General features: G+C 54.5%; 46 protein-coding genes and 1 tRNA gene (1 of these 47 cut by a window edge). 18 read left to right on the forward strand and 29 right to left on the reverse strand.

Annotated features, from left to right (window positions below; translation table 11 throughout):
- Positions 1–172: the beginning of an elongation factor P--(R)-beta-lysine ligase gene (gene epmA / locus H7A77_RS08290; protein WP_004929681.1), read on the reverse strand. The gene continues 806 nt to the left of window position 1, outside the view; the window shows 172 of its 978 coding nt (coding positions 1–172); the start codon lies at positions 170–172; its stop codon lies beyond the left edge, outside the window.
- A gap of 385 nt (positions 173–557) precedes the next feature.
- On the opposite strand from epmA, the gene frdA reads away from it, so the two are divergent.
- The 5 genes from frdA to blc all read left to right on the forward strand — a co-directional run bounded on the left by frdA (position 558) and on the right by blc (position 4,478).
- Entirely contained in the window at positions 558–2,354 is a 1,797-nt protein-coding gene (gene frdA, locus H7A77_RS08295; protein ID WP_042783510.1) for a fumarate reductase (quinol) flavoprotein subunit, read from the forward strand.
- Entirely contained in the window at positions 2,347–3,081 is a 735-nt protein-coding gene (locus H7A77_RS08300) for a succinate dehydrogenase/fumarate reductase iron-sulfur subunit (protein WP_004929676.1), read from the forward strand. The genes frdA and H7A77_RS08300 overlap by 8 nt, the downstream gene beginning before the upstream one ends.
- A gap of 14 nt (positions 3,082–3,095) precedes the next feature.
- Positions 3,096–3,488 (forward strand): fumarate reductase subunit FrdC, encoded by a 393-nt coding sequence (gene frdC / locus H7A77_RS08305; RefSeq protein WP_025305010.1) that lies wholly within the window; start codon positions 3,096–3,098, stop codon positions 3,486–3,488.
- A gap of 12 nt (positions 3,489–3,500) precedes the next feature.
- A complete protein-coding gene (gene frdD / locus H7A77_RS08310; protein WP_004929672.1) occupies positions 3,501–3,860 on the forward strand; it encodes a fumarate reductase subunit FrdD in 360 nt (119 codons plus the stop codon).
- Between the two features lie 84 nt (positions 3,861–3,944).
- Positions 3,945–4,478 carry an outer membrane lipoprotein Blc gene (gene blc / locus H7A77_RS08315; RefSeq protein WP_108680077.1) on the forward strand — a complete coding sequence of 178 codons (534 nt, stop codon included), beginning with the start codon at positions 3,945–3,947 and terminating at the stop codon, positions 4,476–4,478.
- Here the strand turns inward: blc and sugE are convergent.
- From sugE to efp, 4 genes are all read right to left on the reverse strand, one after another.
- Positions 4,472–4,789 carry a quaternary ammonium compound efflux SMR transporter SugE gene (gene sugE, locus H7A77_RS08320; RefSeq protein WP_004929669.1) on the reverse strand — a complete coding sequence of 106 codons (318 nt, stop codon included), beginning with the start codon at positions 4,787–4,789 and terminating at the stop codon, positions 4,472–4,474. The two genes, blc and sugE, sit on opposite strands and share 7 nt — an antisense overlap.
- A gap of 192 nt (positions 4,790–4,981) precedes the next feature.
- Complete coding sequence (locus H7A77_RS08325; protein WP_004929668.1) at positions 4,982–5,113, reverse strand: entericidin A/B family lipoprotein; 132 nt, start codon at positions 5,111–5,113, stop codon at positions 4,982–4,984.
- Positions 5,114–5,233: 120 nt separating this feature from the next.
- Positions 5,234–5,365 (reverse strand): entericidin A/B family lipoprotein, encoded by a 132-nt coding sequence (locus tag H7A77_RS08330; RefSeq protein WP_004929667.1) that lies wholly within the window; start codon positions 5,363–5,365, stop codon positions 5,234–5,236.
- A gap of 70 nt (positions 5,366–5,435) precedes the next feature.
- The gene (gene efp / locus H7A77_RS08335; protein ID WP_004929666.1) at positions 5,436–6,002 is read right to left on the reverse strand and encodes an elongation factor P; all 567 of its coding nucleotides are present in this window, start codon (positions 6,000–6,002) and stop codon (positions 5,436–5,438) included.
- A gap of 42 nt (positions 6,003–6,044) precedes the next feature.
- On the opposite strand from efp, the gene epmB reads away from it, so the two are divergent.
- Positions 6,045–7,073 (forward strand): EF-P beta-lysylation protein EpmB, encoded by a 1,029-nt coding sequence (gene epmB, locus H7A77_RS08340; protein ID WP_042783506.1) that lies wholly within the window; start codon positions 6,045–6,047, stop codon positions 7,071–7,073.
- A gap of 87 nt (positions 7,074–7,160) precedes the next feature.
- Here the strand turns inward: epmB and H7A77_RS08345 are convergent, their stop codons facing one another.
- The 4 genes from H7A77_RS08345 to H7A77_RS08360 form a co-directional block, all read right to left on the reverse strand.
- Positions 7,161–7,505 (reverse strand): DUF4156 domain-containing protein, encoded by a 345-nt coding sequence (locus tag H7A77_RS08345; RefSeq protein WP_025305007.1) that lies wholly within the window; start codon positions 7,503–7,505, stop codon positions 7,161–7,163.
- A 368-nt stretch (positions 7,506–7,873) separates the two neighbouring features.
- Positions 7,874–9,520, reverse strand: coding sequence for a chaperonin GroEL (groL, locus tag H7A77_RS08350; protein WP_004929662.1), 1,647 nt, complete (start codon positions 9,518–9,520; stop codon positions 7,874–7,876).
- A gap of 44 nt (positions 9,521–9,564) precedes the next feature.
- Complete coding sequence (locus H7A77_RS08355; RefSeq protein ID WP_004929661.1) at positions 9,565–9,858, reverse strand: co-chaperone GroES; 294 nt, start codon at positions 9,856–9,858, stop codon at positions 9,565–9,567.
- Between the two features lie 189 nt (positions 9,859–10,047).
- Entirely contained in the window at positions 10,048–10,536 is a 489-nt protein-coding gene (locus H7A77_RS08360; RefSeq protein WP_004929660.1) for an FxsA family protein, read from the reverse strand.
- Positions 10,537–10,905: 369 nt separating this feature from the next.
- Between H7A77_RS08360 and aspA the strand changes: the two genes are divergently transcribed.
- The 6 genes from aspA (at position 10,906) to H7A77_RS08390 (ending at position 16,877) form a co-directional block, all read left to right on the forward strand.
- On the forward strand, positions 10,906–12,342 hold the full coding sequence (gene aspA, locus H7A77_RS08365) for an aspartate ammonia-lyase (RefSeq protein WP_004929659.1): 1,437 nt from the start codon (positions 10,906–10,908) through the stop codon (positions 12,340–12,342).
- Between the two features lie 249 nt (positions 12,343–12,591).
- The gene (locus H7A77_RS08370; protein WP_016929379.1) at positions 12,592–13,893 is read left to right on the forward strand and encodes an anaerobic C4-dicarboxylate transporter; all 1,302 of its coding nucleotides are present in this window, start codon (positions 12,592–12,594) and stop codon (positions 13,891–13,893) included.
- 109 nt (positions 13,894–14,002) lie between these two features.
- Positions 14,003–14,326 carry a divalent cation tolerance protein CutA gene (gene cutA, locus H7A77_RS08375; RefSeq protein WP_182074037.1) on the forward strand — a complete coding sequence of 108 codons (324 nt, stop codon included), beginning with the start codon at positions 14,003–14,005 and terminating at the stop codon, positions 14,324–14,326.
- Positions 14,302–16,023 (forward strand): protein-disulfide reductase DsbD, encoded by a 1,722-nt coding sequence (locus tag H7A77_RS08380; protein WP_182074038.1) that lies wholly within the window; start codon positions 14,302–14,304, stop codon positions 16,021–16,023. The genes cutA and H7A77_RS08380 overlap by 25 nt, the downstream gene beginning before the upstream one ends.
- Positions 16,024–16,065: 42 nt before the next feature.
- Positions 16,066–16,641 carry a transcriptional regulator gene (locus H7A77_RS08385; RefSeq protein ID WP_015376374.1) on the forward strand — a complete coding sequence of 192 codons (576 nt, stop codon included), beginning with the start codon at positions 16,066–16,068 and terminating at the stop codon, positions 16,639–16,641.
- A 160-nt stretch (positions 16,642–16,801) separates the two neighbouring features.
- A tRNA-Phe gene (locus H7A77_RS08390) sits at positions 16,802–16,877 on the forward strand.
- 198 nt (positions 16,878–17,075) lie between these two features.
- Here the strand turns inward: H7A77_RS08390 and H7A77_RS08395 are convergent.
- The 3 genes from H7A77_RS08395 to H7A77_RS08405 all read right to left on the reverse strand — a co-directional run bounded on the left by H7A77_RS08395 (position 17,076) and on the right by H7A77_RS08405 (position 21,308).
- On the reverse strand, positions 17,076–18,089 hold the full coding sequence (locus H7A77_RS08395; protein ID WP_147840626.1) for a site-specific integrase: 1,014 nt from the start codon (positions 18,087–18,089) through the stop codon (positions 17,076–17,078).
- Positions 18,090–18,156: 67 nt separating this feature from the next.
- The gene (locus H7A77_RS08400; protein ID WP_182074039.1) at positions 18,157–19,866 is read right to left on the reverse strand and encodes a TraI domain-containing protein; all 1,710 of its coding nucleotides are present in this window, start codon (positions 19,864–19,866) and stop codon (positions 18,157–18,159) included.
- Positions 19,860–21,308, reverse strand: a complete 1,449-nt coding sequence (locus H7A77_RS08405) for a UvrD-helicase domain-containing protein (protein ID WP_182074040.1) — start codon at positions 21,306–21,308, stop codon at positions 19,860–19,862. The genes H7A77_RS08400 and H7A77_RS08405 overlap by 7 nt, the downstream gene beginning before the upstream one ends.
- 666 nt (positions 21,309–21,974) lie before the next feature.
- Between H7A77_RS08405 and H7A77_RS08410 the strand changes: the two genes are divergently transcribed.
- From H7A77_RS08410 to H7A77_RS08425, 4 genes are read left to right on the forward strand one after another with little or no spacing between them, the layout of a single operon-like run.
- The gene (locus tag H7A77_RS08410) at positions 21,975–22,808 is read left to right on the forward strand and encodes a helix-turn-helix domain-containing protein (RefSeq protein ID WP_143779445.1); all 834 of its coding nucleotides are present in this window, start codon (positions 21,975–21,977) and stop codon (positions 22,806–22,808) included.
- A 6-nt stretch (positions 22,809–22,814) separates the two neighbouring features.
- On the forward strand, positions 22,815–23,801 hold the full coding sequence (locus H7A77_RS08415) for a glycosyltransferase family 9 protein (RefSeq protein WP_182074041.1): 987 nt from the start codon (positions 22,815–22,817) through the stop codon (positions 23,799–23,801).
- Entirely contained in the window at positions 23,794–24,297 is a 504-nt protein-coding gene (locus H7A77_RS08420; protein ID WP_182074042.1) for a molybdopterin-dependent oxidoreductase, read from the forward strand. Before H7A77_RS08415 ends, H7A77_RS08420 begins: the two co-directional genes overlap by 8 nt.
- Complete coding sequence (locus H7A77_RS08425) at positions 24,294–26,006, forward strand: hybrid sensor histidine kinase/response regulator (protein ID WP_182074043.1); 1,713 nt, start codon at positions 24,294–24,296, stop codon at positions 26,004–26,006. The genes H7A77_RS08420 and H7A77_RS08425 overlap by 4 nt, the downstream gene beginning before the upstream one ends.
- A 53-nt stretch (positions 26,007–26,059) precedes the next feature.
- Here H7A77_RS08425 and H7A77_RS08430 read toward each other — a convergent pair whose 3' ends face one another.
- From H7A77_RS08430 to H7A77_RS08480, 11 genes are all read right to left on the reverse strand, one after another.
- Positions 26,060–26,749 (reverse strand): N-6 DNA methylase, encoded by a 690-nt coding sequence (locus H7A77_RS08430; protein ID WP_182074059.1) that lies wholly within the window; start codon positions 26,747–26,749, stop codon positions 26,060–26,062.
- A 115-nt stretch (positions 26,750–26,864) separates the two neighbouring features.
- On the reverse strand, positions 26,865–27,788 hold the full coding sequence (locus tag H7A77_RS08435) for a DUF1281 domain-containing protein (RefSeq protein ID WP_182074044.1): 924 nt from the start codon (positions 27,786–27,788) through the stop codon (positions 26,865–26,867).
- Positions 27,789–27,892: 104 nt separating this feature from the next.
- Positions 27,893–28,168, reverse strand: coding sequence for a hypothetical protein (locus H7A77_RS08440; protein WP_182074045.1), 276 nt, complete (start codon positions 28,166–28,168; stop codon positions 27,893–27,895).
- On the reverse strand, positions 28,161–28,439 hold the full coding sequence (locus H7A77_RS08445) for a TA system toxin CbtA family protein (RefSeq protein WP_049209639.1): 279 nt from the start codon (positions 28,437–28,439) through the stop codon (positions 28,161–28,163). The genes H7A77_RS08440 and H7A77_RS08445 overlap by 8 nt, the downstream gene beginning before the upstream one ends.
- An 11-nt stretch (positions 28,440–28,450) precedes the next feature.
- Complete coding sequence (locus H7A77_RS08450; RefSeq protein ID WP_182074046.1) at positions 28,451–29,461, reverse strand: ArdC family protein; 1,011 nt, start codon at positions 29,459–29,461, stop codon at positions 28,451–28,453.
- 75 nt (positions 29,462–29,536) lie between these two features.
- A complete protein-coding gene (locus tag H7A77_RS08455; protein ID WP_182074047.1) occupies positions 29,537–30,139 on the reverse strand; it encodes a DUF3085 domain-containing protein in 603 nt (200 codons plus the stop codon).
- Positions 30,140–30,226: 87 nt separating this feature from the next.
- Complete coding sequence (locus H7A77_RS08460) at positions 30,227–30,712, reverse strand: hypothetical protein (RefSeq protein ID WP_182074048.1); 486 nt, start codon at positions 30,710–30,712, stop codon at positions 30,227–30,229.
- A 73-nt stretch (positions 30,713–30,785) separates the two neighbouring features.
- Positions 30,786–31,364, reverse strand: coding sequence for a hypothetical protein (locus H7A77_RS08465; protein WP_182074049.1), 579 nt, complete (start codon positions 31,362–31,364; stop codon positions 30,786–30,788).
- Between the two features lie 95 nt (positions 31,365–31,459).
- On the reverse strand, positions 31,460–31,834 hold the full coding sequence (locus H7A77_RS08470) for a hypothetical protein (RefSeq protein WP_049209645.1): 375 nt from the start codon (positions 31,832–31,834) through the stop codon (positions 31,460–31,462).
- 90 nt (positions 31,835–31,924) lie between these two features.
- On the reverse strand, positions 31,925–32,263 hold the full coding sequence (locus H7A77_RS08475) for a hypothetical protein (RefSeq protein WP_182074050.1): 339 nt from the start codon (positions 32,261–32,263) through the stop codon (positions 31,925–31,927).
- Positions 32,264–32,796: 533 nt separating this feature from the next.
- Positions 32,797–33,696, reverse strand: coding sequence for an integrase domain-containing protein (locus H7A77_RS08480; RefSeq protein ID WP_182074051.1), 900 nt, complete (start codon positions 33,694–33,696; stop codon positions 32,797–32,799).
- 1,097 nt (positions 33,697–34,793) lie between these two features.
- Here H7A77_RS08480 and H7A77_RS08485 point away from each other — a divergent pair.
- Both H7A77_RS08485 and H7A77_RS08490 read left to right on the forward strand, forming a co-directional pair.
- Complete coding sequence (locus H7A77_RS08485) at positions 34,794–35,747, forward strand: hypothetical protein (RefSeq protein WP_182074052.1); 954 nt, start codon at positions 34,794–34,796, stop codon at positions 35,745–35,747.
- Positions 35,748–35,882: 135 nt separating this feature from the next.
- Complete coding sequence (locus tag H7A77_RS08490; protein ID WP_180547772.1) at positions 35,883–36,266, forward strand: hypothetical protein; 384 nt, start codon at positions 35,883–35,885, stop codon at positions 36,264–36,266.
- 54 nt (positions 36,267–36,320) lie between these two features.
- Here the strand turns inward: H7A77_RS08490 and H7A77_RS08495 are convergent, their stop codons facing one another.
- The 6 genes from H7A77_RS08495 to H7A77_RS08520 form a co-directional block, all read right to left on the reverse strand.
- The gene (locus tag H7A77_RS08495; RefSeq protein WP_182074053.1) at positions 36,321–37,832 is read right to left on the reverse strand and encodes a conjugal transfer protein TraG N-terminal domain-containing protein; all 1,512 of its coding nucleotides are present in this window, start codon (positions 37,830–37,832) and stop codon (positions 36,321–36,323) included.
- Positions 37,829–38,200 (reverse strand): hypothetical protein, encoded by a 372-nt coding sequence (locus tag H7A77_RS08500; protein ID WP_182074054.1) that lies wholly within the window; start codon positions 38,198–38,200, stop codon positions 37,829–37,831. The genes H7A77_RS08495 and H7A77_RS08500 overlap by 4 nt, the downstream gene beginning before the upstream one ends.
- Before the next feature lie 16 nt (positions 38,201–38,216).
- A complete protein-coding gene (locus H7A77_RS08505) occupies positions 38,217–39,695 on the reverse strand; it encodes an integrating conjugative element protein (protein WP_182074055.1) in 1,479 nt (492 codons plus the stop codon).
- Between the two features lie 10 nt (positions 39,696–39,705).
- Positions 39,706–40,713 (reverse strand): TIGR03756 family integrating conjugative element protein, encoded by a 1,008-nt coding sequence (locus tag H7A77_RS08510; protein ID WP_182074056.1) that lies wholly within the window; start codon positions 40,711–40,713, stop codon positions 39,706–39,708.
- Position 40,714: 1 nt separating this feature from the next.
- Positions 40,715–41,119, reverse strand: coding sequence for a TIGR03757 family integrating conjugative element protein (locus H7A77_RS08515; protein WP_086580524.1), 405 nt, complete (start codon positions 41,117–41,119; stop codon positions 40,715–40,717).
- Positions 41,120–41,221: 102 nt separating this feature from the next.
- Positions 41,222–41,779 carry a hypothetical protein gene (locus tag H7A77_RS08520; protein ID WP_182074057.1) on the reverse strand — a complete coding sequence of 186 codons (558 nt, stop codon included), beginning with the start codon at positions 41,777–41,779 and terminating at the stop codon, positions 41,222–41,224.
- Between the last annotated feature and the right edge of the window lie 4,010 nt (positions 41,780–45,789).

Consider the following 45,789-nt stretch of genomic DNA (forward strand, 5'->3'; position numbering starts at 1 on the left):
TCTCGAACGGGAACAGGTGAACGTCGGTGACCGTCGCCTGGCTCATGGTGGGCGTCTCAACTTCCAGCACGCCACGATCGGCGAAGAAACGCCGGATCTCAGCCAGAATCGCTGCGCGTTTCAACAAATTGGCGATGGGTGCACTAGGCTGCCAGCTTGCCGTTTCGCTCATGGTAATTAACTCCGAAATCAAACAGGGGATGCAGTCTACTCGCATCCTTGCAGCCAAACAAATTCTTCACGATGCGCAACCGGCGATAACGCCAATTTCCGATAAAAGGGCGGCAAAAGCGCGTTAAAAAGGGTAAAGCCGGCCGAACGCGCAAAAAAACAGACAAGCCTGCCGGGCAGGCGTTAATCGACAAAACAATCGATCACATCAAATTTCGACTACTTAACTTTAGGTATAGTTAATTCCCCATTATTGGTGGGAGATATCTATCCTTAACCTTTAAGCAACATTAATCGGTTCAATTAGTTAGCACCCGAAGAGTTCGCTAAATTTTAAGCATAGATATTTAACTTGCCGTTCTTAACAAGAACATTGGAGGAATGCAGTGCAAACCTTTAACGCCGATCTTGCCATTATTGGGGCCGGGGGCGCTGGTTTACGTGCAGCAATAGCCGCAGCGGAAGCCAATCCCCAACTGAAAATCGCGCTGATCTCTAAGGTCTACCCGATGCGCAGCCACACGGTCGCCGCCGAGGGGGGCTCCGCCGCCGTCACCCAGGATCACGATACCTTCGACTATCACTTCCACGACACCGTCGCCGGCGGCGACTGGCTGTGCGAGCAGGACGTGGTCGATCACTTCGTGCATCAGTGCCCGCGCGAGATGACCCAGCTTGAGCAGTGGGGCTGCCCGTGGAGCCGCAAACCGGACGGTTCGGTCAACGTGCGACGCTTCGGCGGCATGAAGATCGAACGCACCTGGTTCGCCGCCGACAAGACCGGCTTCCACATGCTGCACACCCTGTTCCAGACCTCGCTGAAATACCCGCAAATCCAACGCTTCGACGAGCACTTCGTGCTGGATATCCTGGTGGATGACGGCCAGGCGCGCGGCCTGGTGGCGCTCAACATGATGGAAGGCACCCGCGTGCAGATCCGCGCCAACGCGGTGGTGATGGCCACCGGCGGCGCCGGGCGCGTTTATCGCTACAACACCAACGGCGGCATCGTTACCGGCGACGGCATGGGCATGGCGTTCCACCACGGCGTACCGCTGCGCGACATGGAGTTCGTGCAGTATCACCCGACCGGCCTGCCCGGTTCCGGCATCCTGATGACCGAGGGCTGCCGCGGCGAAGGCGGCATTCTGGTGAACAAAGACGGCTACCGTTACCTGCAAGACTACGGCATGGGCCCGGAAACCCCGCTGGGCGAGCCGAAGAACAAATACATGGAGCTGGGCCCGCGCGATAAAGTGTCCCAGGCCTTCTGGCACGAATGGCGTGCCGGCCGCACCATCGCCACCCCGCGCGGCGACGTGGTCTACCTCGATCTGCGCCACCTGGGCGAGAAAAAGCTGCTGGAGCGGCTGCCGTTCATCTGTGAACTGGCCAAAGCCTACGTCGGCGTCGATCCGGTGAAAGATCCGATCCCGGTGCGCCCTACCGCGCACTACACCATGGGCGGCATTGAAACCGACCAGAACTGCGAAACCCGCATCAAAGGGCTGTTCGCAGTCGGCGAATGTTCCTCCGTCGGCCTGCACGGTGCCAACCGTCTCGGCTCCAACTCGCTGGCGGAACTGGTGGTATTCGGCCGCGTCGCCGGTGAACACGCCGCGCGCCGCGCGCTGGAAACCGCGCCGGCCAACGGCAGCGCGCTGGATGCGCAAACCCGCGACGTCGAAACCCGCCTGAGCAACCTGATGAAGCAGGAAGGCAACGAAAACTGGGCGAAGATCCGCGACGAAATGGGGCTGTCGATGGAAGAAGGCTGCGGCATCTACCGCACGCCGGAGCTGATGCAAAAAACCATCGATAAGCTGGCCGAGCTGAAAGAACGTTTCAAGCGCGTCAAAATCACCGACAACACCAGCGTGTTCAATACCGATCTGCTGTACACCATCGAGCTGGGCTATGGCCTGGACGTCGCTGAATGCATGGCGCACTCCGCATTTAACCGCAAAGAGTCGCGCGGCGCCCACCAGCGCCTGGACGAAGGCTGCACCGAGCGTGACGACGTCAACTTCCTCAAGCATACGCTGGCGTTCCACAATCCGCAGGGCGCGCCGCGTCTTGAATACAGCGACGTGAAAATCACCAAGCTGCCGCCGGCCAAACGCGTCTACGGCGCAGAAGCCGAAGCGCAGGAGAAAAAGAATAAGGAGCAGGCAAATGGCTGAGATGCAAACCCTGAAGATCGACGTCATGCGCTATAACCCGGAAAGCGACGCCGAGCCGCATTTCGTCACTTACGCCGTGCCTTACGACGAACAGACCTCGTTGCTCGATGCGCTGGGCTACATCAAGGATAACCTGGCGCCGGACCTCTCCTACCGCTGGTCTTGCCGCATGGCGATCTGCGGCTCCTGCGGCATGATGGTCAACCGCGTGCCGAAACTGGCGTGCAAAACCTTCCTGCGCGACTACGTCGGCGGCATGAAGGTCGAAGCGCTGGGCAACTTCCCGATCGAGCGCGATCTGGTGGTCGACATGACCCACTTCATCGAAAGCCTGGAGGCGATCAAACCGTACATCATCGGCAACGATCGCAAACCGGAGGATGGCCCGAACGTGCAGACTCCGGCGCAGATGGCCAAATACCACCAGTTCTCCGGCTGCATCAACTGCGGCCTGTGCTACGCGGCGTGCCCGCAGTTCGGCCTCAACCCCGAGTTTATCGGCCCGGCGGCGATCACGCTGGCGCACCGCTATAACCTGGACAACCGCGACCACGGCAAGAAACAGCGCATGCCGCAGCTCAACGGCCAAAACGGCGTCTGGAGCTGCACCTTCGTCGGCTATTGCTCCGAAGTCTGTCCGAAACACGTCGATCCCGCCGCCGCTATCCAGCAAGGCAAGGTGGAGAGCGCCAAAGACTTCATGATCGCCATGTTGAAGCCGCAATAAGGGAGAAAATTGCCATGACAACTCAACGTAAGCCCTATGTGCGCACCATGACGCCCACCTGGTGGCAAAAGCTCGGCTTCTACCGTTTCTACATGCTGCGCGAAGGCACCTCGGTGCTGGCGGTCTGGTTCAGCATCGTGCTGCTCTACGGCGTGTTCGCGCTGAAGGGCGGCGCCGAGAGCTGGGCCGGCTTCGTCGGTTTCTTGCAGAATCCGCTGGTGCTGTTAATCAACGTCGTCGCATTGCTGGCGGCGGCGCTGCACACCAAAACCTGGTTCGATCTGGCGCCGAAGGCCGCCAATATCGTGGTCAACAGCGAGAAAATGGGACCGGGCCCCATCGTGAAAGGGCTGTGGGCCGTCACGATCGTCGTCAGCGTGGTCATCCTGGCCGTGGCCCTGTTCTAATCCGGAGGAAACATGATAAATCAAGCACCTAAACGCTCCGACGAGCCGGTTTTCTGGGGATTGTTCGGCGCCGGCGGCATGTGGGGCGCGATCGTCGCGCCGGCTATCGTGCTGCTGGTCGGCATCCTGCTGCCGCTGGGACTGTTCCCCGGTGAAGCGCTGGGTTACGAGCGCGTGCTGGCGTTCTGCCAGAGCCTGATCGGCCGCCTGTTCCTGCTGCTGATGATCATTCTGCCGCTGTGGTGCGGCCTGCACCGCATCCACCATGCGATGCACGATCTGAAGATCCACGTGCCGGCCGGCAAGTGGGTGTTCTACGGTCTGGCGGCAATCCTCAGCGTCGTCACCGTCATCGGCGTCGTCACGCTGTAAACCGCTCGGGTGGCCAACGCCCGTTGGCCGCCCTTTTCTCATCGGCTACACTGTCTACTCGCCCCCGGTAAACAGGAGTCACCGATGCGTTTATGGTCAAAGCTTTGCGTCATGCTTTCCGCCCTGCTCTCCGTCGCCTGCAGCGTCTCCCCGCCTAAAGACATCAAGGTCGTGAACAATTTCGACAGCCAGCGCTATCTCGGCACCTGGTATGAGATCGCGCGTCTGGATCATCGTTTTGAACGCGGTTTGCAGCAGGTGACCGCCCACTACAGCCCACGCGCCGACGGCGGACTGAACGTCATCAATCGCGGCTTCAATCCGCAGAAACAGCAATGGCAAGAAAGCGAAGGCAAAGCCTACTTTATCGGTTCACCGCAGGTCGCGGCGCTGAAAGTGTCGTTCTTCGGCCCCTTCTATGGCGGCTACAACGTCATTGCCTTGGATCCGGCGTATCGCTACGCGCTGGTTTGCGGCCCGAACCGCGACTATCTGTGGATCCTGTCGCGCACGCCGACGCTTGACGCCGCCGTGCGCGACCGCTTATTGCAGACAGCCAAAGGCTACGGTTTCGCCACCGACAAGCTGATTTGGGTGCAGCAGTCCGCCGATCAGTGACTGCTGAACTTCAGCCCGAGTATGCCGACCACGATCAGGCACAGGCTGATGATGCGCGCGATATTGGTCGATTCGCCCAACAGCACCATGCCCATGATGGCCGCGCCTACCGCGCCGATGCCGGTCCACACCGCGTAGGCGGTGCCGGCGGGCAGCGTTTTCATGGCGTTGGCCAACAGCAACATGCTGACCACCATCGCGGCGATGGTGATGATGCTCGGCGTCAGCCGGGTAAAACCGTGGGTGTATTTCAGACCGATAGCCCAAACCACTTCGAGCAAACCGGCGATAAGCAGAATAATCCAGGCCATGAGACGGCCTCCCTACCACTGGGGTCGTCCCCGATAAAATGACGCGTAAACGGGTCGTCCCGTTTAGCGAGGTGATGCATGACGGGTAACCTCACCCGCACTGCGGCAGGATAGCAGCAGCGTTAACGCTCAGGCAAGGGATAGAAATGTGGCGGCTCTCCGCAGCCGGAACGCCGCCGGGTGGAATGCGGATTATTCCGCGCTGCGCTGAATAGCCTTGCCGCCGGCCTGAATGTCTTCACCCACACCGCGGGTGGTATTACAGGCGGTCAGCGAGCTCAAAATCATCAAAGAGAAGATCGCGATAATACTTTTCTTCAGCATAAGAAAGTCCTTATTTGTCGTTGATGAAAAAGTACGGCTTTCTAAGCGTAGTCAAAATTGACGGAGGGTGTGGGATCGTGACCGGCTTTGTGGCGCAAATACATCGGGTTAAAGGCGGGATCAGCTGGCCGTGCGGGAGATGGCGCCGCCGAGATGCTGAACGTCTTCGCCGAAACCGCGAAACGTATTGCAACTGCTGAGGGAGAAAAGGAACAACAGGGAGAGCACGGCCAACAGCGTTTTCTTGAACATGCGGATTTTCTGCCAACGAACGGGGATGGGATAAAACAGAGGAACCGCGGGGGTTCCTCTGTTTTGAAACTTACTTAACGCGAGAGACGTATTCGCCAGAGCGAGTGTCAACCTTGATCACTTCGCCGATCTGGACGAACAACGGCACTTTTACCACGGCGCCGGTGCTCAGGGTAGCCGGCTTGCCGCCAGTCCCTGCGGTATCGCCTTTCAGGCCAGGATCGGTATCGGTGATTTCCGCTTCGATGAAGTTCGGCGGCTGAACGGCGATTGGACGGCCATCCCACAGGGTGATGATGCACTCTGCGTTATCCTGCAGCCATTTGGCAGCGTCGCCGACGGTTTTGCCGTCAACCTGATGCTGTTCGAAAGACTCAGGGTGCATGAAGTGGTAGAACTCACCGTCGCTGTACAGGTAGTTCATGTTGGTGTCCATCACGTCTGCGCCTTCGCAAGAATCGGTAGACTTGAAGGTTTTTTCCACGCGGGTGCCGGTCAGCAGACGGCGCATTTTCACGCGCGCGAACGCCTGGCCTTTGCCCGGCTTAACGAACTCACTGGCTTCGACGGCGTAAGGTTCGCCCTCGAACATGATTTTAAGACCCGGACGGAAATCGTTGCTAGAATAAGTCGCCATGATGGCCCTCTGAATATTTGAACTGGTAGCTTAGCCAAAAAAATGGCACACATTATAACCCAAAGTACGGCACATAGAGAAGATTGGTTGCATCAACTCGCCGATGTTATTACCGATCCCGATGAATTACTGCAGCTTTTGTCACTGAATACGCACCCGGAACTGCCGCAGGGGCGCGATGCCCGTCGGCTGTTTGCCCTGCGCGTGCCGCGCGCCTTCGCTGCGCGCATGCGCCCCGGCGATGCCAACGACCCGCTGCTGCGCCAGGTGCTGACCGCCAGAGAGGAGTTCATCAACGCCCCAGGGTTCACCACCGATCCGCTGGATGAACAGCGCAGCGTGGTGCCGGGCCTGCTGCACAAATACCGCAATCGCGCGCTGCTGCTGGTCAAAGGCGGCTGTGCGGTCAACTGCCGTTACTGTTTCCGCCGTCACTTCCCCTATCAGGATAATCAGGGCAACAAGAACAACTGGCGGCAGGCGCTGGATTATATCCGCCAACACCCGGAACTGGACGAGATCATTTTTTCCGGCGGCGATCCGCTGATGGCCAAAGACAGCGAGCTGGAGTGGCTGGTCGGCGAGCTGGAGGCCATTCCGCACCTGAAACGCCTGCGCATTCACACCCGTCTGCCGGTGGTGATCCCGGCGCGCATTACGCCGGCGCTGTGCCGCCTGCTGTCGGCCTCGCGCCTGCAGGTGCTGATGGTCACGCACATCAACCACGCCAACGAAATCGACCGCGAGCTGCAGAGCGCCATGGCCCAGCTGCGCCTCGCCGGCGTCACGCTGCTCAACCAGAGCGTGCTGCTGCGCGACGTCAACGACGATGCCGATACGCTGGCGGCGCTCAGCAACGCGCTGTTCGACGCCGGCATCCTGCCCTATTACATCCACGTGCTGGACAAGGTGCAGGGCGCGGCGCATTTCATGGTCAGCGACGATGAAGCGCGCGTCATCATGCAGGCGCTGCTGAGCAAGGTGTCCGGTTATCTGGTGCCGCGCCTGACGCGTGAAGTGGGCGGCGAACCGAGCAAAACGCCGATCGACCTGCGCCTGATGCAGGAGTGACGCGCGCCACAGGGCTCGACGAAACGAAAAGAGGAATGCCGTGGCATTCCTCTTTTTTATCTCTTCGCGGCGTTAGGCCTCAGCGCCTTACGGGCACTTGTAAACCTGGCCGACCATTTTGCTGTCCAGCGGCGCGAAGCTGGAGAGCAGGTTCTGGCTTGGGCTGTTGGCGCCGTAAATGACGTTGCCGCCCATCGCCGCTGCCTTGTTGCGCAGATCGTTGGCCGCACCGCGCATGGAGCTGCCTTCACCGCCGTTGCCGGACAGCCAGTTGCTCTGGGTGCCGGTCACTTCCCCCAGCAGCTGGCATTCCGCCGCCGGCTTGCTGTCGGTGAACTTGATCTGCTGACCCGCAGCGGTCAGTTCATGAGTGGTGCTGCAACCCGCCAGCAGCATCGCTGCCGAAAGACCCAGTAAGGCTTTAATCCGCATCTTGTTCCCCATTCGATGTTGAGAATTACGCAAAATCTTCTACCCGTCGCCTTTCAAGCTGTAGCGTTGTTGACTGCACTCGCTCACCCCAGTTACTTACTCAAGTAAGCGCCTGGGGACTCACGAGCTGGCCGCCTAGCTACAACTTGAAATTCATAGGGTATATCAGAAAGCGATGCCATCTCTTAAGCATCCGTTGCCACGCGAGCGGGCCAACGTCTTGAGCGACAGCTGATGACTTACCAGTTTACCAGCTAAATCGCCCCGGGCGGCAAAAATATCATCAAATACAGTGCGGCGGCGCTCAGGCATAAAAAAACCCCGGTCATTTGACCGGGGCTTTCAGCACACAAGCGTGTGGGGGATGATTACATCATGCCGCCCATGCCGCCCATGCCACCCATGCCGCCTGCTGCGCCCAGATCCGGTGCGTCAGCCTTCGGCAGGTCGGTGACCATGCATTCGGTGGTGATCATCAGGCCAGCCACGGAAGCCGCGTACTGCAGAGCAGAACGGGTCACTTTGGTTGGATCCAGGATACCCATCGCGATCATGTCGCCGTATTCTTCAGAGTAAGCGTTGTAGCCGTAGCTGCCTTCGCCCGCTTTCACCTGGTTGGCGATAACGGAAGCTTCTTCACCGGCGTTGACCACGATCTGACGCAGAGGGGCTTCCATTGCGCGCAGCGCAACTTTGATACCCACGTTCTGGTCTTCGTTGTCGCCTTTCAGCGCGGCGATTTTGCCTGCAACGCGGATCAGCGCGACGCCACCGCCGGCAACCACGCCTTCTTCCACTGCAGCGCGGGTCGCGTGCAGGGCGTCTTCAACGCGTGCTTTCTTCTCTTTCATTTCAACTTCAGTCGCTGCGCCAACCTTGATAACGGCAACGCCGCCGGCCAGTTTCGCTACGCGCTCCTGCAGTTTTTCACGATCGTAGTCAGAGGTCGCTTCTTCGATCTGCTGACGGATCTGAGCAACGCGGCCCTGGATGGTCGCTTCGTCGCCCACGCCATCGATGATGATGGTGGTGTCTTTGTTGATGACAACGCGTTTCGCCTGACCCAGGTCTTCCAGGGTGGCTTTTTCCAGCTCCAGACCGATCTCTTCAGAGATAACGGTACCGGCAGTCAGGGTAGCGATGTCCTGCAGCATGGCTTTACGACGGTCGCCGAAGCCAGGTGCCTTAACGGCAGCCACTTTCACGATGCCGCGCATGGTGTTGACCACCAGGGTCGCCAGCGCTTCACCTTCAACGTCTTCAGCGATGATCAGCAGCGGTTTGCCTGCTTTGGCAACGGCTTCCAGCACCGGCAGCATTTCGCGGATGTTGGAGATCTTCTTGTCAGCCAGCAGGATGAACGGGCTTTCCAGCTCAACAGAACCGGTTTCCGGCTTGTTGATGAAGTATGGAGACAGGTAACCGCGATCGAACTGCATACCTTCAACCACGTCCAGCTCGTCTTGCAGGCCGGTGCCTTCTTCAACGGTGATAACGCCTTCTTTGCCCACTTTCTCCATCGCTTCCGCGATCAGTTTACCCACGGTTTCGTCGGAGTTGGCGGAGATGGTGCCGACCTGAGCGATAGCTTTGGAGTCGGAGCAAGGCACGGACAGTTTTTTCAGTTCTTCAACCGCAGCGACAACCGCTTTGTCGATGCCGCGCTTCAGATCCATCGGGTTCATGCCTGCAGCAACCGCTTTCAGGCCTTCGGTGATGATGGATTGAGCCAGTACGGTTGCAGTGGTGGTGCCGTCGCCCGCCGCGTCGTTCGCTTTGGAGGCCACTTCTTTCACCATCTGTGCGCCCATGTTCTCGAACTTGTCTTCCAGTTCGATTTCACGCGCAACGGAAACGCCATCTTTGGTGATGGTCGGTGCGCCGAAAGATTTATCCAGCACTACGTTGCGGCCTTTCGGGCCCAGGGTCACTTTTACTGCATCAGCGAGAACATTCACGCCGCGGAGCATTTTCACGCGAGCGTCATTGCCGAATTTTACGTCTTTAGCTGCCATTGGTATTTCCCTTCAACTCGTTCAGTTCAGAAGATAAAGCGCAATTACGCTTCAACAATTGCCAGAATGTCGCTTTCGGACATGATCAACACTTCTTCATTGTCGATCTTCTCTGCTTTCACGCCGTAGCCGTCGTTGAAAATCACGATATCGCCAACTTTCACATCCAGCGGTTGGATGTTGCCGTTTTCCAGCACACGCCCTTTACCCACTGCAACCACTTCACCGCGAGTGGATTTACCCGCAGCAGAGCCAGTCAGGACGATGCCGCCAGCAGATTTTGATTCAACTTCTTTGCGCTTGACGATAACGCGGTCATGCAATGGACGAATACTCATTGAACGCTCTCCTGTAAGAAGGTCTCTATCAGATTTAGGGTTGTACACCGGATGGTTGTTATTACCGGCCTCGTGGCATTTGAGATGGGGGCGTTCCAGCCCCCTTCAAGGGGGCGAACAAAAAAAATTTCGCATTTTTGGTCCGACGAGTGCCGCAGAGATGAAAAACGCGGCCAGAGCCGCGTTTGCTTAACGATCGTGAGGTTTGCGATCCTCGTCCGGGCGGTGTTCCAGCACCGGGCGTTCATCGTCCTTGCGCTGGAATTCGCCGTCGAAGGTATTGCCGTTGGCGGCGTCGCCGCCCGTCCAACCGCCGGGGCGATACACCGACAGGTGCGGCATCAGTTTCAGCGTCAGCGATTTTTGCACCGGCGGCAGCAGCAGCAACAGGCCGAGGAAATCGGTGAAGAAGCCCGGTATCAGCAGCAGGAAGCCCGCCAGCACCAGCGAAACGCTTTTCACCATTTCCGCCGCCGGGCTTTCGCCGGCCGCCAGTTTTTGCTGCATCTGGACGAAGGTTTTCATGCCCTGATTGCGCACCAGAGAAATGCCGACGCAGGAGCTGAACACCACCAGCAGCAGGGTGACAGCCACGCCGAGCACGGCGGCGACTTTGATAAAGATGGATATTTCTATGTAAGCCAGCAGAAATATCAGCAGTAGCGGTAACCAGCGCACCTGGTTCTCCTATCGGTAGGTAAGGCACGGCCGCCACGGGGCGACGGCGCGAAAAAAGAGGCCGTAAACGGCCGACACTATTACAATGAGGGCATCCCCCCACCATTTCAACCGAGAGCCGGTTTTTATTGCTAAAGTTCACAAACGTGAAAGAAGTCACAGAACCGAAAAAGGGCATATCCTTAAACACCATAAGGTGATCTGGATTCAGTCATTTCTTACCAACCAGCATATGATCTGGGCAGCTACGGGCGATTTGGTTAATCGTTTCACGCCCCAAGCCTTCGGCAATATTAATTTAGGCTGTGCCCTTACTAGCCTTGACCTGACAAATTATTAATTCGGCAGCAACACATAGAGAAGGTTCTCATGTCAAACAACATTCGTATCGAAGAAGACCTGTTAGGAACACGTGAAGTCCCCGCAGACGCTTACTACGGAGTTCACACTCTGCGTGCGATTGAAAACTTCTACATCAGCAACAGCAAAATCAGCGATGTCCCCGAGTTCGTTCGCGGCATGGTGATGGTGAAAAAGGCCGCGGCGATGGCCAACAAAGAACTCAAAACCATCCCGCGCAAAATCGCCGACGTAATCATCCAGGCCTGCGACGAGGTGCTGGATAAAGGCAAGTGCATGGATCAGTTCCCGGTGGACGTATTCCAGGGCGGCGCGGGCACCTCGCTGAACATGAACACCAACGAAGTGCTGGCGAACATCGGCCTGGAGCTGATGGGCCATCAAAAAGGCGAATACCAGTACCTGAACCCGAACGATCACCTCAATAAATGCCAGTCCACCAACGACGCCTACCCGACCGGGTTCCGCATCGCGGTGTACGCCTCCAACCAGAAACTGATCGACGCCATCAACCAGCTGCGCGAAGGCTTCGATCGCAAGGCGAAAGAGTTCGAAACCATCCTGAAAATGGGCCGCACCCAGCTGCAGGACGCGGTGCCGATGACCCTCGGCCAGGAATTCCACGCCTTCAGCGTGCTGCTGAACGAAGAGACTCGCAATCTGCACCGCACCGCGGAGCTGCTGCTGGAAGTGAACCTCGGCGCCACCGCCATCGGCACCGCGCTCAACACCCCGGAAGGCTACCAGCCGCTGGCGGTGCAAAAACTGGCGGAAGTCAGCGGCCTGCCGGTGGTGCCGGCAGAAGACCTGATCGAAGCCACCTCCGACTGCGGCGCCTACGTGATGGTGCACAGCGCGCTCAAACGCCTGGCGGTGAAACTGTCCAAAATCTGTAACGACCTGCGCCTGCTCTCCTCCGGCCCGCGCGCCGGCCTGAACGAAATCAACCTGCCGGAGCTGCAGGCGGGATCGTCCATCATGCCGGCCAAAGTGAACCCGGTGGTGCCAGAAGTGGTCAATCAGGTGTGTTTCAAGGTGATTGGCAACGACACTTGCGTTACCATGGCGGCCGAAGCGGGCCAGCTGCAGCTGAACGTGATGGAGCCGGTGATCGGCCAGGCGATGTTCGAGTCGATCCACATCCTGACCAACGCCTGCTACAACCTGCTGGAAAAATGCATTAACGGCATCACCGCGAATAAAGAAGTCTGCGAACACTACGTCTTCAACTCGATCGGTATCGTCACCTATCTGAACCCGTTCATCGGCCACCATAACGGTGACATCGTCGGGAAGATCTGCGCCGAAACCGGCAAGAGCGTGCGCGAAGTGGTGCTGGAACGCGGCCTGCTGACCGAAGCCGAGCTGGATGACATCTTCTCCGTGGAGAACCTGATGCACCCGGCCTATAAAGCCAAACGCTATACGGATGAAAATGAACAATAACAGACCTACCCGGTAGCCCTGAAAGGCACGCTAAATCCTCTGGATAGCGTGCCTTTTTACTTTTAGGCGCCCACAAAATTTTAACGTTTTATTTTCAATTTACACCCTAAATCATTGGGACTGCATCAAGGCGGCAAGAGCGCAAGTCCCCAGGAGCTTACTCAAGTAAGTGACTGGGGTGAGCGCTCGCAGCCAACACCGATGCAGTTTCAAGGATGACGGGAAATCTCATTTTAAGGAGTAAACACTATGCTAGCCGTAGAATTGGTTATCGTTCTGCTGGCCATCTTTTTAGGGGCCAGATTGGGCGGTATCGGTATCGGGTTCGCGGGGGGATTGGGCGTTCTGGTCCTGGCGCTGATCGGCGTCAAGCCGGGCAGCATTCCTTTCGACGTGATTTCCATCATCATGGCGGTGATCGCGGCGATCTCCGCCATGCAGGTCGCCGGGGGGATGGACTACCTGGTGCAGCAGACCGAAAAGCTGCTGCGCAAGAACCCCAAACATATCACCATTCTCGCCCCTATCGTCACCTACTTCCTGACCATCTTCGCCGGCACCGGCAACATCTCGCTCTCGGCGCTGCCGGTGATCGCCGAAGTGGCGAAAGAACAGGGCATTAAACCTTGCCGGCCGCTGTCGACCGCCGTGGTCTCCGCCCAGATCGCCATCACCGCCTCGCCGATCTCCGCCGCGGTGGTGTACATGTCTTCGGTGATGGAAGGCCACGGCGTCAGCTACCTGCACCTGCTGATGGTGGTGATCCCGTCCACCTTCTGCGCGGTGCTGGTGATGTCGCTGCTGGTGACCTGGCTGTTCGACTCCAAACTGTCTAACGATCCGGTGTACCTGAAACGCCTGGAAGAAGGCCTAATCACCCTGCGCGGCAACAACGCGCTGGCGATCAAACCACGCGCCAAAACCTCGGTGCTGCTGTTCCTGCTCGGCGTGCTGTGCGTGGTCGCCTACGCCATCATCAACAGCCCGGGCCTGGGTCTGGTGGCCAAGCCGCTGATGAACACCACCAACGCCATTCTGATCATCATGCTGAGCGTCGCCACGCTGACCACCCTGCTGTGCCGCGTCGACACCGACATGGTGCTGAACTCCAGCACCTTCAAGGCCGGCATGAGCGCCTGTATCTGTATCCTCGGCGTCGCCTGGCTGGGCGATACTTTCGTCCAGGCCAACATCGATTGGATCAAAGAGACGGCCGGCAGCGTCATTCAGGCGCACCCGTGGCTGCTGGCGGTGATCTTCTTCTTCTGCTCGGCGCTGCTGTACTCGCAGGCCGCCACCGCCAAGGCGCTGATGCCGATGGCGCTGGCGCTGAACGTGTCGCCGCTGACCGCCGTCGCCTCCTTCGCCGCCGTTTCCGGCCTGTTCATCCTGCCGACCTACCCGACATTGGTCGCCGCGGTGCAGATGGACGATACCGGCACCACGCGCATCGGCCGCTTCGTGTTCAACCACCCGTTCTTCATTCCCGGCACCATGGGCGTGATTTTCGCGGTGGTATTCGGCTTCCTGCTCGGCAGCGTCATGCTGTAAGGCGTCGACCGGGGCTGCGGCCCCGGTTTTCTTTCTGGCGATAAACTCGCCTTCTAGCCAATCCGCCTTCAGGGTATAGTGCCCATTCGAACCGATGAGAGGGCTGAAGATGTCTGATTGCGAAGCTGTCGTCATACTCTGTACCGCACCCGATGAAGCCAGCGCCCAGGAACTGGCGGCGCGGGTCCTGGGCGATAAGCTGGCGGCCTGCGCCACGCTGCTGCCCGGCGCCACCTCGCTGTATTACTGGGAAGGGAAGCTGGAACAGGAATACGAAGTGCAGATGCTGTTCAAAAGCGATCGCCGCCGTCAGCAAGCCCTGCTCGACACCCTGAAACAACATCACCCTTACCAGACGCCTGAGCTGCTGGTCTTGCCGGTGATGGTCGGAGATAAAGACTACCTGTTATGGATCAACGCTTCATTAAACTGATTTTGCTGCTGTGCAGCCTGTGCTTCCTGCCGCAGGCGGCGCAGGCTTCTCTGTTCGCGCCGAAGGGCGGCAGCCAGTTCGTGCCCGTCGATCAGGCCTTCGCCTTCGATTTCAAACAGCAAGGCGGCCAGGTGACGCTGAACTGGCAGATCCGCCCCGGCTATTACCTGTATCGCCAGCAGATCAAACTGGTGCCGCAGCAGGCGACGCTCGGCGCCTTTACCCTGCCGGAAGGGCTGAGCCACAAGGACGAGTTCTTCGGCGAAGTGGCGATTTTCAAACAGCAGCTGAATCTGCAGGTGCCGCTGCAACAGGCGGCGGCCAACGCCAGCCTCAGCGTCACCTATCAGGGCTGCGCCGAAGCCGGCTTCTGCTATCCGCCGGAAACCCGAACCATCCCGCTGGACGCGGTCAGCGCCACCGCAGCCGCGCCGCTCCCGGCGGTTGCCTCTGAGCCAGCCGAACAATCCGCAACACCAGCCAGCCTGCCGTTCTCGCCGCTGTGGGCATTGCTGATCGGCATCGGCATCGCCTTCACCCCCTGCGTACTGCCGATGTACCCGCTGATCTCCGGCATCATCCTCGGCCGCGACCGGCCGCAAAGCAGCGGCCGCATTCTGGCGCTGGCGCTGGTTTACGTGCAGGGCATGGCGCTCACCTACACCCTGCTGGGCTTGGTGGTGGCCGCCGCCGGATTGCAGTTCCAGGCGGCGCTGCAGCATCCTTACGTGCTGATTGGCCTGTCGGCGCTGTTCATCGCGCTGGCGCTGTCGATGTTCGGCCTCTATTCCCTGCAGCTGCCCTCGGCGCTGCAAACCCGGCTGGCGAGCTGGAGCAACACCCAGCGCGGCGGCTCACTGACCGGCGTGTTCCTGATGGGCGCTCTGGCCGGGCTGATCTGTTCCCCCTGCACCACCGCGCCGCTCAGCGCCATCCTGCTGTATATCGCCCAGAGCGGCAATCTGTGGGCCGGCGGCGGCACGCTGTACCTGTACGCGCTGGGGATGGGCATTCCGCTGGTGATCGTCACCCTGTTCGGCAACCGCCTGCTGCCGCGCAGCGGCCCGTGGATGCAGTACGTGAAAGAGGCCTTCGGCTTCGTCATTCTGGCGCTGCCGGTGTTCCTGCTGGAGCGGGTGATCGGCGACCTGTGGGGACTGCGCCTGTGGAGCCTGCTCGGCCTGGCGTTCTTCGGCTGGGCCTTCGCCCTGAGCCTGAGAAGCACACGCGGCTGGGCGCGCGCTCTGCAACTGCTGCTGCTGGCGGCAGCGGTGATCGCCGCGCGGCCGCTGCAGGACTGGGCTTTCGGTGCTGACCAGGCGCAGCAGGCGGCTCAGCCGCATCTGGCCTTTACCCGCATCAACAACGTCGAACAGCTCGATCTCGCGCTGCAACAGGCGCGGGGCAAACCGGTGATGCTGGACCTGTACGCCGACTGGTGCGTAGCCTGCAAAGAGTTCGAGAAATACACCTTCAGCGATGCGGCGGTGCAGGCGAGCCTGGCCAACGCGGTGCTGCTGCAGGCGGACGTCACCGCTAACAGCGCGGAACAAGCGGCGCTGCTGAAGCACCTGCAGGTGCTGGGGCTGCCGACGATCCTGTTCTTCGATCCGGCAGGCCGCGAGCTGACGGCCGAGCGGGTCACCGGTTTTATGAAGGCGGAAGCCTTCAACGCGCATTTGCAGAAAGTGATGTGATAACTGACACTGAAGATCGGAAGCGAATGGGAGGAAGCACAAGTGCAACGTGAACACGTCCTTGATACCGCGCTGGGCCTGCTGGAACAACAGGGCCTGGCGACCGCCACATTAGAGATGCTGGCGGAAAAACTCGACGTTCAGCCCGGCGATCTCAAACGGTTCTGGCCGGATCGCGAAGCGCTGCTGTACGACTGCCTGCGCTACCACGGCCAACAGATCGACACCTGGCGCCGCCAGCTACTGCTGGACGAAAATCTGAGCCCGCAGCAAAAGCTGCTGGCGCGCTATGACGTGCTGGCGGAATACGTGCAGCAAGACCGCTACCCCGGCTGCCTGTTTATCGCCGCCTGCAGCTTCTTCCCGGAAACGGATCACCCGATCCACCAACTGGCGGAGCAACAGAAGCTGACCTCGCTGGAGCTGACCCGCGAGCTACTGCGCGACATGGATGCCGACGACGCCGACATGGTGGCGCAGCAAATGGAGCTGATTCAGGAAGGCTGCCTGAGCAAACTGCTGGTAAAACGCCAGCTCCAGGACGTATCGGTCGCCAAACGGCTGGCGGAAGACATCTTGCAGGTGGCGCAGTGCCGCCGCAACGGGGCGTTGAGCTGAATCGGCAGGGTTGGCAGCGCCACCAACCCGAGGCGATAGCCCCAACAGGCGCATTTTTTGCGCCCTTTGCCTGAAAAGCCAGCAACCGGAGGCATTTTCGCGTATTTCACGCATAAAGCCGTTGACGGCTTTCGGCCAATACGGTTTAATGCTGCCCGTTGCCCGGATAGCTCAGTCGGTAGAGCAGGGGATTGAAAATCCCCGTGTCCTTGGTTCGATTCCGAGTCCGGGCACCACTAATTCTGCATGAAAGCACGCTGGTTAGAGGTAATCCCTTTAACGGGCGGAACAAAGGAACTAGCAGGTTGATATCGCAGTGTTTTTCGAATTTGCACACTCGATGTTAATAACTAGGTTCCTCTCAAAAGGGATGCCTGTGTGCCTGCACAGGCGTCCTTTTCTCGATCACTGGTGATTTTTACAGCTTGTTAAAGTTATGTCAAGGCGTGTCTGCGCCCTTCTTTACCGTTGGGCGCGACATCCATATACAGTGACAATTCATTCTCAAGTGCTTGACCTGTAATCTTCAAATCCAGCTCAACATACTCCATCGTTGTACTGACACTCCGGTGTCCCAGCAGACCTTTAACCATTGCCAAATTACGATCAGGTGACTTCATCATCTCAGTCGCCAGGGTATGCCTGAACCGATGTGGGCTAACCTTAAAACCACACTCTTTTGTTAGTCTGGTGAAAAACGAGCGAACAGGTTGTATTGCCGGCTCGGAGTCAACCTCACCCAATGGCGCCAAGAATCGCGCCACATCGAACAGGTAATCTGCTGGTTCGGCCCCCTGTTCTATTGCGCGCTCAACAAGTATTCGCATGCGGTCCCGGACAAAAGTGACGATAGGAACTAACCACTCGCGATGCGTTTTACTCCCTTCTTTACACAGCAACATCGAGTTTGCCTCAAGATCAACGTCCATCAGTCGTATATGCAATAACTGGTTTTGTCTCATCCCCGTCGAACGCAAAATATCGATAACTGTCCGCCAATACCAAACAGGAAAGAGAGCACATGAGCGGCTTTTGCCCACTTGACGTTTTTCGCGCTCTTCAAATTGCTCTAACACCAGATTAATCCTGACCAACTGATCACGATTCAATATTTTTTTACGCTTACTACCCGGTGGTACTTGCGTTTCGTTTAAGGGGTTCTCCTCTATATTTAACCATTTTTTCTTTATTCCCTGATTGTAAATCGCACGCAAATGGCGAGCCTTATTATTCCAGGTACTCGTGGTAATCCCCCTTCCCAGCATATCTCTACGCCACAAAATCAGCTCTCGGTTCGTAACTTCATCCGGTAACGTGTCATATCCAATAAATTTCCTGAAAACGGCGACTACGCGACGATAACTTTTTTCAGTTTCTGGACGTAACGCCTTTGAGAAAAAATACTCTTCGAGCAAAGTTTCCCAATCCATTACACGTGGTATATGCATGATATCTCCCTAGCATAAATAGAAGTCCTGCGAACTTAATATGACCGCAAGACACGATTAATCCCTGTTAAGGGATCACCAGCACCGGACTGTCGTCAGGTAAGTTCCCCCCTCGATAGAGCAAACTTGCTTTAACGAGGTAACCTTTGGTTCGTTTAAATGCCCCTGTATGTTCTGATGTTTCATACAGGTGAGCAAAATAAAATCGCTTACCCTTTATTCGTCGATGTATATCCAGACGTTCAAAATCCTCCTGGAGAGCCTCTCGTTTAGAACCATCCAAACCAAACTGCTTCAAATACAGATAAAAAATTCCAGGCACAGTGATAAAAACAAAACCAGAAACAAGATGAACCCTCGCCTCTACAGTATTGATGAGGATCTGATTAGAATTGAGCCCATCGACTAACCAACGCCAAAAGACTTCCCCGCGAGTTATCCCCTCATCGCCTTCAATACTCAGTTTCTGTGATTGCGAAGAAGCGAGATCTGTAGTTTGAGGGACACAAAATTCGGGAGTTGAAAATGCCGCTTCCGAAGCGATATCATCAATGGTGTCTGACTCCTGGTTTAGTTCTGCAGCTTCAACTGCCTGAGTCACTTCAGCAGTAAGCGCAGGATTAGCGGCAAGCAGTGGGCCTTCATCTTCGTGAGGGGCGTCCCCGAGCTCCTGTTCAGACCGGTTCCCCGGAGCAGACATCTCAACCGCCATTAAAGACAACAGAGCCTGCATATCTTCTTCTACACCAGCCACCGTTTCTGGTGCCAGGGCCATCTCATCCAAAGGCTTATCGTTGACCGGCGCATCCAGTGCCGAGCTAAGTAACACTTCCGTGACTAACGGTGCATTTTCGTTGGGCTGATCTAATGTCTCTGCTGGCACTTGCTCCTGAGCGAGAGGGGGACGGATACTGCTGACTGCGCTTTGCAAATCAGTCTCGGGTACTGAAGAGGTGATACTTTCTGTCGCCGGCGCCACTGACGGTAAGGTTATTGCCAATGTGTCGGAGTTGGATATCGGCAAAAGCGATACGGCCAAACCATCGCCACGCGCCAGTTTGGCCGCCTCCAGAGTAATGTCGTCAATTGCAGGTAATGTGCTCGGTTGCCTGGACGCTATCGTCATCAACGAATGTATCGCCGCTGGTAGTGTTGACAACCATTCAATAAGTTCTTCAGGCAGCAGTCGTGCCGCAATCATTGCACTCTGACTGCTGGCCAGAGTCGGAGCTAACGGAGTGGCTCTGAAGCGAAAACGGTAAGGTTCACCCGGCACCGTCAAACCAGGTAACCAGGCGCGACCACTTTGGAACTCGCCCTGCAGCTGAGTCAACAGCGGCAGGTAGTGCCATAGCGCAGCATAAAACACCACGACATTCCACTGCACATTCTGGGCGGATTGTTCTTCGGGCGCGGCCCCTGGGGGCAACATGTGCCCTTTGGCCAGTCGAACCGCATACGTCGTCGTCTGCAGGGTAACATCGACTAGCCCTCCTTCCCTGGCATACTCCCCCTGAGGCGCGGCCGGAAGTACCTGCATCAGCGTAACAAGCTGCTTCAAGGGTTGCAGATAGAAATGTTCATAAAGATCTTTGGGCAGTGCGCTGTTCTCCCACAGCTGCTGTAAACACTGCTGACGAGAGGCCGTGCTCAAAAGCTGCTCTGCGGATGCCGGCATAAAATAACCTACAGGACATTGAGAGGCTGAAATGCTTGCCGTTGGATTTGCCGACATAACCCGGGTTCCAACCAGCAGTTCTTTGATAGCCTTCAGCATGCCAGGTCTCCGGCGATATCATTACCCTCGTTGTCCATTAACACCTGGAGCAATTCATTCAGTACCAGCGTTTGCCGGGCCCGGGTCACAGCGACATACAGCAGGTTGGTTTCATCGGTACGTTCGCTGTCGGCCATCAGAGGATCTGTGATATCGGCAAAATCATGATTCAACACCACCACAGGCCACTCCAGCCCTTTGCTTCGATGCGCCGTCGAAACGGTTACCTGAGCCTGGCGTTCATCAGTCACTGCATGCTCGCGCATCACCTGCAGCTTTTGTGGCAGCGGGAAGTACTGTTCGAGTAACCGCAGGCCTTGGTTCATTTCAACATCCCGGGTTGCTCTGGCAACCGACTCAAACTCCTCAAAGTTGCGGTATTCTCGCGCCAGCAGCGGAGATTGCATCCGCTCAGGCATGTCAGCCGAGAACCAGTACAGATCTTCCAGTTCTTCCGTTTTATAGCCGCTGATACCCCCAACCCAGTACACTTTCTTGCCGGCCAGGCTGGCATCCAGCGCAGCGCCGATGACCCCCGCTACCGTTCGGCTCAATATGGCAACAGGCTGCCCCTTCACGTCATCAGGTATGCGCCCTACAACCCTGTCGTTTCCCCCCTCCCCGACCACAGACATCGTTTCGCCTTGCCGGGCCAGCAGCATATTGGCCACCTGGGCCACGGCAGGTCCAAAACGGAAACTGTGCGTCAGGTAAAGTTGGTCCGCATCGGCCAACTCAGGAGCATCGAGGGCATTTTCCGCGCCTCGGAATCGGTAGATTTGTTGATGCCGGTCGCCGACCAACACCACATCACAGCTCTGCGCCAGTACCAGTGACTGCGTCACCGGATTCGCGTCTTGCCCCTCGTCAAACAGGAGCGTCTGCCAGCGTTTGGAAAGGTCGGGCTGAGAGAGCTGATACAGCTTGAGGTAAACGTCATGGGTGACAGGGAAAGTACCATCCTGGCGTGCAGACTCGCGCCAAAGCAATTGCGCCGCTGCCAGGATTTTATCGGGCGACAAACCACTGCGTGAGTCTTCATCAGGCAAGTGTTGCAAACCCAATTCGCCATCCCCACTGCAGAGGAAAGTGTTAAAGGTCGTGATAGATGTGCGTGCCAGCGGCCAATAGCGGGTATTGAGTTGGCGAGCAACGTCAGTGATCCGCAGGTTAGCTGTCAACCGCCGCTGATAATGGCGCCCGAAGTTAGGCCAAGCCAGCTGATGCGACGTCTTGCATTCGACATTAAAAGGGAATTTTTGCTCGGCCTCATCCCTGACTGCACGGTTATAGGCAAGATAAAGCATCCTGCAATCCGGGTTTGCCTGGGCAAAACGGACCAATGTAGACGTTTTACCGGTGCCGGCAAACGCCCTGACCACCAGGCGATGGCCGGACCAACCAATGATGGCGGCCTGTTCAGGTGTATCACAATAAGACATAAGCAGCACTCCGTAAAACTTGACCGGCGCTTATCCTGCGCAGGTCAGTACAGCCAGCACCACAGAAAAACCTTTTCCCGAAAGAAATAGATTCCCGCAGTCAGCCGTTTTCAGGTTGATAGACAGTTATCAACCCCTCATTGCTGGAGTCTCTTAGGGCAAAAACAGTGGGGAAGCCTATACCTCCGAAGGCAACCCCAAAGCTAACAATCTATTGTTTTATTGTGTTTTTATCAGGTTTCCCTGGTGCCAAGAACAACAAATATCAGGTGATTTTATTACGGGGCGTTCCGACGATTCACAAAATGCATCTACAAATGAAAAGTCCACCCTCATGATTTTTGCGCATCCCTCCGCATCGTTTGGTTATTTCCCCAAACTCTGAGTGGGCGCTTTCTCTGGTGTTGTGCGCTATAGCATCACCTGAGCGTTATGCTCTTCCAAAAGGAGATGAACATAACGCTTAGAAGCCTCAGTTAAGCACCGCGAGCCTCCACACTCAGACTTCTTTTTAACAACCAATGTGACTCGCTGTCAATACAAATGACACTATGGCGATTATTTAAATCATTTTGAGACATTGCAGAGTGCAACTTTATTGAAAAAAACAACTTTGAGTGTACAATGATGGCTGTTTTTTAAACCGAAACAGGCTGAAGGTGGGAGATGGCAATCAACAATAAAACTGCCCTGGGGGAAGTCATTGCCAAAGCGATGACGATGAAAGGCATTCCAAAACAAAAGCATATTAGCCACACCAGTCGCGTTCTGGAGATCACCATAGCTGCAGCACAGAAAAAGATGAGCGGCGCATCAAACTGGGAGGTATCGCAACTGGTTAAAGTAGTTGACTCTATCGGTATGACAACGAGTGACTTCTTCGACATCTATAATTATTCAATAAATGAAGTGCATGATGCCGTCTGGAATGATGGCAAGACCCATGTTAAATGCAAAATATATTTATCCGAAGTAAAAACCAATGATGCAACTGAATACTCAGCCGTGAAAATCAACGATGAATGGGTTGTTTTTCACACTAACGATATAAAGGACGATGTATTGTTTGAGTCGAAGCGCAACATTGATATAATTCAACTCTACCCTCAAAAGCAGAGTCTAAAAAAACACCGAATCGCAATTCTTGATGATGACAAAAACATCGTAGACAGTCTCAAAGAAATAATTGCCAATAATGAATATCTTGTTGATGCATTTTATGACATTGAGTCATTAGAAGAACGTCTGATAAACACCCCTTATGATGCATACATCCTGGATTGGGTCGTTGGGGAAAAAACCGCTTTCAATACGATAAAAGAGATAAGGAAGACAGAGAATAATAACGCTATGATACTGGTTCTTACCGGGCAACTGCCTGGAATTGTAGATAGTGAGATCGCCAGCGCAATAAATGATTATGATATCACTGGCCCTCACGAAAAACCGATAAAAGCCAGTGTAATAAAGTCATTGGTGGATAAACATTTCCCTGAGTGAATGATTATGGATGATTATTTGTTGACGTATACAGGCAGTCTATTGCTGGACGGAAGATACATCGTATCGCCTTATGGAGTGAGTAAAGAAAGCCCCTGTGGTGATCTTTCCCCACTGAACAACCCTGCGATTTTCAATAACTCAATCAATGAAGTTTCCGTAGACTATTCAAAGGTCAAAAGCCTGACTGTCATCAATGGGTTAGGCGTAACGCTAGGTGACTCAGTTGTTGGAATATCTGCCCTACATGCAATAAAGAAAATCAATCCAAGAATTGCAATCAGAGTCATTCGCCCCGAAAATTGTCCTGACTATGTAAATGAAATTTATACGCTCGCGAAGCATATTATAGATGATATTTCCTATATGCCGTTTGACATTACCAGTTTTTCAGACGCAGACCTCGTTATAGATATAGGAAATCAGTTGTACTGGAAAGGTTTTGACACATTGGAGATGCACGATTTCTTTTTAAGGAATCTGGGTGTCGAGCACAGCCAGGTTTCAACCTCATTAAAAAGTAATGCCTGGCTAAGGTACTCGCCCATTGAAGATCTGAACCTGGGTGAGTATGTACTCTTCTGCCCATATGCAAGCACAAAGATAAGAAGCATCCCCACGCGATACCACAGGAACATCATCTCTTATCTGAGTGGAAGGTTCAGAGTTAAAGTACTTGGTTTCAGTGAAATCAGCCATGAAAACTATACGAATATCACAGGATTGTCAAAAAACACCGTTTCCTTTGCCTCCATCATTAAAAATGCGAAGCATCTTTACACATGTGACTCAGCAGCCTTACACATTGGCGCAGGATTTAACACGCCCACCACGTGTATATTCACCACAGTGAAACCTGAGCTTCGTAGCTTATACTATAAAAACTGCGAATCCATTTACATAGGAAATAATGAAACAGAGGGCGTTCATAACAGTGAAAATGTACGCTTACTTGACTTAATCAATAAGGAGTTTGAGGTTTATTATGCGTAAATTGATGTTATCGGGAATATTCTGCTTAGTTACTTTATTCATTTCCCTCCCTTCTTTCTCGAAAACAGGAGATATCTATATTGACGGAGATATAACCCACAGAAATTATGGAGCAGGATACATTTTGACAGCGGCGGAATTTAACACACTGGAAAAATACCACATAAAAACAACAACATCCTGGACTGAGTTGGGTCACGTCGTGGATTTCGAAGGAGTAAAGTTCAAAGATTTGTTAAATGTGGTCGGCGCACGTGGGAAAACTTTAAGAATGAGGGCATTAAATGATTACTGGGTTGACATTCCGGTCTCTGACGTCGAAGAATTCGATATGCTGCTGGCAAACAAAATGGATGGAAAACCATTGAAAGTTAGAGACTTTGGCCCGTACTTCGTCATTTACCCGATGGACAAGTTTTACGGTAAACTCAATACGCCCGTTTATCAAGCTCGTCATATCTGGCAGGTAAGCGGCATAACGGTACTAGATAAATGAAACTAAAAAAGCTCATCATTCAGTACTTATTGGTTTTCCTGGTACTAACAGGTGGATTTGTGTGGATGTATGAGCAATACTTTTCCACGCGCCATAATATTAACTCAGCGGGTCCACAAGAAAACTATGCCTGGGCAATTGCAAAGTTTGCTATCCGACTGGCTGGATTCAATGCCAAAATTGAACACCAGTTACGGCTAGGGATCGATGACAAAGACGAGTTGCAAAAAGAATTGGATATTCTTTTCTCAAGCTCTAATGTACTGCTCCATAAAAGTATATCGACCAGATATTTATATGACGAAGCTGGTTATGCTAGAACGGTTGAACAAATACATTCAAATCTTGAGAAAATCGATATCGAATTAAAAAAGAAAAACACGAACTACTCGAACCTGCTTGAAATCATTGAGTTAATAGGTCTGGACAACAAAGAGCTCATCGTTATCTCGGACCATGCTGAAGTCAGGCAAAGAGACATTATACAGCAGGATTATATTAACAAAGCCAACTCGATGCGGTTTCCCATTGCCATCCTGTACGTTATTTTTTCATTGATGCTTTTCGTTTCATATCGGCAGGTAAAATCCATTAACAAGCAGCTGGAGTCCGAGAAGAAATCATTTAACAACAAGAATGCATTCCTTGGTGTATTAGGTCACGAATTGAGAACTTCACTTCAGGCAATAATCTCATCGGTGGAGGTGATCACCCAACAAAAAGACGTCGTAGCATTCTCTCACTTTGAGCGATTAGAGAATGCCGCCATGAAAATGGAACGTCAAATGAAAGACCTCGCAGAGTTTGCCAAAGTTGACAATGGCAATGTTGAAATAAAAATCTCATCATTCAACTTACATAAGCTCGTGCATGATACTGTTGAGCAAAGTATCACTATTTTGAACAAGAAAAACATCAATGTAAGCATAGATGGAATTGAAAATATATATGTAAAAAGCGATCCTTCCAGGATTATGCAAATCATAGAGAACATTGTCACCAATGCTATAAAGTATACTGAGAATGGAAATGTACAGATAAGCGCAGTCATCCGCGACAAGTCCAGACTGGTCATTATGGTAAGAGACACGGGTCGGGGTATTCCGAAAGATAAAATTGATACAATCTTCTTCCCGTTCATCAGGGTTGGCGGCGATAACAAAGTTCCAGGCTTTGGTATGGGATTGGCCATTGTCCACGGTGTTGTTAAAGCCATGAACGGGACTATTGATGTTGAAAGTGAGGTGGGCAAAGGGAGCACATTCACCGTTTCATTACCCATTGAGTTTTCAAAACATGAAGAAACGGTCATTCCCACCGATATGGATAATATCACTTTTTCAGCCAAAGGGATCAGGGTGTTAATTATCGATGATAATGAAATGGCCTGTGAATCATTGGTGTCAATTCTTCAGCATGAGTTTACAGTCGAGTATACGACCTCCCCAGAACGGGCTTTGGAGAAGTTATATAGGAAATCCTTCGATCTTGTTTTGAGCGATCTGCAGATGCCTATAATGACAGGTGATGATTTATATAAAAGAGTCAAAGAGAATAAAGGACCAAATAAAAGCACGCCATTCATATTCATCAGTGCATATACGAGCGAAAGCCCCATTAAAGATGTTGAGATCTTAACCAAGCCAGTTAGATTGAATGACATCAAAAAAGCCATAGAGTCAGTTCTGGCCAGGAACATGGACTTATAAAATACATCCCGTAATTAATACGAAAAAATCGCCCCAGTCAGGGGCGATTGTTGTCAACGAATCGCTTTAAACTCTCTAAGCGTCTGTAATCGAAGTGGCCATTGTTCTAACCAATGCATCGGGGTACACATCACCAATCGCCGTTCATCTGCCAGTGCATTCCCCAACACAACTTCTCCAGGAATGCCAAGCGAAGACAACTGAATATATGCCATCGACATCGCTACCACATCGATATCAACGCAGGAAACCCACATATGCTGTGAAGGCATGTACCCCAACGCCTGAATCTCGGCCGCAGCGGCGATCATCATGGCGCCGGCACCACACGCAGGCTCACTGATCGTCACGAACGGTTGAGTCAACAACCGTTGCTCCAGTCCGGTGAATTGCAGTTTGGCCATCATGGATGCCACACTCCAGGGTGTAAAAAACTGCCCACGATGTTTATCACCAAGCTCCAGACTCATGAAAGCCATACCCAAAAAATCACAAGGTTTAGCGGCCAGTGCTATTCGTACCAGAGCAAGTAAGTGCGCCAGGCGTTCGACATCCTCACGTTCATACCCTTTGATGAGCGACATGTACTGCTTCTCCAGCGCGTCGTCCGGACAAAAGCGGTTGTGTATTGCTATCGCGCCGCACTGAACAAAGTCAGAAAAGACCTTGTACCGGTGATGGTAGCGTGCCGTTTGGCCAAAGAGGCCGATGAATTGGTTTTGTGCTTCAGTAAACGTCAGCATGGTGAACTCCATTAACAAAGGGAGTTCACCCGCCGTGGGAGAACTCCCCCACGGGAAAAAAAAGACCACCGGGATACCGGTGGTCATAGGTTAGTGCTTCAGCAAAAAACGGTGATTAGCCGGCTGCTGCATTCGGTGACAAGGGAATAGAATCCTTGTCGGCGTAGGTCAGGTGGATCACCTCACCTTCCTCAACCCCAGCCGCTATTCGTCCACCGTCGACATGCTCGCCGCGGTCGTAGCGATCGTAGCCGCTGCGTTCCGCATCAGGCATATACCAGGTATGTTCCACCTGGCAGCTAAACAACTCAGACACTCTCCCGATAACCTCACCGGCCGGCGGGTACCACGGAGAATCGAAGTGTACCGTCAACGTATTGATGCCATCACGTACGCAACCGACATTATGGCCAGCCGGCCACTCGACGCCGTATTGCCGACCATAGAGATCAGTGGTGGTCGGCACATCACGCAGCAGCCCGCCTGAGCCATTCAGTTCAGTTGCCAGTCGCGTCGGGATCAACATCAGCATATCGCATGGCGCGGTATACTCAGGCATCACGCCCAAACGTTCCCAGCAGATGCCAGCATCGATGTCAGGGCTCACCCCCACCAGTCCGAACCAGTCCGCATATTGGCGCGACAGTACATCCGCCATACACGCCTTCGCGACGTTGGGGATATTCTCCCATTTCACCGCATCGATACCCGACTGGCGGTAGAGTCGCTCTATCAGGCGAATGTTCTCACCCGTTAACGGTACATCCGCCTTCAGCAACCCGAACCAGTGTTCAAAGGCCAGATTCTGAGGCGATGCAATCCCCGGCTGCGTTAACAGTCCCGGGTAAGGCACATAAACACCGGGTTTTGTCGTCGCCGGCTTCAGTATGCCGGCACACCCGGCCAGGAACAGCCGGCAGCTTTGTTGAACAGCATGACGGTAGTCAGGAACAACATGGCCATTGGCCCATTGCTGCAGTTCATCCACAAAAACGGATTGGCCCGTGATAACTAAACGGTTATTGCACCAGTTCGACATGGTCGTTCTCCTCTTCTTACAAGAAAAAGAGGGAGCTTTCCCCAGCGGGGGAAAGTCTCCCCCGTTGGGTTAGGTGTTACCTCATGATGGTCAGGACACGGATACTACGCTTCGTGGTCTTGCTCGCCGTAGTGAGCCCGGTATACCTGATGTTCGTCGCCATTAGCGACCAATCCCAGCTGTACCAATATTCCGCGCTCCCACGAGCCCGGACGTCGGCTACCATCGGCGATACTCGCCAGAATGTAATGGATCAGGCCCTCGACATTCTCAAGCTGAACGGCGCCACAGGTCTGCTGAAGCTTCAGCATGTAGGCCAGCTCGCGGGCAATCTCAGGGTCAACGGTTATCTGCAGCCCCTTATTGGTGGCTTTAGTCATCGGTTATCTCCTGTTCTGTTTCACCGATCACGCCCAGCTCTTCCACCTGGCGCAGATACGGTGATGATGAGGTAAAGGGATTGGCGCCAAGGCGTACCAGGTGGTATTTATCCACCAGGTTGTTGATCGCCTCAAACGGCCGCACTCCCGCTTCCTGTAAAGCCATCACGCACTCCGCTTCACACAGATCGGTATCGTTTAACGCCAGGCCAAAATATTTGGCCAGTAACCTGCCGGCAATGGTCTGCCAGTAACGTTGTTCAATCGTCATCACCAGACTCCTCATGCCGCAACGGCTGGATCGTTTGTCACCGGGTTCGCCAGGGGCTTCAGCAAAAATTCTGACGCCTCACGGGCCTGTTTGGCCGCACGAAACAGCGCGCGTTTATCTTCACGTAATACCTTGAGCCAGTGCTCAAGGTAGCTGTCGTGCTGGATGTCACCAAAGACGCCAAGCTGCGCGCACATAAAAGCACTGCCCAGCTCCGCCACCAGTTCCTCGAACGCGTACACCGGGTCGCCGAACCGCCGGGAAGAAGACGTGATCCCTTCCCGGTTAAGCCGTTTAGCATGGCCGGTGCTGTGCACCAGTTCATGTAACAACGTTGACCAGTAATCCGCCTCAGTCCGAAATTGCTGAGCCTGTGGCAGGACAATCTGGTCCCGGAGCGGGGAGTAAAACGCCCTGTCCTGGTAGGCCTGTTCAACCCGAACACCGCAGGCCTCAACGAGGGTGTTAACCTGAGCCTGCGTTTTCGCATCAACCGACGCATCACCCTCATCCGTCTCGGTTGCCGGCATAACGCCGACAACGATCTCGGGGAGGTTGTCGCATTGGGCAACGTTAAACAGGTACAGCGGCTTCAGCATGGGTATTCGCGTTTTCAGCGGTTTTCCCTCTTCGTCAAACAGCTGCCGGCCATCAGCATCCTCCACCTGCTTATCCCAGGGTTTGAATACCACAGCCAGGGTTGCCGTCTCGCCGGCACGTACATGGCCACCGACGGCCTCCGCCTGTTTATAAGTCAGCCAGCGATTGGAGTGAAAACCGCGCTCTTCCGCAGCTATCCACAAGAGCAGCACATTTACGCCGCTGTAGTGGTAACCCGTCGTGCCGTTCTGCGGCATAACAGACCCGGTATAAATCCGGTTCCGGTCAGTCCGCCAGGGCTTGCGCCAGGGTAAGGTGCCACGCTCAATGGCGCCGATGATACTGTCCGTGACCTGTTGGTACAGGTCTGGTCGTTCGCGACGGGCTTTTGCCGGCCGGCGTGATGGTGATGTTTTCTTCATGGAATGCTCCTCAATGAAAAAGGCGCATTCCTCCCCTGGCGGCGAAGAATACGCCCCAGGGGACAGGAAAAGTGGTTAGAGCGCGGGGTAACGCAGTGCCCCTTTCGGATTCACTGTGTCAACACGCTGTTTCAGCCGTTCGAACAGAGCCAGGTAATCAGCCCGATCGGCGGGTTTTGCCCGTTTGCAATCGGTATGACAGGCCGTGGCCAGCAGGTTGATGGCCCGCTCACGCCAGTGTTTAAACTCATCCTGGCTGACGCAGACCGAGTAATGGACCTCGGCCAGCTGCAGCATGCGCGCGGTCACCCGGCGATAATCGGCGACACACACCCAGTTAACCGTGGCAACGTGCATATAGACCGTTTCGGGTAACAGGTGGATCCAGAGCTCATGGCCTTGCGACAGTATTCGCTCAATGCAGCTTTCGTTCAGCATCAGCTCCTCGCCAAAATCGGCGCCGCCGGCAAGCTGCCGGGACGTTTCATACCAGGCTTCATCCTTATCGGGATGACACCCGTCGGCATACGCCAGGTGCTTGATTCGGCCGGTGGCGTTTCGTTCGCCCACGGCCGGCATCAGATAGACGCCGTTGTCATTGGTCAACACCAACGCACACTGATTGGCGCGGACTTCAGCCACGACGGCGCGCAGTTCTGCAGGGTTAAAATGCAACATGATAAGTCTCCTGAGTTGCGGAGACGGACTTCCCCGGGAGGGAAAGCCCCTCCAGGGAAATGAAACGTTATGGCCAGTGTGGTGGTGTTACCACGAAGCCCGGAAGTAAAGATGGTCCCGACTGAAATCAAAACCGGCAAGAACGTTGTTAACGTACGCCTTCAGTAAATCGACCTGCGTCCAGTAAATACCGCCGTAGTCACGAGATTCAGAAGGAAACTCATCATGGCAGTTCGCTTCATTCAGCCGCGACAGACACAAATCCAGCATCTGGACATCGTTGCGGTCGAACGCCATCAGCTCACCGCTTTTGACATCCCCGACACTGTTGTCCACCCAATGCATCAACGCAGTAAACCCGCGAAAATGACAGGTGTGAACCAGCAGCGGCGGATGGTAGTGGTTACACATTTTGTGGTTGTATATTCGCGGCGCCTGCGCACAATCACCGCAGTCCTCCAGCCACGCTGGTGAACACGGCACCCAGTCGCCGACGGGTGTCCAGTCGCCGTTTACCGGCAACATCGGATAGTCAGCCTTACGCTGACGGAAAAAGTTGATATCAAGTCCCATGGGTCACTCCTCTCGGTATACAGACAAGAGCTCCCCTGCAGGGAGGCCCTGCCGGGTGAATTAAAAATCGCGACTATGCCGCCGAATGCGCCTGATTCAGACGCACCGCCAGCACTTCATCCATGCCGACAATAACGCGCCAGCGACAAAGCAATTCATCGGGATCATCGTTATGACTGCTATACCCTTCCAAATGGTAAAGAATGGAATCATCAGCCAGTGCCGCCTCATCCACTTCACCCGGAGCAAGAAGTTCCGGGCGTTTAAGGTGGTGGCGCAACCAGAGCAGTGGTAACTCCCATCCTGGATTTTTGGAAAGTTTGGAGTCGTTCCGCTCTATCCGTACAGAGCCAGGGCACAGGTTATGAATCAGTATCAGAACCAGTCGGTGAAAAAAATCAGGGTGCTGAAAGAACCCCACACGTTCTTTGACGTAAGGCACCGGTTGCATCGGGATATTTTCCTCTGCTCCCGGTGATACACGTAAGCCAGCCGTTTCGAAGATCATGCCATCAAACAGCTGACCGGCTTCCGTGATACCTTCTGGCCGGGCCTCTTCCGGCAACAGCCAGAACACCTCGGTCACCGCCAGGGTGAAATCAATCCATGCGTCCTGGGACGGTGTTGCGACAAAATAAACGTTCATACTCACGATAAATCCTCCGGTAACAAAAAATTGGGGGGATTTATCCCCCGGACGGGAATAAATCCCCGTCAGGGTGTGTGTCTGTCAGGCTGCCGTGCCGATCACCAAACCTCGAGCTCGCCAATCGCAATGTCGGCTTCGACATCGCGCTTGCCTTGCTCCACGGCCTGCGCCCAATAAGACGCGTGAATATCTTTGCTCAGTGTATCCAGGCGAGCCATAAGCGCTTGCCCGTTAGCGGAAAGTGTCGATATATAGCCGTACTGCATGACCAGCAGGAAACCACCAAAGGCCTCTCCCGCATTGATAACGGCATTTTCCACATCATTCAGCTCAGTGGGATTTTCACGTTCAAGACCCAGTCCCAGACGCTGGCAAGCCCGGATACTCATGAGCTTGCCTTCAACCAGGCAAAGGAAATGAAACGCATCAAGCGCGGTTTTTAAGTCAAGTACGTTGGGTAACGGGGTATGCATCGATAAATCCTCCATAAAATGCCGAGGGATTTATCCCCATAACGGGTGTAAATCCCCGTCAGGGTATTAAGTGTGGGTAAACCGACCGCTCTAAAAGCGGTAACGCAGTCTGGCCAAATGCTCAGCATGTTGGCTGGCGAGTCGGTAAGCTTTTCTGCGCTCGGTATGCTTGCAAGACAGCACAACATGGGTGCTTGCGTAGGTATATTCGCCTTTGTGCCAACCTTTGCGCAGCGTCAGTAACGCGCTGACCGAACCATCATCACTGCAGATAACATGCGCGCGAACGGCAAAATTACCTGCTGCATTGACGTACCAGTCAGTAAAACGCGGCGGCGCCATGCGAAAAGATATTCGCTGGACAGCCGATTTGACACGGTGCAGGGTTGAGAAGAAATCAGGAACAACTGAAGAAGTAAAAACAGACATGGTGTTTCTCCTGTAAAAAAGGGAAACACCGCTCCCAGGGGAAAGGTATTTCCCCGGGGGATCAGATTGCAGCAACCGCAGTCGTTATGACATCGGTCAATACCTTCATCACCGTTAAGTGATCCCTGTTCTCAAAGGTTAAACAGGGTTACCGCCACTGGGGCTTCCTCTTTCAGGCTACGAGGATATTCGCAGTCGCCCGAAGGCGTTTCTCACAGACCGCTGAAACTTTGGTTGGCACTCACCCGAAGGCGCTTCTCACAGAGTGCTGAAGCATTGGCTGGTTGTCCGAAGACAACAAGTAAGCATGTTTATTTTCCGAGCAAATCGCTGATCTGTCAAGAGGCCATGCGCACCTGTTTTTGAATTAATATTTCCTATTATCCTAATAACGTAATATCTCAGTACCATTATCATTTTGAGGTCGCAGCCCTGTGAGAGCTGCGACCTTATGCACGAACCATCATATTCACGTATACCGTTGAGAAAATTTTAAATTAATAAAACCCCGCACACTTAAAGAGATTAATCCGTTACCCCACATCACCTTTGAAATAGACTTGCTTAATATAACGACCTCGGCCATCACCATGGCCCAAATCCATCGATACCAATGCCTCTGCTTCTACGCGACTCATTCCATTTTTAACATGATGAGTCACCGCATCGCGTGAATACGCGTATCGCAAACTATGGGGAGCATCTTTCCCTGTCATTCCTGCCTCACGAACAATATTTCGATAACGTTCTATTGCTGTATGCAATGAAGGCTTATCAATCAGTTTCCCATTGTGTTCATCACAATGTTTTATTGCCGCTTCTAAAATAGATAAAACCTTCTCACGATTAAAAATGGTCGTATCACGAGGACGACCGCCTTTCGTGCCAAACACAACCCGAACACGCTCGTCGCCATTAATTAAAGCCTGCCGCCATGTTTTTAATGACTTTGCTGACTGAACAGTTTCTTCCGTTCGCAAACCTACATAGCGAGACAACTGAACACCCAATGCTACCCCTGCATCTTTTTTTAAGACGTGATTTATGACAGCAGTTAATTTTTCATCCGAAATAGGAGCTTTTGTCCCATCACGATTAGCACCTGAAATCCCGAGAGCCTGGTTGCTCAATTTCTCATGATTGGGATCAGCCAGTTTATTCCGGCCCGCAACTGACATGATTGAACGCACTGCTGCCATCTCGTTTTGTAATGTGCGAAGCGATATATTTTCAGCCTGTCGGCTATGAATGTACTTTTCGATATGGGTCGTTTTAATGTGTTTTACATCACGAATTTGAATATTCAACTTTGCCAGTCGTTCAGAAAAACGGTCTGCAATTCTGGAACGGTCAGCAACGGTTTTAAAACTCCCTCGTCCCTGACGAGCTAGCGTGACAAGTTGTTTTCCCAGCTGTTTACCGAATCTGGACATCTTAACATCTCCAATGGGATACACGTCCTTCTGCTTTAAAAGAAGCAGACGGATCTGTACCCCAGTAATTTCAACCCCGACGACACGGTTGCTTTTGCGCTTCCTGCGTCTCGACTGGTATCTGTGCATCGGGGCGGCGAAATGTTGAGTTCTTGCGAGGCACCCCAGATCTCTGATCCGTTTGCTGCTAATGCAGAGCTGACTTTCGTCAAGCTGCCTCCAACACTACTGTTCGTAGTGTCGCCATCGATACCGAGTCGATTTCCTCCTTTTAGATAGTGAAACGTTCAAAACGAGTTTCCCGTCGTAATTACGTTGAAGTGAATGAGTATTTAAAACCGTACTGACACGGACTACATGTTGGTCAGATGGTAGTAAAACGTTGAAAGCCACGTCGTGCGTGGGTTGAGACGTTATGCGCTACGCGCGTCACTTGGTAGTGTCTTCGCCACTTCACAAGTGACGCGCGCTCCTCTGCTCCTAATGAGACTCACGTAAGCGGCCAAATGTACCAAATGGCCTTATACGTGCGTTCAAAAGTCGCGTCGTCGGCAACACGTCATTAAAGATAAAAGAATCAAAGCGTTGAAGCATAGAACATCGCCGTGGCGTACTCTATCGCTGAAAAACGTAATGCATACGTTATTGGTGAAAGGAACCGAACCAGGACTGGCGCGGTTGAGTCGTTAATGAACCTTCATCACTATCGTGATCTCCGTTCTCAAAGGGTAAACGGAGGTACCGCCACATGGGCATCCTCTTCCAGGCTACGAGGATATTGTGACCACCCGAAGGCGTTTCTCACAGGTCACATGAAACATTGGATGGCACTCACCCGAAGGCGCCTCTCACAGAGTGCTGAGACATTGGATGGTCGTCCGAGGACGACAGTACAACGTCGTAATCCTAACAATCCGAACAAACCACGTCAAACAAAGGAATAGACATTTTTCAGTTATTTGATAACTTTTCTCTCAGAAACTAGATCGATATGTCTTATCTAAAAGAGGTTGTGTTTTTAGGTTTGTAATAGCGTCAGTATTACTCGTCAGAACCTCCCAAGTAAGAACGTTTCGATAAAACATGTTGAGGGACTAATGGACAATAATAGAAATAAAGATGAATCGATAAAACATCTGGCATCAGAGTTTAAAACCGATGAACACTCACGCTTTAATAAAATAAAATCGACCAAGCAACTGATACAAGATATAGCAAACGCAGTAACATATCTAAAACATGAAAAAGAGTACGAAGGAAAGAAAAAAGAGTGGGGAATCATCAGCACCCTTAACGGCCTAGCTATTTTAGCCATATTAATACTGATATTCTCCATCAACCGAGACAGCGACTCTGAATACCTTGGAAAATGGAAATTTTATGCGTATCTTTTTTCAGTCTCCCTTACGACAATATGGATAGGCGTTAACATTGAAAGACTGTTGTTAGTCAGAGAACTCTGGAAATTTGGCATAACAAAACTTATGGTGTCATTATCATTTACTGCATTACTTATTTTCTCTACAGCAACAGCTTCATCTTCCATAAATGGTATTTTTGGAATTGATTCATCTCACTTCCCATTCACCAGAAGCTTTCTAACTGCATATATCTTTTTCACCCACGCATCACAGCTTGTCTATGTTCTGTTGATTGCAGCAGCATTTAACCTTTTACCCATAGGCGATTATCTAAAAAAATTATGTGATCGTGAAAATGATAGAGAGATTCCATGGGGGTCAATTACCTTTATTTTACTAACACTCGTGTTCACCTACTTTTCTTGGAGCTGGGTAAGTAATAACTTTAATAAAGACACTCTGAATGAGAAAATATACATCCTTGCTCACCAGCTTGATTTCAATGACAATAATTTGTGTTTAAACCTAAGGAACAAAAACGCAAGTGTTATCTTCCTGGGACCAGAGCAAAGACAGGTAATGGTTGATTTTAATACTATTAAGCCAGACGATATTTCAAGTTTTGTTGAGGGTGGCCGAAGTTTCAGACTGGAAATGAAAGATTTACAGATTATGCCTTGTTTATATTGAGCGGTTGCCAGCGTATCAAAAACGAACGACGAATGCTTCGGCTGCCCACTCGTTTGCCGAAGAGCCAGGCAAATAGCCATTGGTTGTTATTTAAGCTATAGTACTCAAACGGCTAAGCAGGCGTATGGAGGCATTATGAGCCAAGCCAGAGATCAACAGGCCTATCAAAGAGGCATTTGGGCAGCCCGCAAGTGGACACGCCTGAAAGACACGATCATGAGGTGGGATCGACACTGCGTGGCTAAGGCACGAAAGCACAGGCTTCCTGCTTGGATAGGCCATGTTCCGATTGTTATCGCTCTCATCGGTTCGGTCACAGCTATGCTGTTCGGGGGACTTCTCGTTGCTGGAAGTATGCTTTTTATTTGGGCGATCGCGTTTATTCTTCAAAATGTCGCCCCATCTGATGAGAATACATTCGATGAAGAAAGGGCTTCTGGTCCATCAATCAGGCATGGTAATGACGGTTACGGTTATTACTCAAGCTCTGATGATCTCACTTCAGAACGGCTTGATTGAACCGTAAAAATACGGGGAGCATACTTGCGTATACTCCCCATAAAAGCATCGATATTACAATTTAACGGATTTTTTGAGTGTATTAACTGCATCTCCCCCAGTTTCTTGGGCTTTGGAAACGCCAGTTCTTAAAGCACTACCAACTGCCTGCCCGATACTAACCCCAGCCCATGATAATGCCCCAAGCCACACTGCTGGCAACACGATAAACATACAGCCCATCACCAGGTTCATGATCAGGTCGTCGGCACTATTTTGGAACCCGGCTACATTCCAGCGGCTGTGCGAGTCCGAACTGTACAATGCCTCCAGTAACCAGCTGTCCAGCCAGCGCGCCAGTTCCCACCAGAACGTCAGGAAATTCAGCGCAAACACCACGAACGTCACGGTGATCACCGTCTTGTACTCGTAGGCCGCAAAGGCCAGGATGAGCGGCACCATGATATAGACCGCCATCAGCAGTACCGCCTGTACCATCGGCAACGCCTGACGCATGGCATCAAATGCCGGATATGCCGCCAGGCTCCCCAGCGCGGTTCCGCCCAGTGACGCGAGCCGGTTAACCGAGTTGTCCAGGGTAAAGTCTGCATTGCCGCCGTAGCCGGCATAAGCACGTCCGCCCTGGGAGACCGTCAGGTTGTCCGGGCTGACCAAACGACGTATCACGGCTTCCTTATAATCCGCATCCGGTTGCCCCATCATCTTCAACGCGGCAGACATCCGCAGCATGACGCCCGGGTCAACCTGTTTCACCACGCGGGCTTCCAGCCCCACGTCGCCGGCTGACCACCACTCGCTGCAGGTCGGGTACCCACCTCGCCCGGTGTTTGGACGACCGCTGTCACGCCCCTCATTCCAGGGGAAGCTGGCGCGCGGCGTTTTGGACTGCAGGTTGTTGTAGTACCCGCCGTTCAGGAAGGTTTTCGACCCCAGCCACTCGATATCACGTAACGTGGCTTTGTCGGTTGTTTGTCCCTGGTCGCGGTTCTGCCAGGTATACAGCGCCAGCGCGTAGCAATCGTTGGTGAAGTCCTGCAGCTCCTTTGCAAGCCCCGGGTTATTGACCCGACTGTGCTGGACTTCAAAACGCACCTGCCGCAGATCCGGTCGACACGGGATCGTGGCCACCGCCGCCGACGTGATCCCTTTCGACAGTTTATGCACCACCAACCACCACACCGGTACCTTCGCCGTCTGGCCGTTCATACTCGATACGATGTTGGCGTAGCCCGTTTCATCCGGCTTCTTCGGTGTCCATGTGCCACATGTCGATGCCCGACTGCTGTCGTACTTGATGGTGTCCAGGCTGACATTCATCAGCGGCAGACAGCAGGCCAGCATCACAAAGAATGCCCCGTAGATCAGGTTTTCGATGCGTGGCAGGGACAGCATCCCTTTGTTGCCCTCATCCTCCCCTTCCTCACGCACCTTCAGCCAGATGGCCGCCACCTTGAACAGCAGCGGCAGCACAAACAGCCCCGTACTGACCAGCAGCTCCCACAGGCCGTTGTTAATCAGCCAGCCAAGCAACGTCAGGAAATACTCCAGATAGCTGTTGGTCATCATAACGACAGCCCTCCACCAAAGAGACTGTATTCACAGGCCAGGGCAAAAAACACGCAGGCAATGGCCATGCGTTTGAGGGGTTGCCGGTATTCCGGTTTGCAGCCCGGCGCATGCCAGATTTTCCAGAATCCCCAGGCCAGCGCGGCGTAAAGCGCCAGACGCCAGCTAAGCCAGCCATAGCGCGTACTGTGCACCCAGTCACGCAGCGCGGCACTCTCTCCCGGGTGATTGACACCCCAGTGAGCCATGCCCAGCGCGACAATCATCGCTATCACCAACATGCCCAACATCTGCAGAACACGCTTAGCCCGCAGACCGAATCGGCGCCCCCTGGTCGGCGTCACCGCTTTTTTCTCTGTTCCGGTCATTGATTCATCCTCACGATTACTGGTCGCTTTCCGGCACGGCCAACTGGTTGAACTTGGTATCCGGGCTGTCAACTGACTGACGCTGCGGGTTGGTTTCCGCCCGGTTGTTCTCCCTGTCGATGATGGTCAGCACCGCGTTACGCGCAATCTCACGCTTCATCTCCATCTCGTTCTTGAGCGCCGTGATCTCACGATCCAGCGCCTCGATACGCCGATCGCCTTCTTCAATCGCGACTTTCTGCGCAGAGGCGTTCGGCTCAGACATCCCGGTGGTGATCATGCGCCGCATGATAAAGGCTGTTTCGATGGTATCCGCCATCGCCAGTTCACTGGCCAGACGCCCAACCAGAGCGGCATTATCCGGATCGCGCTGCAGTGCCTTGATAACGCCGGCGGTCACCGCCAGGCTGCCCGTTTTGAGTTTGGCCAGGTTGCCCGCGGTGGGTTTTTCTGCCCCGTTGACCAGTCTGGCCAACTGTTCGTTATTCGCCTTGGTTGCCTCTTCCAGCATCGGCGCAAAACCTGTACCGGCTACGGTGCTGCCTGGCTGTTCGGTCCCTTCGCCACTGGTGCATTGCGCTGCGTCCTTGCAGGTGCGCAGCGAGGTGTCGCCCAACACCTTCACCACAGCGGCTGCCGCTTCTTCACTGCTGGCATATTTGGTACAGGCTCCGCCGGTACAGCTGCTGCCGGATACGTTGGAGGTACTGGTGACCGGCAACGCATTCATCATGTTGTAGCCGGCTGCAGCCAGATCGTGCGTCGGTTTGATGGCCGGCTGACCGGCGCCGCCGCGCTTCTGTCCACCGATCCAGGTCTGGCCGGATTGTCCGGTCACTTTCTCGGTGGCGTTCATCGATCGGATCGCATCCGCATCCCCGTTGTTGACCAGGCTTTTGGCCTCCTCCATCGCCGCCGCCTGGCTCCAGCCGCCGGTATCCACCATATCCATCATCCGTTTGGAGAGGTTCTGGCAATTGAGCTGGGCTTTGTCGAATGCCACGTTGGCCTGCAATACCCCGTTTGTCAGCATTTCATACAAGCCAGGGTTAGCACGCTGGATAGCCATCGCCGGCAGACTGGCTACCGCACCGGTAGCACCCTGAATAACGTTACCCATCAGGCTCTTGAACCCGTCCGTCACGCCATTGAGCTGGTTACCGATAGTGCTCTTCAGGTCGAAGTTGCCGCACATCAAATCCGAGCTCCAGCCCAGGTTCATCCCCAGGCGCTGCATATTGCCACGCGTCGCCGGCTGCGATATCACCGAGCCTCCGCCCAGGGAATAGAACAGTTTGTCCGAGACCGCGCCGCTGGCGTTCTTCCCATAACCGATATTGCTGTCATTCACCTGGGGCAGTGAAATGCCAAACAAGGCACTGTCATTGTCGTCGGCGTACGCATTCGCACCGCTCAGTGCCAGGCAGCCCGCAATCAGCAGGGGCAGCACGCGGTGGCGCTCCTGCAAGGTGTACTTAGTCATTGTGTTTTTCATCATTCATGCCTCAGAAATCTGTGCTGTAGAGGAAACGCTGCCCGCGGCGCTGGCAGCAGCTGTAGGGTTGCCACAGGGCAAAGGCAGCGTTCGCATCCGCAGCCGGCGTATGGTCACCGTCCGGGAATACCGCGCAGGACTGGCTGAGCTGCGGCGCAAGGCGTTGCCATTTGTGGTTGCTGGTTCCGGTATTTTCCTGAACCGCACCTGGTGGCCAGTACCCTTCCGAGCGCTGGCCCATCAGGGGCTGGTAGACGTGCGGCTGACCAGAGCGAGTGATGATGTCCGCCACACGCTGTGCCACCAGAGCCCCCGCCTTGTCGTCATCGACCTGAGTCACAAATCCCGAACGGGGATAGACGTTGCCCCACATATTCGCGGCCGCCTGACTGCCGACCTCACGCTGACCAGGCACCAATGCTTCGGGATAGAGAGATTCCGGCATGCCAGTACGCCATGCCAGGCTGTCCAGCGTGCTGAGGAAATACGGCACGAAAGGGGTAGCCGCACTGCGGCACGAATAGCCGGCAATGCTGCCGCCAATCAGGGACGTCGCCGGATGGCCAATGGCGTCAGCGTATTTGAAATGCAGGTTGGTTTTGCGCTGCCCAGGCGTTTTCAGCTCATTGTTGCCGCCGCCGGCTGCAACTCCGCCCAGCGCGCTGGTGATACTGCTCTCGAGTCCGCCGGCGGCCTGACTGACCATCGACATCTCACGCCACGGGTTGCCTCCCGGGGTGTTATACGCCGACACCACCGCCTCCGGGATGAAATGGCTAACTTTGACCGAAGTCCGGACAGTGCAGCCGCCCCAACTGCAGAACAACCAGTAACAAATGCCGCTTACCCGCCAGCTGATGCAGGACTGCGATACCGCACTGGCAACAATCTGCGCGCTGTTAAGTGCGGCATTCGCTGCCGGCACGCCGGCCGCAGACAGCATCATGGCCACACCGAGGGATTTAAGGGTCAGCCGGGGTTGTCCGGAAGACGCCAACGGCAAGGGAGATCGTTGCATATCACTGGCCCTCCAGTGACTTCGCGCGCAACGCGGTGGCCCGGGCGATATCAGCGGTGCCGTACACCACATCCCGATCGTCAAACACGACCGCAGGGACTTTTTTGACGCCCAGTTCCCAGGCGCGCACCACTGCACGGTAAACCGTGGCCAGCTCCTGTTCATGCGCCTGCCATTGTGGTGACTGCAGTACGGCTTGCGCCTGGCGCTGTGCTTCATCCGGGTTCGACGACAGTGCACCAAACAGCTGCGTCTGCAACTGCTCCGGACCGTCAAGATAAATCACGGTCACGGAGGTATCATTATTCGTCGGGGGATGGTGGGAATCGGTATAGAGTACCGTGCCGGCAAGTACCGATGCCGGCATCAGCAGAGGAAACAACGTCAGCAACGTGCTGATTTTCATGGCGTGCACTCCTGCATGGATAGAATCCACACAGGGTGCTATGACGTGGTCAGAAAGGCAGCAAAGAAGTCTTTATTGGATTGCGATAATTTTGTTCAAAAGTCAGATCGTTGGAATCTCTACCGAAAAATCAAAACCTAGTAGCCCAGAGCCCTCCACTCTCTGTCTGAACGCCTCGGTAACGAAAACACGACCAATATCTTCCTCTATAGAGAAAAGGTAATCATCGGCGATCTTATCAGCATTAAGAGCCGGCTTCCGGATGAGAAACTTACCCTCTGACTCGCGAAACAATGAGTTCTCCCGGTCAAAACACCCCGATAGAACATTCGTAGGGTAGTACCCCCAAAAAGTCTTTCTTTTACTCTCTGTTAAAACCGGTAACACCTGACCTCTCGGAAGTAAAATATCGCCCAACTCATCCAAAACATTCTCACTCAGAACGAAAAAAGGAGATAAAGCACTACTGAAGTCAAACTGGTAGTTTCGCTTCCCTGTATCATTACTACGTAGCTCTAGCATAACGGGAGTATAATTAATCAAAGGTTTCCAGTGAGCACTGCGTACTCGCCCCATGATGCTTTCCTCTCCCTCAGGGTAGTCCTGAATAAAGGAACAAAAGTTAGTCACATCAGATTGAAGTAAATAGATTTTTTTCATAACAGCACCGTATACCAGCTTGCACCTCTATCCGCAGAAAGCAAAGTTTCGCGCATTAACTGGAGTTCATCCAAGACACCTTGTTTGCCACCAAACTCATGCGCATCCAAGATACGCTGATTCACTGCATCCAGATACTTATCAGGATGTTTACCGTTATGCAGTATCCCAGGCAAGCCATCAACGTTATTCCGATTGGGTAGGAACACCCCATTATCCGCACCGTTAATATCAATATCATGCTGCTTCAGAATATCTCTGGCAGGTCTGGCCCCCTTAGCTGTTTCAGGAACGATATGATGCGCGGCTGAATTGGCAGGACGCGGTGTGCCTGCCTTTTCCATACTCTTGGAAAGTGCACAGCTGGTCAAACCCAATGGGTCAATCCACCCCAGTGGATTCGGCGCATACTGATACAGGTTCAACCCGCCACGCAACCCGATCGAATCCTGCGTGGTAAAACGCCCCACCTCCGGTTCGTAGTAACGGAACAGATTATAATGCAGACCGCTTTCGTCGTCCTGGTACTGACCGGCATACCTCAGCGGCTGATCGTAGACAACCCCATTGCGTTGTTCAACGCCGGCGGCCGTCTGTCCCTGCAGCTTGCCGAAGGTGTCGTAGTTACCGGACCAGCTCAGGTTACCTTCGACGTCGGTGACTTCCAGTGGCGCGCTGTTGAGATCGGTGTGCAGCCAGTAGACGTCTGCCTGTTTGCCATCACCCACCTGTTCGAGCGCCGCCAGCGGCGTCCACGCACTGGCAGGATCGTAGCTCCAGGTTCTGCGCGTGCCGTTGTCCCTCTGCTCCTGCAGCAGCCGGTAGCCCTCCCACAGAAAACGCGTCGTTACCGGCGCTTTACCTTTGTAGGTAACCATTTTGCGTGTGCGGCGCCCAAGCGCATCATAGTGATACTCCGCCTCAAACTCGCCCCCAGGACCCCGGCCGCGCGCCTGTACCAGGCGGTTATCGGCATCGTAACGGTAATGCTGTTCATACATCCCGTTCCGCCGGCTGACCAGGTTGCCCCAGGCGTCGTAACGGTAGAATAGCTGCTGCCAGTACGTCAGGCGATTGCCGGCGATCGGCGCCAGCGGTAAATGCCTGTCGACATCGTCATTTGGGCTTCGCCAGCCCAGCAGATTATCGGCACCGTCATACACCAGACGGTTACCGGCCTTGCCCTGGTGGCTTTCCCGATGCAGCAGCAGGCGCCCTTCAGCGTCATACCCGTAGTGCACCTCGCCGCGCAGCGCATCACTGACACCCTCAAGTTCGCCACGGCCGGTATAGCGGAATACCCGCCACAGCACGCCATCTTCCGGTTTGGTTATCTGCCCGTGGCTGAGAGCACTACTTTGCCAGCTGCGGCGCCCCAGCACATCGTACTGCCGCTGCTGATGCAGCGCGCCCTGCGTACGGCCGGTTTCCCGGTGCAGGCGATCGCGGGTGAACTCGCTCACCAGTTGTTGATTGAACTTGATGGCGCTGGCATGTCCGGAACCATAGTACAGCCACTGCAGTTGGTCGCCCTGCGGTAGCGTCAACGCTTGCAGGTTGGCCAGCGCATCCCATTGGTACTGCAGCTCGCCGTTGACCCCTTGTTCGGCCAGCAGATTGCCGGCTTTGTCGTAGCGCAGCTGCACACTGTCCGGCTCGATGCCCAGCTCGGCGCCGGCAACGGTTGGCGTGCGCGTCAGGCAGCTCATACGCCCCACGGCATCATACTGATAGTGCCATTCGGCGCTGTCGTTGCTGCGCCAGGTTAATTGACCCGCTTCGTCATAGCGGAATCGGTGCAGGCGCTGCGCCGGCGGTGCAGTGAGATCCTGTGGCCCGGTTTCCCGGTGTTCGGTCAGTTGGCCATCGGGGCCATAACGGTAAAAATGATCGGTATTGTCCGGGCGACGCTCGGCCGTCAGCCGGCCAACGGCATCATGACTGAAGTGATATTCCCCACCGTTGCCGTTCTCAATGTTGGTCAACCAGCCGCGGCAGTTGTAGTGGTACCGACGCGTACGCTTGATGCGGTCGGTGATACTGACCGGCTGGCCCAGCAGGTTGTACTGCCAGTGCGTCTCGCTGCCGAGCGGATCATGGTGTACGGCCAGTTGCCCCTGCACGTTCCAGGCAAACCGCTCTTCACTGCCGTCCGGATGGAGCAACGTCTGCAGCCGGCCGGCACGGTCCCAGCCATATCGAGTCAGGTTTCCTTCCGCGTCGATGCGGTGCGTCAGCTGGCCTAATGCGTCATAGGCGTAGGCGGTGACGCTGCCAGAGCAGTCAGTGTAGCGCGTCAGCAACCCTTGCCCGTTCCATGCCAGTTTCACCTCACCACCCTGCGCATCAATAATGCTCTCTGGTAGGCTTTCTTCATCGTCGGAATACCGGTAACGGGTGATGTTACCCAACGCATCAATCTGCTGCGTCGGACGTCCCAGGGTATCCCAGTGTTGGAACACCTGGCTGCCGTCCGACCAGGTCACCGAAAACAGGCGCCCACTGTTGCGGGAATACTGGTAAGTGGTGGTACGCCCCAGCGGGTCTGTCTCGCTCAGCAGGCGGCCGTAACGGTCCCACTCGCTCTGGCGCTGCGCGCCGCCCGGGAGCACCACGCCGCACAGTTCATCGCGCTCATAGATAAACGCCGTTTTTCTACCGTCAAAATCCGTAAACTGCGCCACGTTGTCGTCGTCATCCAGGTGCCACAGAGCCTGTTTGCCGTCATCACGCACGGCCCGGCGCATGCCGCCGGCAAAGTCATAGTGCAACGACAGTTCTTCGCCGGCACTGTGGCGCCAGGCAATCACCCGGGGTAATCCATCAATTTCCTGCCACAGATATTCATTCAACAAACCCTGGCGATCCTGATGGCTGGCCATGAGCCCATCTCGCCAGGTAAAGCGCCGGCTGGTTTCGCCGGCGCGATTGGTCACAGCGACCAGTTGCCCTTCATCGTCATAACCGTAGCTAACCAGCGGCAGCTCACCCTCCGGGGTATACAGCAGCACCGTGCTCAGCCGGGACAGTCCATTGGCGGTGGTCAGGTAGCGGCAGGCCAGTCGCTGACCGGCGCTGTCGACCAGCTCAGCCAACTGCCCCTGCTCGTTGTGGAACAGAGAAATCGCGTTGCCGGTGAGGTCAGTCATCATCTGCAGCTGGCTCGGCTCATCACTCAACGCCGGGTAGTGCCAGCTCTGCTCGCTGACGTCGAATACCTGCCAGCTGCCGTCGGCGTTGTGCATCAGCCAGCACTTTTCGGCTTCGCAGTAGGTTTTATGGCCGCGCGGCACCATCGGGAAAGAGACATAGTCGCCGGATGGCGCGCGCCACACCAGGCCGTCCTGATACAGCTGCAGGCTGCTTTCCCAAAACAGGCTCCAGCCGCGTCCCAGCGCGCTCTCTGCCGGATTGCTGCTGCGCCAGTAACGCTGCCACTCGACCGGCAGGCGCGACGGCAGCACAAAATCCAGCTCGTCATCACCGGACAGGAATTTCTGGCCGCTGACGATATCCACCGGCCGGGCGATAATGCCGGCAGCGGCCGTGGCAGTCATTAACGTGCCAAAGCGGCAGGCAACGCGACCCAGCTTATTGATGCCGGGCAGCTTGCCCAGCAGTTTGCCCAGCGCCCCCAGCTTGCCGGCGGCGCCACCCACGCCGCCCACCAGGCCGGCGAACAGCAGCGTCAGATCGGAGACCTTGTACAGCCAATCCGGCACTTCGGGCTTGATCGGCAAGGTGGTGACGGTGCCGCCGCCGATAAACACGTTGGGCGAGCCTTCCATCACCTGCGCATCGCAGTTGGTTTTGTCCCCCACGCGCGAGGCGGGCTGGCCGTTGATGCTGACCTTGTCGGAGCCCTGCGCCATCTGCATGCTCGGGCCGTCGTCGCTGCAGGCCACCTGGCTGTGGGTGGCGAGCGCGGCGGGTTTGCCGTTGATGAAAACGTTGGGGGAGCCGGTGACGATATTGCCTTTGGGGGTCGGAAGAGCACCCGTCTGAACTCC

It is taken from the genome of Serratia sp. ME47 (assembly GCF_903970925.1).
GTDB lineage: Bacteria > Pseudomonadota > Gammaproteobacteria > Enterobacterales > Enterobacteriaceae > Serratia > Serratia ureilytica.

Excerpts from the sequence above, each read along its gene's own strand:
- H7A77_RS08495 (WP_182074053.1), bottom strand. The coding sequence starts at position 37,832 with ATGATGACCAACAGCTATCTGGAGTATTTCCTGACGTTGCTTGGCTGG.
- sugE (WP_004929669.1), bottom strand. The coding sequence starts at position 4,789 with ATGGCCTGGATTATTCTGCTTATCGCCGGTTTGCTCGAAGTGGTTTGG.
- H7A77_RS08345 (WP_025305007.1), bottom strand. The coding sequence starts at position 7,505 with ATGCGGATTAAAGCCTTACTGGGTCTTTCGGCAGCGATGCTGCTGGCG.
- H7A77_RS08415 (WP_182074041.1), top strand. The coding sequence starts at position 22,815 with ATGGATGATTATTTGTTGACGTATACAGGCAGTCTATTGCTGGACGGA.
- H7A77_RS08355 (WP_004929661.1), bottom strand. The coding sequence starts at position 9,858 with ATGAGTATTCGTCCATTGCATGACCGCGTTATCGTCAAGCGCAAAGAA.
- H7A77_RS08395 (WP_147840626.1), bottom strand. The coding sequence starts at position 18,089 with ATGCATATACCACGTGTAATGGATTGGGAAACTTTGCTCGAAGAGTAT.
- H7A77_RS08330 (WP_004929667.1), bottom strand. The coding sequence starts at position 5,365 with ATGTTCAAGAAAACGCTGTTGGCCGTGCTCTCCCTGTTGTTCCTTTTC.
- H7A77_RS08430 (WP_182074059.1), bottom strand. The coding sequence starts at position 26,749 with ATGCTGACGTTTACTGAAGCACAAAACCAATTCATCGGCCTCTTTGGC.
- H7A77_RS08420 (WP_182074042.1), top strand. The coding sequence starts at position 23,794 with ATGCGTAAATTGATGTTATCGGGAATATTCTGCTTAGTTACTTTATTC.
- H7A77_RS08325 (WP_004929668.1), bottom strand. The coding sequence starts at position 5,113 with ATGCTGAAGAAAAGTATTATCGCGATCTTCTCTTTGATGATTTTGAGC.
- H7A77_RS08520 (WP_182074057.1), bottom strand. The coding sequence starts at position 41,779 with ATGAAAAAAATCTATTTACTTCAATCTGATGTGACTAACTTTTGTTCC.
- H7A77_RS08515 (WP_086580524.1), bottom strand. The coding sequence starts at position 41,119 with ATGAAAATCAGCACGTTGCTGACGTTGTTTCCTCTGCTGATGCCGGCA.
- H7A77_RS08480 (WP_182074051.1), bottom strand. The coding sequence starts at position 33,696 with ATGTCCAGATTCGGTAAACAGCTGGGAAAACAACTTGTCACGCTAGCT.
- groL (WP_004929662.1), bottom strand. The coding sequence starts at position 9,520 with ATGGCAGCTAAAGACGTAAAATTCGGCAATGACGCTCGCGTGAAAATG.
- H7A77_RS08510 (WP_182074056.1), bottom strand. The coding sequence starts at position 40,713 with ATGCAACGATCTCCCTTGCCGTTGGCGTCTTCCGGACAACCCCGGCTG.
- H7A77_RS08370 (WP_016929379.1), top strand. The coding sequence starts at position 12,592 with ATGCTAGCCGTAGAATTGGTTATCGTTCTGCTGGCCATCTTTTTAGGG.
- H7A77_RS08380 (WP_182074038.1), top strand. The coding sequence starts at position 14,302 with ATGGATCAACGCTTCATTAAACTGATTTTGCTGCTGTGCAGCCTGTGC.
- frdC (WP_025305010.1), top strand. The coding sequence starts at position 3,096 with ATGACAACTCAACGTAAGCCCTATGTGCGCACCATGACGCCCACCTGG.
- blc (WP_108680077.1), top strand. The coding sequence starts at position 3,945 with ATGCGTTTATGGTCAAAGCTTTGCGTCATGCTTTCCGCCCTGCTCTCC.
- aspA (WP_004929659.1), top strand. The coding sequence starts at position 10,906 with ATGTCAAACAACATTCGTATCGAAGAAGACCTGTTAGGAACACGTGAA.
- H7A77_RS08445 (WP_049209639.1), bottom strand. The coding sequence starts at position 28,439 with ATGACGATTGAACAACGTTACTGGCAGACCATTGCCGGCAGGTTACTG.
- H7A77_RS08440 (WP_182074045.1), bottom strand. The coding sequence starts at position 28,168 with ATGACTAAAGCCACCAATAAGGGGCTGCAGATAACCGTTGACCCTGAG.
- H7A77_RS08300 (WP_004929676.1), top strand. The coding sequence starts at position 2,347 with ATGGCTGAGATGCAAACCCTGAAGATCGACGTCATGCGCTATAACCCG.
- epmB (WP_042783506.1), top strand. The coding sequence starts at position 6,045 with ATGGCACACATTATAACCCAAAGTACGGCACATAGAGAAGATTGGTTG.
- H7A77_RS08505 (WP_182074055.1), bottom strand. The coding sequence starts at position 39,695 with ATGAAAAACACAATGACTAAGTACACCTTGCAGGAGCGCCACCGCGTG.
- frdD (WP_004929672.1), top strand. The coding sequence starts at position 3,501 with ATGATAAATCAAGCACCTAAACGCTCCGACGAGCCGGTTTTCTGGGGA.
- H7A77_RS08400 (WP_182074039.1), bottom strand. The coding sequence starts at position 19,866 with ATGCTGAAGGCTATCAAAGAACTGCTGGTTGGAACCCGGGTTATGTCG.
- H7A77_RS08490 (WP_180547772.1), top strand. The coding sequence starts at position 35,883 with ATGAGCCAAGCCAGAGATCAACAGGCCTATCAAAGAGGCATTTGGGCA.
- H7A77_RS08435 (WP_182074044.1), bottom strand. The coding sequence starts at position 27,788 with ATGTCGAACTGGTGCAATAACCGTTTAGTTATCACGGGCCAATCCGTT.
- H7A77_RS08470 (WP_049209645.1), bottom strand. The coding sequence starts at position 31,834 with ATGCATACCCCGTTACCCAACGTACTTGACTTAAAAACCGCGCTTGAT.
- H7A77_RS08500 (WP_182074054.1), bottom strand. The coding sequence starts at position 38,200 with ATGACCGGAACAGAGAAAAAAGCGGTGACGCCGACCAGGGGGCGCCGA.
- H7A77_RS08425 (WP_182074043.1), top strand. The coding sequence starts at position 24,294 with ATGAAACTAAAAAAGCTCATCATTCAGTACTTATTGGTTTTCCTGGTA.
- H7A77_RS08455 (WP_182074047.1), bottom strand. The coding sequence starts at position 30,139 with ATGTTGCATTTTAACCCTGCAGAACTGCGCGCCGTCGTGGCTGAAGTC.
- H7A77_RS08410 (WP_143779445.1), top strand. The coding sequence starts at position 21,975 with ATGGCAATCAACAATAAAACTGCCCTGGGGGAAGTCATTGCCAAAGCG.
- H7A77_RS08405 (WP_182074040.1), bottom strand. The coding sequence starts at position 21,308 with ATGTCTTATTGTGATACACCTGAACAGGCCGCCATCATTGGTTGGTCC.
- cutA (WP_182074037.1), top strand. The coding sequence starts at position 14,003 with ATGTCTGATTGCGAAGCTGTCGTCATACTCTGTACCGCACCCGATGAA.
- efp (WP_004929666.1), bottom strand. The coding sequence starts at position 6,002 with ATGGCGACTTATTCTAGCAACGATTTCCGTCCGGGTCTTAAAATCATG.
- H7A77_RS08450 (WP_182074046.1), bottom strand. The coding sequence starts at position 29,461 with ATGAAGAAAACATCACCATCACGCCGGCCGGCAAAAGCCCGTCGCGAA.
- H7A77_RS08475 (WP_182074050.1), bottom strand. The coding sequence starts at position 32,263 with ATGTCTGTTTTTACTTCTTCAGTTGTTCCTGATTTCTTCTCAACCCTG.
- H7A77_RS08460 (WP_182074048.1), bottom strand. The coding sequence starts at position 30,712 with ATGGGACTTGATATCAACTTTTTCCGTCAGCGTAAGGCTGACTATCCG.
- H7A77_RS08485 (WP_182074052.1), top strand. The coding sequence starts at position 34,794 with ATGGACAATAATAGAAATAAAGATGAATCGATAAAACATCTGGCATCA.